57 protein-coding genes and 1 pseudogene (2 of these 58 cut by a window edge) are annotated in these 55457 nt (G+C 70.3%); 27 read left to right on the plus strand and 31 right to left on the minus strand.

Going from position 1 to position 55457, the window contains the following annotated elements; all coding sequences use genetic code 11:
- The 5 genes from manD to ACIA47_RS03165 form a co-directional block, all read right to left on the minus strand.
- Positions 1–216 carry the 5' end (the start) of a D-mannonate dehydratase ManD gene (gene manD / locus ACIA47_RS03145; RefSeq protein WP_396705000.1) on the minus strand. It extends 1014 nt beyond the left edge of the window, so only the first 216 of its 1230 coding nucleotides appear in the window; its start codon is at positions 214–216; the stop codon falls past the left edge of the window.
- Positions 217–247: 31 nt separating this feature from the next.
- Complete coding sequence (gene dgoD, locus ACIA47_RS03150; RefSeq protein ID WP_203122796.1) at positions 248–1396, minus strand: galactonate dehydratase; 1149 nt, start codon at positions 1394–1396, stop codon at positions 248–250.
- 7 nt (positions 1397–1403) lie between these two features.
- Positions 1404–2219 carry a carbohydrate ABC transporter permease gene (locus ACIA47_RS03155; RefSeq protein ID WP_396705002.1) on the minus strand — a complete coding sequence of 272 codons (816 nt, stop codon included), beginning with the start codon at positions 2217–2219 and terminating at the stop codon, positions 1404–1406.
- Positions 2216–3169 (minus strand): carbohydrate ABC transporter permease, encoded by a 954-nt coding sequence (locus ACIA47_RS03160; protein WP_396705004.1) that lies wholly within the window; start codon positions 3167–3169, stop codon positions 2216–2218. Before ACIA47_RS03160 ends, ACIA47_RS03155 begins: the two co-directional genes overlap by 4 nt.
- A 75-nt stretch (positions 3170–3244) precedes the next feature.
- Positions 3245–4531, minus strand: a complete 1287-nt coding sequence (locus ACIA47_RS03165) for an ABC transporter substrate-binding protein (RefSeq protein WP_396705006.1) — start codon at positions 4529–4531, stop codon at positions 3245–3247.
- A 134-nt stretch (positions 4532–4665) separates the two neighbouring features.
- Between ACIA47_RS03165 and ACIA47_RS03170 the strand changes: the two genes are divergently transcribed.
- Positions 4666–5436, plus strand: a complete 771-nt coding sequence (locus tag ACIA47_RS03170) for an FCD domain-containing protein (RefSeq protein WP_203122795.1) — start codon at positions 4666–4668, stop codon at positions 5434–5436.
- Between the two features lie 56 nt (positions 5437–5492).
- Here the strand turns inward: ACIA47_RS03170 and ACIA47_RS03175 are convergent, their stop codons facing one another.
- From ACIA47_RS03175 to ACIA47_RS03195, 5 genes are all read right to left on the minus strand, one after another.
- Positions 5493–6233, minus strand: a complete 741-nt coding sequence (locus tag ACIA47_RS03175) for a DUF6069 family protein (protein ID WP_396705009.1) — start codon at positions 6231–6233, stop codon at positions 5493–5495.
- 4 nt (positions 6234–6237) lie between these two features.
- Entirely contained in the window at positions 6238–7236 is a 999-nt protein-coding gene (locus ACIA47_RS03180) for an RNA polymerase subunit sigma-70 (protein WP_396705011.1), read from the minus strand.
- 189 nt (positions 7237–7425) lie between these two features.
- Entirely contained in the window at positions 7426–8328 is a 903-nt protein-coding gene (locus tag ACIA47_RS03185; protein WP_396705013.1) for a hypothetical protein, read from the minus strand.
- A 12-nt stretch (positions 8329–8340) separates the two neighbouring features.
- The gene (locus ACIA47_RS03190) at positions 8341–9102 is read right to left on the minus strand and encodes an SDR family NAD(P)-dependent oxidoreductase (RefSeq protein ID WP_396705015.1); all 762 of its coding nucleotides are present in this window, start codon (positions 9100–9102) and stop codon (positions 8341–8343) included.
- Between the two features lie 26 nt (positions 9103–9128).
- Complete coding sequence (locus ACIA47_RS03195) at positions 9129–9968, minus strand: fumarylacetoacetate hydrolase family protein (RefSeq protein ID WP_203122792.1); 840 nt, start codon at positions 9966–9968, stop codon at positions 9129–9131.
- 112 nt (positions 9969–10080) lie between these two features.
- Between ACIA47_RS03195 and ACIA47_RS03200 the strand changes: the two genes are divergently transcribed.
- Genes ACIA47_RS03200 through ACIA47_RS03215 form a run of 4 tightly spaced genes read left to right on the plus strand, consistent with a single transcriptional unit; the run spans position 10081 to position 13580 of the window.
- Complete coding sequence (locus ACIA47_RS03200) at positions 10081–10800, plus strand: GntR family transcriptional regulator (RefSeq protein WP_203122791.1); 720 nt, start codon at positions 10081–10083, stop codon at positions 10798–10800.
- Between the two features lie 28 nt (positions 10801–10828).
- On the plus strand, positions 10829–11539 hold the full coding sequence (locus ACIA47_RS03205) for a (Fe-S)-binding protein (protein ID WP_203122790.1): 711 nt from the start codon (positions 10829–10831) through the stop codon (positions 11537–11539).
- The gene (locus ACIA47_RS03210) at positions 11536–12981 is read left to right on the plus strand and encodes a LutB/LldF family L-lactate oxidation iron-sulfur protein (protein ID WP_396705018.1); all 1446 of its coding nucleotides are present in this window, start codon (positions 11536–11538) and stop codon (positions 12979–12981) included. Before ACIA47_RS03205 ends, ACIA47_RS03210 begins: the two co-directional genes overlap by 4 nt.
- Positions 12978–13580 carry a lactate utilization protein C gene (locus ACIA47_RS03215; protein WP_396705020.1) on the plus strand — a complete coding sequence of 201 codons (603 nt, stop codon included), beginning with the start codon at positions 12978–12980 and terminating at the stop codon, positions 13578–13580. The genes ACIA47_RS03210 and ACIA47_RS03215 overlap by 4 nt, the downstream gene beginning before the upstream one ends.
- Here the strand turns inward: ACIA47_RS03215 and lspA are convergent.
- Positions 13569–14069 carry a signal peptidase II gene (gene lspA, locus ACIA47_RS03220; protein WP_396705022.1) on the minus strand — a complete coding sequence of 167 codons (501 nt, stop codon included), beginning with the start codon at positions 14067–14069 and terminating at the stop codon, positions 13569–13571. The two genes, ACIA47_RS03215 and lspA, sit on opposite strands and share 12 nt — an antisense overlap.
- Positions 14070–14256: 187 nt before the next feature.
- On the opposite strand from lspA, the gene ACIA47_RS03225 reads away from it, so the two are divergent.
- The 5 genes from ACIA47_RS03225 to ACIA47_RS03245 are packed head-to-tail and all read left to right on the plus strand — an operon-like array spanning position 14257 to position 19384.
- On the plus strand, positions 14257–15846 hold the full coding sequence (locus ACIA47_RS03225) for an ABC transporter substrate-binding protein (RefSeq protein WP_396705349.1): 1590 nt from the start codon (positions 14257–14259) through the stop codon (positions 15844–15846).
- The gene (locus ACIA47_RS03230; RefSeq protein ID WP_396705024.1) at positions 15816–16835 is read left to right on the plus strand and encodes an ABC transporter permease; all 1020 of its coding nucleotides are present in this window, start codon (positions 15816–15818) and stop codon (positions 16833–16835) included. Before ACIA47_RS03225 ends, ACIA47_RS03230 begins: the two co-directional genes overlap by 31 nt.
- Positions 16828–17706, plus strand: a complete 879-nt coding sequence (locus tag ACIA47_RS03235; protein WP_396705026.1) for an ABC transporter permease — start codon at positions 16828–16830, stop codon at positions 17704–17706. Before ACIA47_RS03230 ends, ACIA47_RS03235 begins: the two co-directional genes overlap by 8 nt.
- Entirely contained in the window at positions 17703–18707 is a 1005-nt protein-coding gene (locus ACIA47_RS03240; protein WP_396705028.1) for an ABC transporter ATP-binding protein, read from the plus strand. The genes ACIA47_RS03235 and ACIA47_RS03240 overlap by 4 nt, the downstream gene beginning before the upstream one ends.
- Positions 18704–19384, plus strand: coding sequence for an ABC transporter ATP-binding protein (locus ACIA47_RS03245; RefSeq protein WP_396705030.1), 681 nt, complete (start codon positions 18704–18706; stop codon positions 19382–19384). The genes ACIA47_RS03240 and ACIA47_RS03245 overlap by 4 nt, the downstream gene beginning before the upstream one ends.
- A 74-nt stretch (positions 19385–19458) precedes the next feature.
- Here the strand turns inward: ACIA47_RS03245 and ACIA47_RS03250 are convergent, their stop codons facing one another.
- Positions 19459–20451: a zinc-dependent alcohol dehydrogenase family protein gene (locus ACIA47_RS03250; protein WP_396705032.1), complete on the minus strand. Its 993-nt coding sequence runs from the start codon at positions 20449–20451 to the stop codon at positions 19459–19461.
- Positions 20452–20665: 214 nt separating this feature from the next.
- Between ACIA47_RS03250 and ACIA47_RS03255 the strand changes: the two genes are divergently transcribed.
- From ACIA47_RS03255 to ACIA47_RS03275, 5 genes are all read left to right on the plus strand, one after another.
- On the plus strand, positions 20666–22777 hold the full coding sequence (locus ACIA47_RS03255; RefSeq protein WP_396705034.1) for a copper resistance protein CopC: 2112 nt from the start codon (positions 20666–20668) through the stop codon (positions 22775–22777).
- Positions 22778–22842: 65 nt separating this feature from the next.
- Complete coding sequence (locus tag ACIA47_RS03260; RefSeq protein WP_396705036.1) at positions 22843–23445, plus strand: copper chaperone PCu(A)C; 603 nt, start codon at positions 22843–22845, stop codon at positions 23443–23445.
- Between the two features lie 23 nt (positions 23446–23468).
- Positions 23469–24683 carry a Dyp-type peroxidase gene (locus tag ACIA47_RS03265; protein WP_396705038.1) on the plus strand — a complete coding sequence of 405 codons (1215 nt, stop codon included), beginning with the start codon at positions 23469–23471 and terminating at the stop codon, positions 24681–24683.
- 22 nt (positions 24684–24705) lie between these two features.
- The gene (locus ACIA47_RS03270) at positions 24706–25266 is read left to right on the plus strand and encodes a copper resistance protein CopC (RefSeq protein ID WP_396705041.1); all 561 of its coding nucleotides are present in this window, start codon (positions 24706–24708) and stop codon (positions 25264–25266) included.
- Positions 25267–25441: 175 nt separating this feature from the next.
- Entirely contained in the window at positions 25442–26917 is a 1476-nt protein-coding gene (locus ACIA47_RS03275; RefSeq protein ID WP_396705043.1) for a PepSY-associated TM helix domain-containing protein, read from the plus strand.
- A gap of 49 nt (positions 26918–26966) precedes the next feature.
- Here ACIA47_RS03275 and ACIA47_RS03280 read toward each other — a convergent pair whose 3' ends face one another.
- Positions 26967–28100, minus strand: a complete 1134-nt coding sequence (locus ACIA47_RS03280; protein WP_112588791.1) for a cupin domain-containing protein — start codon at positions 28098–28100, stop codon at positions 26967–26969.
- Positions 28101–28113: 13 nt separating this feature from the next.
- Entirely contained in the window at positions 28114–28374 is a 261-nt protein-coding gene (locus ACIA47_RS03285) for a hypothetical protein (protein WP_396705046.1), read from the minus strand.
- Between the two features lie 199 nt (positions 28375–28573).
- On the opposite strand from ACIA47_RS03285, the gene ACIA47_RS03290 reads away from it, so the two are divergent.
- Both ACIA47_RS03290 and ACIA47_RS03295 read left to right on the plus strand, forming a co-directional pair.
- Positions 28574–30154 carry a LuxR C-terminal-related transcriptional regulator gene (locus tag ACIA47_RS03290; protein WP_396705048.1) on the plus strand — a complete coding sequence of 527 codons (1581 nt, stop codon included), beginning with the start codon at positions 28574–28576 and terminating at the stop codon, positions 30152–30154.
- Positions 30155–30161: 7 nt separating this feature from the next.
- Complete coding sequence (locus ACIA47_RS03295) at positions 30162–30989, plus strand: GNAT family N-acetyltransferase (protein WP_396705050.1); 828 nt, start codon at positions 30162–30164, stop codon at positions 30987–30989.
- 15 nt (positions 30990–31004) lie between these two features.
- Here ACIA47_RS03295 and ACIA47_RS03300 read toward each other — a convergent pair whose 3' ends face one another.
- Positions 31005–32015 carry an aldo/keto reductase gene (locus ACIA47_RS03300; protein WP_396705052.1) on the minus strand — a complete coding sequence of 337 codons (1011 nt, stop codon included), beginning with the start codon at positions 32013–32015 and terminating at the stop codon, positions 31005–31007.
- 116 nt (positions 32016–32131) lie between these two features.
- Here ACIA47_RS03300 and ACIA47_RS03305 point away from each other — a divergent pair, with 116 nt between their 5' ends.
- Positions 32132–32740 carry a TetR/AcrR family transcriptional regulator gene (locus ACIA47_RS03305; protein WP_350852552.1) on the plus strand — a complete coding sequence of 203 codons (609 nt, stop codon included), beginning with the start codon at positions 32132–32134 and terminating at the stop codon, positions 32738–32740.
- 15 nt (positions 32741–32755) lie between these two features.
- On the opposite strand, the gene ACIA47_RS03310 is transcribed toward ACIA47_RS03305, so the two are convergent.
- The 4 genes from ACIA47_RS03310 to ACIA47_RS03325 all read right to left on the minus strand — a co-directional run bounded on the left by ACIA47_RS03310 (position 32756) and on the right by ACIA47_RS03325 (position 36078).
- Entirely contained in the window at positions 32756–33385 is a 630-nt protein-coding gene (locus ACIA47_RS03310) for a VOC family protein (RefSeq protein WP_203119912.1), read from the minus strand.
- Positions 33386–33449: 64 nt separating this feature from the next.
- Positions 33450–34640, minus strand: coding sequence for an MFS transporter (locus tag ACIA47_RS03315; protein ID WP_203119893.1), 1191 nt, complete (start codon positions 34638–34640; stop codon positions 33450–33452).
- A 99-nt stretch (positions 34641–34739) separates the two neighbouring features.
- The gene (locus ACIA47_RS03320) at positions 34740–35054 is read right to left on the minus strand and encodes a MarR family winged helix-turn-helix transcriptional regulator (RefSeq protein WP_396705055.1); all 315 of its coding nucleotides are present in this window, start codon (positions 35052–35054) and stop codon (positions 34740–34742) included.
- Between the two features lie 10 nt (positions 35055–35064).
- A complete protein-coding gene (locus ACIA47_RS03325; RefSeq protein WP_396705057.1) occupies positions 35065–36078 on the minus strand; it encodes a GlxA family transcriptional regulator in 1014 nt (337 codons plus the stop codon).
- Between the two features lie 131 nt (positions 36079–36209).
- Here ACIA47_RS03325 and ACIA47_RS03330 point away from each other — a divergent pair, with 131 nt between their 5' ends.
- Positions 36210–36851 carry an HD domain-containing protein gene (locus ACIA47_RS03330; RefSeq protein WP_203119891.1) on the plus strand — a complete coding sequence of 214 codons (642 nt, stop codon included), beginning with the start codon at positions 36210–36212 and terminating at the stop codon, positions 36849–36851.
- 4 nt (positions 36852–36855) lie between these two features.
- Here the strand turns inward: ACIA47_RS03330 and ACIA47_RS03335 are convergent, their stop codons facing one another.
- The gene (locus ACIA47_RS03335) at positions 36856–37740 is read right to left on the minus strand and encodes a pyridoxal-phosphate dependent enzyme (RefSeq protein WP_396705059.1); all 885 of its coding nucleotides are present in this window, start codon (positions 37738–37740) and stop codon (positions 36856–36858) included.
- Positions 37741–37804: 64 nt separating this feature from the next.
- Positions 37805–38338, minus strand: coding sequence for a hypothetical protein (locus ACIA47_RS03340; protein WP_203119888.1), 534 nt, complete (start codon positions 38336–38338; stop codon positions 37805–37807).
- 273 nt (positions 38339–38611) lie between these two features.
- On the opposite strand from ACIA47_RS03340, the gene ACIA47_RS03345 reads away from it, so the two are divergent.
- The 3 genes from ACIA47_RS03345 to ACIA47_RS03355 are packed head-to-tail and all read left to right on the plus strand — an operon-like array spanning position 38612 to position 40847.
- Positions 38612–39022: an STAS domain-containing protein gene (locus ACIA47_RS03345; RefSeq protein WP_203119886.1), complete on the plus strand. Its 411-nt coding sequence runs from the start codon at positions 38612–38614 to the stop codon at positions 39020–39022.
- Between the two features lie 36 nt (positions 39023–39058).
- Complete coding sequence (locus ACIA47_RS03350) at positions 39059–40273, plus strand: hypothetical protein (protein WP_396705062.1); 1215 nt, start codon at positions 39059–39061, stop codon at positions 40271–40273.
- Positions 40266–40847, plus strand: coding sequence for a hemerythrin domain-containing protein (locus ACIA47_RS03355; RefSeq protein ID WP_203119883.1), 582 nt, complete (start codon positions 40266–40268; stop codon positions 40845–40847). Before ACIA47_RS03350 ends, ACIA47_RS03355 begins: the two co-directional genes overlap by 8 nt.
- Positions 40848–40953: 106 nt before the next feature.
- Here the strand turns inward: ACIA47_RS03355 and ACIA47_RS03360 are convergent, their stop codons facing one another.
- Positions 40954–41655, minus strand: a complete 702-nt coding sequence (locus ACIA47_RS03360) for a GAF and ANTAR domain-containing protein (protein ID WP_396705064.1) — start codon at positions 41653–41655, stop codon at positions 40954–40956.
- Between the two features lie 81 nt (positions 41656–41736).
- Here ACIA47_RS03360 and ACIA47_RS03365 point away from each other — a divergent pair, with 81 nt between their 5' ends.
- Positions 41737–41868, plus strand: a complete 132-nt coding sequence (locus tag ACIA47_RS03365) for a hypothetical protein (protein ID WP_396705066.1) — start codon at positions 41737–41739, stop codon at positions 41866–41868.
- Here ACIA47_RS03365 and ACIA47_RS03370 read toward each other — a convergent pair.
- Positions 41865–43079 (minus strand): FAD-binding oxidoreductase, encoded by a 1215-nt coding sequence (locus tag ACIA47_RS03370; RefSeq protein ID WP_396705068.1) that lies wholly within the window; start codon positions 43077–43079, stop codon positions 41865–41867. The genes ACIA47_RS03365 and ACIA47_RS03370 overlap by 4 nt on opposite strands.
- A 55-nt stretch (positions 43080–43134) precedes the next feature.
- Positions 43135–43662 (minus strand): LLM class flavin-dependent oxidoreductase, encoded by a 528-nt coding sequence (locus tag ACIA47_RS03375; RefSeq protein WP_396705070.1) that lies wholly within the window; start codon positions 43660–43662, stop codon positions 43135–43137.
- A 216-nt stretch (positions 43663–43878) separates the two neighbouring features.
- Here ACIA47_RS03375 and ACIA47_RS03380 point away from each other — a divergent pair.
- Positions 43879–44073, plus strand: a pseudogene (locus ACIA47_RS03380) (MarR family transcriptional regulator); the annotation flags it as partial.
- Positions 44074–44351: 278 nt separating this feature from the next.
- Here ACIA47_RS03380 and ACIA47_RS03385 read toward each other — a convergent pair.
- Positions 44352–45185, minus strand: a complete 834-nt coding sequence (locus ACIA47_RS03385) for an SAM-dependent methyltransferase (protein WP_203119879.1) — start codon at positions 45183–45185, stop codon at positions 44352–44354.
- 207 nt (positions 45186–45392) lie between these two features.
- On the opposite strand from ACIA47_RS03385, the gene ACIA47_RS03390 reads away from it, so the two are divergent.
- From ACIA47_RS03390 to ACIA47_RS03400, 3 genes are all read left to right on the plus strand, one after another.
- Entirely contained in the window at positions 45393–45908 is a 516-nt protein-coding gene (locus ACIA47_RS03390) for a DivIVA domain-containing protein (protein ID WP_396705073.1), read from the plus strand.
- A gap of 114 nt (positions 45909–46022) precedes the next feature.
- Complete coding sequence (locus ACIA47_RS03395) at positions 46023–46958, plus strand: hypothetical protein (RefSeq protein WP_396705075.1); 936 nt, start codon at positions 46023–46025, stop codon at positions 46956–46958.
- A gap of 176 nt (positions 46959–47134) precedes the next feature.
- Positions 47135–48838: a cellulose binding domain-containing protein gene (locus ACIA47_RS03400; RefSeq protein WP_396705077.1), complete on the plus strand. Its 1704-nt coding sequence runs from the start codon at positions 47135–47137 to the stop codon at positions 48836–48838.
- Between the two features lie 100 nt (positions 48839–48938).
- Here ACIA47_RS03400 and ACIA47_RS03405 read toward each other — a convergent pair whose 3' ends face one another.
- The 6 genes from ACIA47_RS03405 to ACIA47_RS03430 all read right to left on the minus strand — a co-directional run.
- Positions 48939–49925 (minus strand): LacI family DNA-binding transcriptional regulator, encoded by a 987-nt coding sequence (locus ACIA47_RS03405; protein WP_203119871.1) that lies wholly within the window; start codon positions 49923–49925, stop codon positions 48939–48941.
- Positions 49926–50037: 112 nt separating this feature from the next.
- On the minus strand, positions 50038–51765 hold the full coding sequence (locus ACIA47_RS03410) for an IlvD/Edd family dehydratase (RefSeq protein ID WP_396705079.1): 1728 nt from the start codon (positions 51763–51765) through the stop codon (positions 50038–50040).
- Between the two features lie 86 nt (positions 51766–51851).
- Entirely contained in the window at positions 51852–52736 is an 885-nt protein-coding gene (locus ACIA47_RS03415) for a carbohydrate ABC transporter permease (protein WP_396705081.1), read from the minus strand.
- Entirely contained in the window at positions 52736–53677 is a 942-nt protein-coding gene (locus ACIA47_RS03420) for a carbohydrate ABC transporter permease (RefSeq protein WP_396705083.1), read from the minus strand. Before ACIA47_RS03420 ends, ACIA47_RS03415 begins: the two co-directional genes overlap by 1 nt.
- Positions 53678–53754: 77 nt before the next feature.
- The gene (locus tag ACIA47_RS03425) at positions 53755–55095 is read right to left on the minus strand and encodes an ABC transporter substrate-binding protein (RefSeq protein WP_396705085.1); all 1341 of its coding nucleotides are present in this window, start codon (positions 55093–55095) and stop codon (positions 53755–53757) included.
- A gap of 104 nt (positions 55096–55199) precedes the next feature.
- Positions 55200–55457, minus strand: the 3' end of a protein-coding gene (locus tag ACIA47_RS03430) for an alpha/beta hydrolase-fold protein (protein WP_396705087.1). 1926 nt of this gene lie beyond the right edge of the window; the window shows 258 of its 2184 coding nt (coding positions 1927–2184); its start codon lies beyond the right edge, outside the window; the stop codon is at positions 55200–55202.

The following is a 55457-nucleotide window of genomic DNA, read 5'->3' on the forward strand; positions in this document are numbered from 1 at the left end:
CCGGTACAGGAACTGCCAGGTGTCCTCGATCCGGTGCGGGTCCCGTCCCATCAGCAGCGGGGCGACGTGGTCGCGCAGGTACGAGGCGACGGAGAGCTCGCGGCCGTTGAGCGTGGCGTCGCCCAGACCGGTGATGCCCTCATCAGTGGTGATCTTGAGGGTGACGAAGTTCCGGTCGGGGCTGGTCACGATGATGTCTGCTGCGACGATCTTCACGGGGTGCCTTTCGTTCTTGCCGGTCGGGGTCTCACCACTCCGCGTAGGAGCCGTCGGGGTGCCGCCAGGTCGGGCTGCGCCAGGCGTGCCCGCGCTTGTCCGCGGTCCGTACGGCGTGTTCGTCGATCTCGATGCCGAGACCGGGCGCTGTCAACCGCTGCACGTATCCGTCGACGAAGGTCAGCGGGGTCTGGTCGAGGCAGTAGTCGAGCACCTCGGCGCCCTGGTTGTAGTGGATGCCGATGCTCTGTTCCTGGATCAGGAAGTTGGGTGTGGCGAAGCCGACCTGGAGGCAGGCGGCGAGGGCGATCGGCCCGAGCGGGCAGTGCGGGGCGAGCTGCACGTCGTACAGCTCGGCCAACGTGGCGATCTTGCGAACCTCGGTGATGCCGCCGGCGTGCGCGAGGTCCGGCTGGGCCACGGCGATGCCGGCCTGCAACACGGGCAGGAACTCCTGCCGGCTGTAGAGCCGCTCCCCCGTCGAGATGGGGGTGGTGGTGCTGCGGACGACCTCACCGATCAGGTGCGAGTTCTCCGGAACCACCGGTTCTTCCAGGAAGAACGGCCGGTACGGCTCCAGCAGCGGGGCGACTCGCCGGACGTTGGCGACTGTGAACCGACCGTGAAAGTCGACAGCGACGTCGCGGTCGTCGCCGAGGACCTCGCGGGCGACGGCCACCCGCTGCACCACCGCGTCGAGGTCGGCGACCGAGGCGAGCGCACCCATCGGCCCGGACGCGTTCATCTTCACCGCGGTCAGGCCCGCCTCGATCCGGGCGCTGATCTGGTCGCGGATCTCGGCGGGCTCGTCACCGCCGATCCAGCCGTAGACCCGGATCCGGTCCCGGACCGGCCCACCGAGGAGCTGGTGCACGGGGGCGCCGTAGTGCTTACCGGCGATGTCCCAGAGCGCCTGGTCCAGACCGGACACCGCGCTGGCCAGGATCGGGCCGCCACGGTAGAAGGACCCCTTGGTCAGCACCTGCCAGTGGTCCTCGATGCGCAGGGCGTCCCGTCCCGTGAGCAGCTCGCTGAGTTGGTGGACGGCCGTGCGCACGGTCTCGGACCGGCCCTCGCAGGTCGCCTCGCCCCAGCCGACGATGCCGGACTCCGTCTCGATCCGGACGAACAGCCAGCGGGGCGCGACCAGGAACGTCTCCACCTTCGCGATCGTCGTCATGTCCCGGTCAGCCCTTCGTGGCACCGGCGGTGAGGCCGGAGACGACGTACTTCTGCACGAACAGGGCGATCAGCATGATCGGCAGGGTTACCACTGTCGCGGCGGCCATCAGGCCGCCCCAGTCGATGCTGGCGTAGCCGACGAAGTCGAAGATCGCCACGGGCAGCGTCTTGGTGTCGGAGCCGGAGAGCACCAGGGCGAACATGAAGTTGTTCCAGGAGAAGATGAACGAGAGGATGCCGGCGGTCGCGACGCCGGGCACCGACAGCGGCAGGGTGATCCGCCGGAACGCGCCGATGTGGGTCAGCCCGTCGACCAGCGCCGCCTCTTCCAACTCGCTCGGCAGGCCGTCGAAGTAGCCCATCATGATGTAGACGATCAGCGGGAGCGACACGAACATGTGGCTCAGGATCAGCACGCTGAACCCGCCGACCAGCTTCAGGTTCGAGAAGACGTAGTACCAGGGCACCAGTAGCGAGACGCCCGGGATCACCCGGGCCATGAGCACGACGAGCGCCGACTTCTTCATGTTGAAGCGGCTCATCGAGTAGGCGGCGGGCACCCCCAGCAGGAGTGAGAGCGTGGTGGCCGCGAACGCCACCCAGAGGCTGTTGCCGATGAACTCGAGATAGTTGGCCTGCTGGAGGACGGTCTCGTAGTTCTTCAGGCTGGGCGAGAAGACGAACGCCTTGGCGGTGTCGTAGATGTCCACGTTGGTCTTGAACGACGCGGCGATCATCCAGAGCAGCGGCGCCATCAACGCGAACACCACGACGACGAGAGCCGAGTTGCGGAACACCCGGTACGGCTTGCTCGGCTTCATCGGCCCAGCCCCTTCTTGCGATAGGTGAGGGCCCACATCACCCCGATGATGATCAGGAAGAAGATGATGAGGACGGTCGAGGAGACGCCGTAGTCGTTGTAGTCGAAGCTGAGGCCGTACGCGTACACGTTGAGGGTCTCGACCTCGTGGAACGACCCGCCGCCGCGCCCCTTGGTGGCGTAGAGGATGTCGAACGTCTTCAACGCGTCGATGCCACGCAGCAGGATGGCGACGATCACCGTGGGCATCAGCAGCGGGAGGGTGACGTGCCGGAACCGCTGCCAACCGCTGGCGCCGTCGATCCGGGCCGCCTCCTGGGGCTCGTCGGACAGCGAGGTGAGCCCGGCGAGCAGGATCAGCACGACCATCGGCGTCCACTGCCAGATGTCGATGAACATCGTCGTCGGCAGGGCCGAGTGCTGCCCGGCCAGCCAGGGCTGGGGGCCGATGCCGATCCAGCCGAGCAGCTGGTTCGCCATCCCGATGTTCGGGTCGAAGATCAGGCGCCACATCATGCCGACCGCCACCGGAGTGGCCACCAACGGCAGGAGGATCGCGACGCGGACCCACTTCTCACCGCGGAAGGGCCGCCACAGCAGCAGGGCGATCGCCATGCCGAGAATGACCTCGAAGAACAGCACGACGCCGGTGAAGAGGACCGTACGCCAGACCGCCGGCCAGAACCGGTCGGTGTCGGCGAGCACGTCGAGGTAGTTCTGGAAGCCGATGAACTCGGACTCGGCGCGCACCGAACCCTCGGCGTCGGTCAGGCTCAGGTACCCGGTCCACGCCACCGGAAAGATGATCAGCACGGCGACGAATGCCATGGCGGGTGCCGCGAAGAGCCACTTGCGGTGTTCGTTGGCCCAACGCGACCAGGCCGACGTCGTGTCCACTGACGGCGCGGGGGCCTCGGGCGAGTCGGTACGGGGGGTGAGAACGGCTGACATTGAGATCTCCGGGTTGGAGGGGTCAGGTCCCGGCGAGGCGGCGGAGCCGGTCGGCCCCGCCGCCCGGCGCGTGAGTTACTTCGCCTCGTCGTCGAGGAACTTCTGGAACGCCGCGTTCGCCGCGTCCGCCGAGCTGGCGGCGTCCTTGCCGGTGATCGCGTCGACGATCGGCTGGCCGACGATCTCCCGCGCCTCAGCCACCTTGACCACCAGCGGACGGTCGTGCCCGACGGCGTTGGCGATGCTGACCGTGTTGGCCTCGGCAAGGTCCTTCGGCAGGGTCGCGGTGCTCGCCGGGTTCGCCCAGACCGAGCTACGGGCACCGGGTACGCCGGCCGTCTGCTGCGCCAGCGCCTGCTCCTTGCCGGCGGCCCACTGGATGAACTTCCAGGCGTTGTCCTTGTTCTCCGAGCTGTCGTTCATGCCGAGCGCCCAGGAGGGGATGTTGTACGGCTTCGATCCGGCCGGGCCGGCCGGGAAGGCGGCGAAACCGACGGAGTCGACGACCTTGGACTTGGTCGGGTCGGTGGCGTTCTTGTAGAGCGAGTTGGCCTCGGTGTAGAAGGCGGCCTTGCCCTGCGTGAAGATCGCCATCGCCTCGGACCAGCTCATGTCGGTGCTGATGTTCTCCGGGCCGTGGTCCCTGAGCAGCCCGCCGTAGTAGGCGTACGCCTGCTTGGCCTGCTCGGTGTTGACAGTGGCCTTCCCGTTGGCGTCCACGAAGTCGCCGCCGAAGCTGAAGAGGAAGCTGGAGAACTGCGTGACGGCGGCGGCCTTGCCGGTACGAGCGACGAAGCCGGCGACGCCCGGGTTGTCGGCCTCGATCTTCGCGGCCTGCGCTTTGAGCTCGTCGAGGGTCTTGGGCGGCGCGGTGAAGCCGGACTTCGTCAGCAGGTCCTTGCGGTAGTAGAGGACCTCCTGCTCGGTGATGATCGGCAGACCGACGACCTTGTCCTCATAGGTCGTCGCCTGCATTGGCTCAGCCTGGAAGTCACCGAACTCGAAGGCGCTGTCGGACTTGACCTTCTCGCTCAGGTCGGCGAGGTACTTGTTCTTGCCGAACAGCTTCCCCTCCTGCAGCGGCCGGTACATCATCACGTCGAGGTCGGTGGAGCCGGCGTTCAGCTTGACGTTGTACTGGTCGGAGAGCTGGTCCTCGCCGAGCTGGGTGACTTCGACAGTGAGGCCGGACTGCTTCTCGAACTCCGGCAGGGCCTTCTTGATGTTCTCGGTCCACACGTGGTTGACAAGTGTCACGCGAACGGTCTTCGAGCCCTCGCCGCCGCCATCGCCGCCGCACGCGGCCAGGCTCATGGCGGTGACCACAGCCAGAGAAGTGCCGATTATCGATCGACGTCGCACGCTTGTCTCTCCTTCTGTCGTGGTCGCCGCCCCGAGAGAGCCGCTACCTCGGTGTTACATCCGCTTAACATCGGGATGCTAGGCCGAAAAAGCTGATTACCTCAAGAGGTTGATGCAAATGATATGATCTTTGAGTGGAACCGTCCTCATCAGAGGTTGCAGCCGCTCCGGCCCTCCCCGCCGAGTCCGGGCTGCACGCGCGCGTCCTCGAACACCTCGGCACCGCCATCTGCGGCGGCGAGTTGGCACCCGGATCGGTCCTCAACATCGACGAGCTGGTCGACCGGTACGCCGTGTCCCGCTCGGTCGTCCGCGAGGTGCTACGGGTGCTGGCCTCGATCGGATTCATCGAGGCGCGCCGACGGGTAGGTGTGATGATCCGACCGGCGAGCGCGTGGAACGTCTTCGACCCGCAGGTGATCCGTTGGCGACTCGCCTCGGGCGGCCGGATGGCCCAGCTCCGCTCGATCACCGAGCTGCGCACCGCCGTCGAGCCGCACGCGGCCTACCTGGCCGCCAGCCGGATCGGCCGGGACGAGGCGAGCGACCTCGTCGGGCTGGCGGCGAAGATGTGGGCCGCCGGCGAGGCCGGCGACGAGGAGCGCTTCCTGCACCTCGACATCGAGTTTCACCGGCGCGTCCTGCTCGCCTCCGGCAACGAGATGTTCGTCCGGCTCCAGGAACTGGTCGCGGAGGTGCTCACCGGCCGGCACAAGCACCACCTCATGCCGCACCACCCGCACGAGCAGGCCCTCCAGATGCACGCCGACGTCGCCCAGGCGATCCAGCGGCGCGACGGGGAGCGTGCCCGGGGGGCCATGGTGCAGCTGATGGAGCAGGCCTTCGACGAGATGAAGTCGCTGTGGGAGCAGACTGCTCTACCCGACCGGAGCAAAGCCGAGTAGGTCCCGTAGTCCCCAGGAGGGCCGGCCCGTCGGGCCGGCCCTCCTGTCGTCATCCGTCACTCGGTCCTGGCACGGAGGCTCCGGGCCAGGACGGGGATCATCACCGCCGCGGCGACAAGGTGCAGCCCGAGCAGAGCGGTGATGGTGGCCGCGTTCGCCCCCGAGATGAGGGGCGGGACCAGCGAGAGCGCGGTCAGCGCCATTGCCGTCCAGGTGAACCGGTCGGCGGGTCGAGCGCTCCACCGGAGCAGAGCCACGGCGATGACGACGCCCACGACCGAGAAGAAGCCGGTCACCACGGCGAACCCGGACAACGGAATCGTCTCGCCACCGTCGGGGATCTCGAAGTCGACGCCAGCGGCCCGGGCCAACGCGGCGGCGAGGGTGGTGCTCACCATCGCCGCGAGCGTGGCAATCAGGCTGGTGCCGGCGAGCCCGCGGAATCGGTGGGTGTAGCTGGGTCGGCCCGATGCCGGGCCGGCGACAGTCTCGGTGTCCTTCATGCTGTTCATGTCGTCTCCCTCAGCTGGAGGCTGTCGTACCGGATGTGTTGACTGGCGTGTGACGGCACCGGGCGTGCAGACACGCACCCTCGCCGTGCAACGGCCGGGGTTGCGCAGCGCGCGGACGCCGGTGCCGCGCAGCCAGAACCCGGCATCGCGTCCGAGGACCGGCCCGGGCTCTCCGTCGCGCAGCTCCAGTTGCACCCGCCCACTGGTGACGACACCGAACGCGTCGTACCAATCCGCCGTGACCACCGCGGCACGCGCGCCACCGCGCAGCGTGAGCGTCCACACCGGACTACTCCGTGCCGTCCGCCGGCAGGCGCTCCGGCAGCCCGAGCCGCGGGAACTGGTCGTCGTGGAAGGTGACGATCTCGGTGATCGCGCCGCCGGTGACGCGCAGGACGTCGATCGTCAGCGGCAGGTACGCGCCCTCCTGCTTGCGCCAGTGGTAAAAGGCGACAGCGGGCTGGCGGTTCACCGAGGTGGGGATCCCGCGCAGGCCCGTCATGCCGTCGAAGCCATCCTCGACCCAGCTGTTCACCACCGCGTCGCGGCCGACGTACAGGCCGGGCGTGGGCGGCATCGAGCAGCGGACGTCGTCCCGCAGCATGCCAGCGAGCACGTCGACGTTCGTGGCCACGCTGGCGTCGGTGAAGCGGCGCACCAGCTCGCGCGTGCCGGCGTCCTCCTCGCCGCCGGTCCAGTCCTGCCGCTCGGCGGGCAGGTGCTCCCGCATGCCGGCGCGAGCCCGCTGCAGGGCACTGTTGACCGAGTTGACCGAGTCCCCGAGCAGCTCCGCGACGTCCTTCGCCGGCCAACCGAGCACGTCCCGCAGGATCAGCACGGCCCGCGGACGCGGCGCGAGATGCTGGACCGCGACCAGGTACGCCAGCTCGATCGTCTCCCGCGCGACGGCGACGGTCTCCGGCTCGTCCGCGTCGCCCGCGGGCAGCTCGTCGAGCAGCCGGTCGGGGTAGGGCTGCAACCACAGCACCTCGCCGCCGGTCGCCGGCTCCGGGCGGCGCTTGGCGAGCAGGTCCAGGCAGGCATTGGTGGCGATCCGATACAACCAGGCCCGGAACGTCGAGCGCCCCTCGAACGTCTCCCGCCGCCGCCAGGCACGCAGGAACGTCTCCTGCACGGTGTCCTCGGCGTCCTCGTACGACCCGAGCATCCGGTAGCAGTGCACGTGCAGTTCCCGCCGGTGCCGCTGCGCCAGCCCCGAGAACGCCGGCTCGTCGACCTCGCCCAGACCGCTCACGCCCAGCTCCTCCAGCCGCGTGTCCGCACTCATCACGTCATCCTTCCGCCTCGTCATGTCCTGTCGTAGGTATGACGGGCGCGGACGCGACGAGTCATCACTCGGGCGTTGGCGGTGGGCCGGCTCCGTTGCGGCCGGCGCGATGATCAGGTGATGAAAAGTAGGTCAGGAAGGGTCCGGGAGCCTGTTTCTCATCACCTGATCATGGCCAAAGTGGCTGTGTCAGCGGCCGCTGCCCGATCGGCCCGCACCGGCGGAGGGCCGGTGCGCGATGCGGGGCGCCCGCACGGCGGAGGCGTTGCCGGCGCCGGGGCGGTAGTCCCGTGCCGCGCTGGCCACCATCTCGTCGGAATCGCGAGCGAGCGCCTGCCGGATGTGCGACGGCACGAACTCGGACGTCGCCATCGCCAGTCGGACCTGCACCGCGCGGTCGTCGACCAGGCGGGTCAGATCCGCCTCGCTCAGCTCGACGGCCCGCACGAGCGCGGCACGGACGTCGACCACCGGGTCCGCGGCGAGCGCGCTGCGCTGCTCGGCGGTGGTCCGCGGGTTGCGGGCAACCCCCTTGCGTACGCGTGCGGTGCGATCGGCCAGCAGGGCGGTGATCACGTCGGGGTGGTGGGTGTGCGTGGCGAGTCGTTCCCGTACCTCGGGTGACACGTCCTCGATCAGCTTGGCGGCCAGCTCCGGCTCCAGCTCCCGACTCTCCGCGAGGAGGCCGCGAAGCTCCTTGTCCGAGGTCTCCGACATGACCTGGCGGATCGACTCGTCACAGGCCGGGTTGCCGGCGACCGCCCAGCGGACCCACCGGTCGGCGTCCTTGACCAGGCGCATGAGGTTGGCGATCGAGGTGGAGGGGTTCCTCGCCACGGCCTCCCGGACCTGACGATCATGGTCGCGAGTGAGCGGTCGCAGGGCCTGCGCGGGTGCGTCGGCACGTGAGGCGACCGCCTTGCGGACCAGGACCGACGGATCGGACGCCAGGTCGATAAGGGTCATTTGTGGCGTTGTGGGGTCCTGAGCGAGGGCGAGCCGAGCGTCAGCGCTGCCACCGATCGGACGGTGGGCGGTGGTGCCGGACCCGCTGTGACGGTCGGCCTCGCCGACGTCCTGCTGTTTCCCCATGCCGCAATCATGTCACGCGCCCGGTTCGGCAGTACCGGCCGCGGGCGGGACCGGGGCGGGCAGGCGCAGGCCGGACATGCCGCCGTCCACCGGCAGCGACGAACCGGTCACCGAACCGGTCGCGGGCGAGGCGAGGTAGACGACGGCGGCGGCCACCTCGTCGGCGGTCACCAGGCGGCCGGTCGGCTGCCGGGACGCCAGCTGCCGCTTCTCGGCCGTCGGGTCGGCCGCGCCGGCGAGCAGGCGGGCCACCCAGGGCGTGTCGACGGTGCCGGGGGCGACACAGTTGACCCGGACGCCCTCCGTCACCAGGTCGGCGGCCATGGCGAGGGTGAGGGCGTGCACGGCACCCTTCGACGCCGAGTACAGGGCGCGTTTGGGCAGGCCGACGGTCGCCGCGATCGAGGAGATGTTGACGATCGCCGCGGACGACGACCGGCGCAGGTACGGCAGGGCGACGGCGCTGGTTCGGGCCACGCCGGAGACGTTGACGTCGAGTACCCGGCTCCACTGCTCGTCGTCGTCCTCCTCGACGGTGCCCACGGCCGAGATGCCGGCGTTGTTCACCAGGATGTCGATGCCGCCGAACGCCTCCGCGACCGAGGCGACGGCCGCGCTGAGGGAGGACCGGTCGGCCACGTCCGCCCGGACGCCGAGTACGCCGGGATCCTCCGGCAGACCGGACAGCTCCAGGTCCAGGACACCCACCCGGGCACCGGCGGTGGCGAACGCCCGCACGCAAGCGAGGCCGATCCCCGATCCACCTCCGGTCACCACCGCCACGAGACCGTCACACCGCATCAGGCGTCCCGGAGCGTGTTGCGCTGCCGGCCGAGGCCGTCGATCTCGACCTCCATCACGTCGCCGACGGCCAGGTACGGGAAGCGGCCGGAGAGCGCCACTCCCTGCGGGGTGCCGGTGTTGATGACGTCGCCCGGGTCCAGGACGGTGAACTGGGACAGGTGCCAGACCAGGTACGCCACGTCGAAGATCATGTCTTTGGTGCTGGAATCCTGGCGCGGCTCGCCGTTGACCCAGGAGCGCAGCCGCAGCGCCTGCGGGTCGCCGATCTCGTCGGCGGTGACCAGCCACGGGCCGAGCGGTTGGAACGTCTCGCAGGACTTGCCCTTCGACCACTGGCCGCCGGAGACCGCGAGCTGGAAGTCCCGCTCGGAGACGTCGTTGGACAGCACGTACCCGGCGATGTGCCCGAGGGCGTCGGCCGGTGAGGCGAGGTAGCGGGCTGGTCGGCCGATCACCACAGCCAGCTCCACCTCCCAGTCGGTCTTCGTCGATCCGCGCGGGATCAGAACCTCGTCGTACGGGCCGACGACGGTGTTGGGCGCCTTGTAGAAGATGATCGGGTCGGTCGGTGGCGCGGCACCGGACTCGGCGGCGTGCGCGGCGTAGTTCTGCCCCACGCAGAGCACCACCCCCGGTCGGGCGATCGGCGCGCCGACCCGCTGACCGGTGACGTCGATCTCGGGCAGGTCGGTGGCCTCGCGGGCCCGCCGGACCCCGTCGCCGGCAAGGAACTCGCCGTCGATGTCGACGGTGAGCGACGAGAGGTCGAAGTGCCGCCCGTCGACGTACAGCACGGGGCGTTCCCGCCCCACGGGCCCGACGCGCATGAATCTCACGAACCAACCTCCAGCGCATGGGTCGCAAAAGACCCAATTTCCTATAGGATGTTGTTTGGCTCGTGTGTACTCGCTCACACCGGCACAGTCAAGGGCTTGCTGAGGAGACGAGATGGCCCAGCAGGAACCTCGCGAGGGTCGACTTCGTCCCGCCCGTCGACTCACCCTCAGCGAGGACGTCTACGAGTCGATAAAGACGCTGGTCATGGACCACATCCTTCCCCCCGGCGAGCGGGTCAACATCGACGCGCTGGCCCGGGAGCTGGACGTCTCCCCCACCCCGGTCCGCGAGGCCCTCGCCCGGCTGGAGGCCGACGCCCTGGTCCGTAAACGCCCGCTCTCCGGCTACACCACCACGCCGCTGCTGAGCCGTGCCGAGTTCGACGACCTGTTCGACGTGCGCCAACTGCTGGAGGGCGCCACCGCCGGGCGGGCCGCCACGCACGCCTCCGCCGAAGCCCGCAGGCGCATCAGCGCCGAGGCGGCGGCGAGCATCGACGTGGAGGCCGGCGACGGCTATCGCCGACACGCCGCCTTCACCGCGCTGGACGCGAGGTTCCACGACCTGATCGCCGAGGTCTCCGGCAGCCCACTGCTGCGCGACACCATCACGCGGCTGCACTCACACCTGCACCTGCACCGGCTGTACTTCCCGGTCGCCGGCGCGCCGGACACCAACACCGAGCACCAGCGCATCGCCGCCGCCATCGTCGCCGGCGACGCGGCAGCCGCCACCGAGGCGATGCGCGCCCACCTCAGCGCGGCTCGGGAGCGTCACGTGCCCGCCTTCGACCGGCTCCCCACCCTCAAAACACCGCGCGACTCGGCGTGACCCACCCCCACACACCCGAGGAGCCGCCATGCGCATCGCTCTCTTCATCACCTGCGTCAACGACCTCGCGTTCCCGGCCACCGGCATCGCGGTCACCCGCATCCTGCGGCGACTCGGCCACACCGTCGACTTCCCCGCCGACCAGACCTGCTGCGGGCAGATGCACGCCAACACGGGCTACCGGGCCGAGGCCATGCCGTTGGTGCACAACTACGTCGATGTCTTCGACTCCTACGACGCCATCGTCGCGCCGTCCGGGTCGTGCACCGCGATGATCCGCGACCAGTACCCGCGCCTGCACCCGCCCGCCACCTCGGTGGCCGCCCGCACGTACGAGCTGTCCGAGTTGCTCGTCGACGTTCTCGGCGTCACCGACGTCGGCGCCGAGTTCCCGGAGACGGTCACCTACCATCCGACCTGCCACGGCCTGCGCATGTTGCGCCTCGGCGACCGGCCGCTGACCCTGCTGCGCCAGGTGCGTGGGATCAAGCTGGTCGAGCTGGGCGACGCCGAGGAGTGCTGCGGTTTCGGCGGCACGTTCGCCCTGAAGAACCCGGACGTCTCCACCGCGATGCTCACCGACAAGTGCGCCCGGGTCCGCGACACCGGCGCACGGGTGCTCGCCGCAGCCGACAACTCCTGCCTGGCGCACATCGGCGGCGGCCTCGACCGCCACCGCTCCGGCGTACGGGCCGTGCACTACGCCGAGATTCTCGCCGAGACGGGAGCCACCTCATGAATTCACCGGTCGCACCCGCCACCGGGGGCGGGCGGATCCGCACGCCGCTGCCGTTTCCCACCGCCGCCAAGCCGGCCGTCGCCGACACGCAACTCCGGGCCAACCTGCACCGGGCCACCCGCACCATCCGGGCCAAACGAGCGCGGGTCGTCGACGAGGTACCCGACTGGGAGGCCCTGCGCGACGCTGGCTCGGCGATCAAGGCGGACGTCCAACGTCGGTTGCCGGAGCTGCTGGAGCAGTTCGAGGCGTCCGCCACCGCTGCCGGCGCCACAGTGCACTGGGCCCGCGACGCGGCCGAGGCGTGCCGGATCGTGGTCGCGTTGACCCGGGCCGCCGGGGCCGACGAGGTCGTGAAGGTCAAGTCGATGGCGACCCAGGAGATCGAGCTCAACGAGGCGCTGGAGGCCGCCGGGATCGCCGCGTACGAGACCGACCTCGCGGAACTGATCGTGCAGCTCGGCGACGACACCCCCTCGCACATCCTGGTGCCGGCGATCCACTACAACCGGGCCCAGATCCGGGAGATCTTCCAGCGTCGCATGGCCGACGCGCCGGCCGACCTGAGCGACGAACCGGCCGCGCTGGCCGAGGCGGCCCGCGCCCACCTGCGACGGCGTTTCCTCTCGGCCCGGGTCGCCGTCTCCGGCGCCAACTTCGCCGTCGCCGACACCGGCACGCTCGTGGTGGTGGAGTCCGAGGGCAACGGCCGCATGTGCCTCACCCTCCCCGAGACGCTGATCAGCGTCGTCGGCGTCGAGAAGCTGCTGCCGACCTTCACCGACCTGGAGGTCTTCCTGCAACTGCTGCCGCGATCCTCGACCGGCGAGCGGATGAACCCGTACACCTCGATGTGGACCGGAGTCACCCCCGGCGACGGCCCGCAGGACGTGCACATCGTGCTCGTCGACAATGGCCGGTCCGCTGTGCTCGCCGACCCGGTCGGGCGGCCGGCGTTGTCCTGCATCCGCTGCTCCGCGTGCCTCAACGTCTGCCCGGTGTACGAACGGGCCGGCGGGCACGCGTACGGCTCGGTGTATCCGGGGCCGATCGGGGCGATCCTCTCGCCGCAGCTGACCGGCGTGGCCGACAACGCTTCGCTGCCGTACGCGTCGACCCTCTGCGGCGCCTGCTACGACGTGTGCCCAGTGAAAATCAACATCCCGGAGATCCTGGTCCACCTCCGCCAGCAGGCACCGCACCCGCCCGCCGAACGGGCCACCATGCGCGTCCTGTCCTGGGTGATGCGCAACCCTCGGCGTTGGGCCGCCGCCCTGCGCCTGGCCCGGGCCGGCGCGGGGCCGCTCGGGGCGTACCGTGAGCGGCGCACCGGCGCTCGGACGCTGCGGCGACTGCCCTGGCCCGCCTCGGCGTGGACCCGGTCGCGCGACCTGCCGCTGCCCGCGTCGCAGACCTTCCGGGAATGGTGGGGCAAGCAGTGAGCGCACGCGACGAGATCCTGGCGCGGCTCCGGACGGCGCTGGCCGACAGCCCACCGCCGGTGCAGGTGCCCCGCGGGTACCGCCGGGTCGACGACCGCTCCGATGTGATCGAAACCCTGGTCGATCGCCTGGAGGACTACCGGGCCGTCGTCCACCGTGGCATCGACGCCCTACCCCGGCTGCTCAGCGAGGTCGACCGGCTCGCCGTCCCCATCGGCGTCCCCGCCGACTGGCTGGCCGGCTACGCCGGAGAGCTGCACCGCGACGCGCCCCCGCTGTCACCGGCCGCGCTCGACGATTTGGACGCGGTCCTGACCGGCTGCGCCGTCGTGGTCGCCGACACCGGCACCATCATCCTGGACGCCGGCCCGGCGCAGGGTCGACGCGCGCTCACCCTGGTGCCCGACCGGCACATCTGCGTCGTCCGCACCGACCAGGTCGTCGGTCTGCTGCCGGAGGCACTCACCCGACTGGACCCACGTGCCCCGCTGACCTGGATCTCCGGCCCTTCCGCGACCAGCGACATCGAGCTCAACCGCGTCGAGGGAGTGCACGGCCCGCGCCGGCTGGAGGTCGTCCTGGTCAGCTCAGGAGTCTGACGACACCTGCTCGCGGGTCTCGCCCGCCGTCGCGCGCAGCGGAATGCCGCGCACGTTGAGCAGCATGATGATGCCCACGCCGACCACCAGGGCGATGTCGGCGACGTTGCCGACGAAGAACCCGGCGTAGTCGATGAAGTCCACCACGTGCCCGCGAGCGAACCCCGGCTCCCGGAAGAGGCGGTCCAGCAGGTGCGTCACCGCGCCGCCGAGCACCAGGCCCAACGCCACCGCCCAGGCGCGCGACGCGACCCGCCACGCCACGACCGTCACCGCGACCACCGCCGCCGCCGCGAACACCGCGAAGATCCAGGTGTACGCGGCGCCGATCGAGAAGGCGGCGCCAGGGTTGTACACGAGTCGCAGTTGCAGCAGGTCGCCGACAACGGTGATGGTCTGCCCGCCGGAGAGCGTGGACTCGGCCCAGTACTTGGTGAGCTGATCCGCGGCGAGTACCACAGCAGCGATCAACACGACGGCACGGAACATCCCGGAACCCTAACCGGTCACGGGTGACCGTCACCACCGACGGATGCGTCCTGATCAACGACCTGCTGCATGCCTTTGGTAATTGCCAAAGAGTGGCAACTGTGCAACCGTGATGATCAACGGTTGCGGCGCCGCGCCCACCCGACAAACGATCCTCCCCACACCACAGGAGCCCTCTGTGCCCCGGATGCGTCCGCCCTTCCGACGCCTCGTGGCGTCGACCGCAGCGGCGGGGATGCTCGTCCTCGCCGGATGCTCGGCCCCGGCCGACCCCGACGGCTCATCCGGCGGCGCGACGCTGGTCGTCGCCACCTCCGACGAGCCGGACGCGTTGAACCCGGTGCTCAACTACGGCGTCGACGGCGCCTCGCTGATCTTCGACGGCCTCGTCAGCCGGGACGACGACAACCGCCTCGTCGCCGGTCTGGCCACGGCGTTGCCGGAGCTGTCCCCCGATGGACGCACCGTGACCGCGAAGCTCCGCGACGGCGTGCAGTTCCACGACGGCACCGCGCTGACCGCCCAGGACGTCGTCTTCACCTACCAGGCCGTGCTGGATCCGACTGTCGACTCGACGCTCCGCTCCGACCTGGACATGGTGGAGTCGGTGACAGCGCCCGACGCGGCCACCGTCGTGTTCCGGCTGCGCTACCCGTACGCGCCGTTCCTGCAGCGGCTCACCCTCGGCATCGTGCCGGCGAAGCTGCTCAGCGGGCAGGACATCAACACCGCCGGGTTCAACCGCAAGCCGATCGGGACCGGGCCGTACCGGGTCGAGTCCTGGACGCCGGGTGACCGCCTGGTGCTCACCGCCAACGAGCGCCACTTCGGTGGCCGGCCGAAGAACAACCGCGTGGTGGTCGCGTTCGTCGCCGACGACAACGTGCGCGCCCAGCGGATGCGCGCCGGCGAATTCGACGCCGCCGAGTTGCCGCCGAAGCTGGCCTCCGGTTTCGACGCCGACGCCACGTACCGGGTGCAGCGGGTGCCGACCGCCGACTACCGCGGCGTGATGCTGCCGACGGGCAACCCGGTCCTCGCCGACCCGGCGGTCCGCCGGGCACTCAACCTGGCCGTCGACCGGGCCGCGATGGTGACCGGCCTCCTCGGTGGCGCCGGCGAACCGGCGTTCGGGCCGATCCCGCCGACCTCCGAGTTCGCCGACCCGTCGATCGTCGGCAAGCCCACCGCCGACCCGACGGCGGCCGGAGCGCTGCTCGACGCGGCCGGCTGGACCCCCGGCCCCGGCGGGGTACGCGTCAAGGACGGCCGACCGGCCCGGTTCACGCTGATGTACCCGGCGAGCGACACGCTGCGCAAGGATTTGGCCCTCGCCGTCACCGCCGACGCGAAGAAGGTCGGCATCGAAGTCACTCCGGCGGGGCTCACCTGGGACGCCATCGACCCGCGGATGGAGTCCGACGCCCTGCTGATGGGCTACGGCACCCCGTACGACCCGGACTTCGTCTCGTACAAGCTGTTCGGCTCGACGTTCGCGGGGCAGGGCTACTTCAACCCCGGCTCGTACCGCTCCGAGGTGACCGACCGGGCCCTGCAGGAGGGTCGCGACCAGATCGACCCCGCCCTTCGCAAGGCCGCGTACGCGCAGTTCCAGAAGCAGTTGGCGGCCGACGTACCGTGGCTGTTCCTCACCTACCTGCGGCACACCTACGTGCTGAAGTCCTCTGTTCAGGGCGTGGCGCCGCGGGTCGAGGCGCACGAGCACGGGGTGGCGAACAGCCTCTGGTGGAACATCGACACCTGGACGCGGTCGTGACCCGCTCCGGTCGACTGGCCGGGGCCGGTGCGGTGGTCCGGCGTCGACTCCTCGTCGCCGTGCCGGTGCTCGCCGCTACCAGCGTCGGGATGTTCGCCCTCGGTGCCGCCTCGCCGGTCGACCCCGCCAAGCAGTACGCGGGCGCGGCGGCCTTCACGGCCAGCGAGGAGAACCTGGCCCAGCTGCGCGCGAACTGGGGCGTCGACGACCCCCTGCCGGTGCAGTACCTGCGCTGGATCGGCAACCTGGTCCAGGGCGACCTGGGTTGGTCGACCAGCCGCCACGAGCCGGTCGCCTCGGTGCTGACCGCCCGGGCCGGCTGGACGCTGCTCCTGATCGGTGTGGCCCTCGCCCTGGTCCTGGTCGCGAGCCTGCTGCTGGGCGCGCTGGCGGCGTACCGGCGGGGTGGGTTGTTCGACCGCGCGTTGCGGGCGGCCGCGTACGCGGTGCAGTCGATGCCGGTCTTCTGGCTGGGCCTGGCCGCGATCGCCGTGTTCGCGCTGGCCCTGGGCTGGTTGCCGGCGGGCGGGCTCACCGACGTCACAGCGACCCGCACGTCCTGGTCCGACGTGGCGCACCACCTGATCCTGCCGGTCGGGGTGTTGGCCGTGTCGCAGGCGCCGTGGTTCGTGCTGTTCGTCCGGGACGCGGTAGCGGAGAGCATGCGTGACGACCACGTGCTCGCGGCGCGGGCGCGCGGGTTGCCCGGTCGGACGGTGCTGTTCGGGCACGCGCTGCGGACCGCGCTGCTGCCGTTCCTCACCCTGGTCGGCACCCACCTGCCCGAGCTGGTCGGCGGGGCGGTGCTGGTCGAGACGGTCTTCTCGCTGCCGGGCCTCGGCGCCGTCACTGTCGCCGCCGCGCTGGGCAGCGACTTCCCGCTGCTGGCGGCGATCACGCTGATCACCACGGCGGTGGTGCTGGCCGCGAACCTCGCGACCGACCTCGCCTACGCCGCCGCGGACCCGAGGGTACGACTCGATGGCTGACCTCGCTGCCCGACCGCCGCTGCTCCGGCTGGCCCGGTCGCGGCTGCGGCCCGGCCGGGCCGGTGCCGTCGCGGCCGGCCTGATCCTGCTCGTGGCCATCGCCGGCTCGCTGCTCGCTGCGCTGGTCTGGCCGCTGGACCAGAGCGCTGTCGCGCTGGACCAGACCCGGGTGGCGCCGTCCTGGCCCCACCTCGCCGGCACCGACGACCTGGGCCGCGACGTGGCGCACCGCGCCGTCTACGGGCTGCGGGTCTCGCTGCTCGTCGGCGCGGTCGCCGCGCTCGTCGCCACAGTCCTCGGGGGCGTGGTGGGCGGGATCGCCGGCACGCTCGGCGGCCGGGTCGACCGGATCCTGATGCGGATCGTGGACACCATCGCCGCGATGCCGCACCTGCTGCTGGGCATCTTCATCGTCGCCATGCTGCGTCCCAGCCTCGGTGCCGTGATCGCCTCCGTCGGGCTCACCCACTGGCTCTCCACCGCGCGCATCGTCCGATCCGAGTTGTTGAGCCTTCGGACCCGACCGTTCATCGATGCCGCCATCAGCGGCGGAGCCGGCCGGCTCCGGGTCCTCACCCGGCACCTGCTGCCGCACGTCCTGCCCCGGCTGGCCCTGGCGACCACCCTGATGATCCCGCACGCAGTGTGGCACGAGACCGCCCTGTCGTTCCTCGGCCTCGGCCTGCCGCCGCACCTCGCCTCGCTGGGCAACATGATCAACGACGGCCGGGGGTCGCTGTTGACCGGTGCCTGGTGGGCCAGCCTGGCACCGGGCGCGGTCATCGTCGTCGTCACCCTCGCCATCGCGGTCCTCGCCGCCCGTTGGCGTGACCGTCTCGATCCCCGGGTCCGAGCGGAGCTGCACCTGTGACCACCACCGACTCCGTTCCCGCTTCGGCGCCTTCCCGCGCCATGGTGACTCGGCCGCTGCTCACCGTCGACGGCCTCGGCGTCGAGTTCCGGCTCCGCGACGCGCGCGTGCGCGCCGTCAGCGATCTCAGCCTGACCGTGCGGCCCGGCGAACTGCTGGCCATCGTCGGCGAGTCCGGCTGCGGCAAGTCCGTCCTGGCCCACGCCCTGCTCGGCCTGCTACCCGGCAACGCCACCACCACCGGCCACGCCGTGCTGCACCACCCCGGCGCCAACCCGGTCGACCTGGTCACCTGCGGCCAGCGCCAGTTGGCCCGCAGGATACGCGGGCGCCGCGTCGGGCTGGTGCCGCAGAGCCCGGCCACCGCCCTGAACCCGGTCCGCACCGGACGGCGACTGCTCGCCGAGACGCTGCGGGCGCACGGCCGCGACCGCGCCGACGCCGACCAACTCGCTGTCGATGTCGGGCTCGACCCGACGGACCTGGACCGCTACCCGCACGAGCTGTCCGGTGGCATGGCACAGCGTCTGGCCACCGCGCTGGCGCTGGCACCCGACCCGTCGCTGCTCATCGCCGACGAGCCCACCACCGGGCTGGACCGGCCGCTGGTGGACCACACCCTCGACCTGTTGCGCCGCCGCTGCGACAACGGCGCCGCAGTCATGCTCATCACGCACGACCTGGCCGCCGCACGCCGGGTCGCCGACACCGTCGCCGTGATGTACGCCAGCCGCATCGTGGAAGACCGCGACACCGACCAGCTCTTCACCGCGCCGACCCACCCGTACGCCTCGGCGCTGCTCGACGCCCTGCCCGACCGGGCCTTCCGGCCGGTGCCGGGCGACCCGCCGATGCTCACCGCGCTACCCCCCGGCTGCGCGTTCGCGCCCCGCTGCCCACGCCGCACCGGCACCTGCGCGGACCGACCAGAGCCGACACCGGTCGCCGGTGACGGCACTGTTGCCTGCCACCACCCGATCCCCACCGGAGCCACCACATGACCGACGCGCAGCACCTGCTCGCCGACGAGGTGAGCGTCGGGTACGGCCGCCAGACCGTCCTCGACGGCGTCACAGTGCGGATCGGCCGGGGAGAGACGGTCGGACTGCGCGGGCCGTCCGGCTGTGGAAAGTCGACACTGGTCCGGGTCCTGGCCCTGCTGCACCGCCCCGACCAGGGCCGGGTCAGCATCGACGGCACCGCGGTCGACGCCGTCCGGTACGCCGTGCCGGTCGCCCTACGGACCCGCGTCGCCGCCCTCTTCCAGAGCCCGCGCGCCGCCGCCGATCCTCGACTGAGCCTCGCCGACCTGATCGCCGAACCGCTGCGCGCCACCCGAACGCCCGAGGCGGCGGTCCGGGAACGGGTGGCCGAACTCGCCGACCTCGTCGGCCTCACCGCCGACCTGCGCAACCGGCGGCCACACGCCGTCTCCGACGGGCAACTGCAACGTGCCTGCCTCGCGCGGGCGCTCGTACACCGCCCGGACTACCTGCTCTGCGACGAGGCCACCGCGATGCTGGACGCCTCGACCCAGGCGCACGTCGCCGCCGTCATCCGCGACTACCAGCGGACCCAGCAGGCCGGTGTTCTGGTCATCACCCACGACCAGACCCTGCTGGCCCGCTGGAGTGACCGGATCGTCGACCTGGCCGGCACAGCGAGGGCATGGTCCTGAAATGCTCGCGGCGGATCTCCGCCTTTCGGTAGCGACGCCGGCCCGCGGTGACCCGGACCTGGGCAGGCCGCCGCTCAGTCGGCGACGTCCACGACGACCTTGCCCTCGGCGGTGCCGCCGGCGACCAGGTGGTGGGCGTCCATGACCGTGTCGAGCGTGAACCTGCGCTTGTCCAGTCGGGGGCGCAGCGCGCCGGCATCGACCAGCGTCGCGATCTCGCGCAGAATGGCGCCGTGGTGTTCGCGGCCCCGCCCGGTGAGCATCGGCAGCAGAGTGAACACGCCGGAGTAGGTCGCGCCCCGGAACGACAGCGGAGCGAGCGAGTGTGAGCCCCAGCCCAGCGCGCTGACGACATGCCCGTGGTAGGTGCGTACCGCCGCGAACGACGCGTCGAGCGTCGCGCCACCGACGTTGTCCATGACGATGTCGAACCCCTCGCCGCCGGTGTACCTCTCGACGTACTCCTCGACAGTGCTCGCGGTGTAGTCGATCGGCACGGCGCCCAGGCTCTCGATCACCCGCATGCTCGCCGGCCCGCCCGTGGCGTACGCCTCGGCGCCTCGCGCCTGGGCAAGTTGCACGCCCACGTAACCGACACCGCCGGCACCACCGTGCACCAGCACCTTCTGCCCGGCACGGACTCCAGCCCGGTCGACCAGCCCCTCCCAGGAGGTGACCGCCGCCAGTGGCAACGCGGCGGCCTCCCGCATCGAGAGGCTCCTCGGCTTGTGGGCCAGCAACCGGGCGTCCACTGCGGCGTACTCGGCAAGCGAACCCTGGAGGTCGCCCACGCCCCCGCACAGCCCGTACACCTCGTCTCCCGACTCGAAGCCGGTCACGTCCGCGCCCACCGCCGCGACGACACCGGCGAGGTCCAGGCCGAGCACCGCTGGCACCTGGACACGCGCGTGGGCGGCCTTACCTGCCTGGATCTTCGTGTCGAGCGGATTGACCCCGCTGGCGACGATCTGCACCAGCACCTGACCGCGCCCGGCGGTGGGTTGATCGATCTCCTCGACCGTCAGCGGAACGTCGAACTCCCGCAACAACGCGGCGCGCATAACCATCCACACTCTCCGTGATCGAGGCTTCACGTGGACGCTATCCGACCGGATCGGTGGCGGGGCGGGTTCCTCGCTGACCGCGCCGGTGTCCGCCGGAACTTTCGGCCGATCCGGCCGACCACCCGGATACCGGCCGTGATGGCTGGTCAGCTTTTGTCGTCTGAGGAAGAAGATTGTCACCTCTTGAAAAAAGTCTCGCGAGGGTGAGGATATCCAGATGCGTCGTCTCCCCCAGACTTGCGGGCGGGTGGTCTCGGGCCTCCTCGCGTTCCTCCTCGCCTCGGCGGTCGCCCTCCTCGCGTCCGCCCAACCCGCCGCAGCGCACGGGACCCTCGCCATGTCCACACCGGCGAGCGGCGCCACCGTGCGCGAGCCGTTGACGTCGGTGCAGCTTCACTTCACCGAGAAGGCCGCCGCCAACGCGTTCTTCACGATCACCGCCCCGGGCGGCACCCGTGTCGACAACGGCTGGTCGCAGGGGGAGCCGAAGCCACTCGACAAGCCGGTACGCGAGTACTTCCTGGTCAACGGGCAGTTCGAGCCACGGGAGTACACGACGGGGTTCCCCGCGGTGGTGGCCGTCGCCCACCTGCCCGCCAAGGGTCAGTATTCGGTGAGCTACCTGTCGGTCGCCTCGGACGGCGACACCGTGCGGGGCACCCTGACCTTCCGCTACGACGGGCGGGTGACGGCAGCGCCGAAGGGGTGGAGCCCGCCGTCGACCCAACCGGACCCGGCGCTGGTGGCCGCCACCGAGCAGCACAACACGTCCGGGCAGGCCTCGGCGGTGCCGACCACCGCGGACGATCCGACGACCCCGCCGGCTGCGGCGGCCCCGTCGACCGGGTCGACCGAGGAGAGCGGTCCCGGGGCGCTGGCCTGGGCCGGTTGGGCGGCGGCGGTCGCGGCGGTCGGGGCGGTGGCCGGGTTCATCGTCTGGCGTCGCCGATCCGCCGGAACACCCACCGGCCGGGGCCGTGCCTCGGCGGCGACCTCCGGCCGACGCGGCGGTGGCGCCCGTACCACGAACAGGACCGGCACTGGCAGGGCCGTCGGCGGCAAGGCTGCCGGGGACAAGACCGTCGGGGGCAAAGCCGGCGCTGGCAAGGTCGGCGGGGGCAAGGTCGGCGGGGGCAAGGTCGGCGGGGGCAAGGTCGGCGCGGCGACCGGCGTCGTCGCGCGTACCGCGAGCGACAAGCGGCGGCCCGCCACCGTGCCGGCGGCGCGCAAGGGCAACACGGTCGTCACCGCCCGCACGGGCGCTGCGGTCGATCCGACGCCCACCGATCAGGTGACCAAGGCCCTCGCCAGTACGGAGGGCGAGCCGACGGTCGACCCCGGACCACGGCCCGACACGGACCTCGCCGTCGCGACGCCTGGGTCCCGGTTGAGCAACACCCACCTGGCGCTGTTCGTCGGCGGTCTCGTGGTGGCCCTGCTGGCCGGGTTCGGGTTGGCCCGTATCGGCACCGCCGACGAGAGTCCGGCGACCGGCAACGCACGACCGTCAGCCGGTGGACCGCCCGCCTCGGGCCAGGTGGGCTCCGCGACCGACGGGCACCAACACTCGCCCGGTACGGGGCCGCACACGCATCGGGGTGACGACGCGACGGGCGCGACGCTGGCGACCGGCACGACGGTCAGCGCCGGTGGGTACACCCTGCAACCGCTGGAGCGGTCCCAACCCTCCGGTGTACGCGCGAACTACCGGTTCCGTATCGTCGGGACCGACCGGCAGCCGGCAACGACCTTCGCGGTCGTCCACGACAAGCCGTTGCACCTGATCGTGGTGGGCCGCGACCTGACCGGTTACCAGCACCTGCACCCGACGATGGCGCCCGACGGCACCTGGAGCGTCCCCCTGACGCTGGCCCGACCCGGCGGCTACCGCGTCTACGCCGACTTCTCCGTCACCGCGGCCGACGGCACGCAGCAGCCTCTCGTCCTGGGCGTCGACCACACAGTGCCCGGCGCGCACAGCCCGACCGCGCTGCCGCCAGCGCAGGCGCATGCGACGGCTGGTCCGTACACGGTGTCGATGACCGGCACCCCGACGGTGGGGGTGACGGCGCCGATGCACTTCCAGGTCAACGGCGCCGGCACTGCCACGCCCGCGCAGCTGGAGCGGTACCTGGGCGCGTACGGGCACCTGGTGGTGGTTCGTGAGGGTGACCTCGGCTACGTGCACGTCCACCCCGAGCCGGAGCTGGTCGACGGGACCGTCAAGTTCTGGCTGACCGCGCCGAATTCAGGCCGGTACCGGGCCTTCTTCGACTTCCAGGTCGCCGGCAAGGTGCACACCGGGGAGTTCACGATCAACGTTCAGTGAGCCCGGAACTTTCTCCCAGCTGCGGCCGACCACCCTCCCAGCCGCAACCTTCGGAGGAAGAACACATGCGCACCACCAGCCCAAACGCTTCACGCCGCCGCTCGGCAGCCATCATCGCCGCCGCGATCCTGACGGTGGGCGTCGCCGGTTGCGGCTCGTCCGACTCTCCGTCGACAGCGCAGGCAAGACCGCCGGCGTCGACCTCGGCCAACCCGGACGCTGGTGTGCTCGGCATTCGCGACCCGTGGGTGAAGGCGGCCGACAAGGGCATGACGGCCGCCTTCGGGACCCTGGTCAACGACGGCGACACCGATGTCACTCTGACGAGTGCCACGACCTCGCTGTCGCCGATGGAGCTGCACGAGATGGCCATGAAGGACGGCAAGATGGTCATGCGGCAGAAGCAGGGCGGCATCCTGATCAAGGCCAGGAGCACGCACGCCCTGGAGCCCGGCGGCGACCACCTCATGCTGATGAACCTCACCAAGCCCGTCCAGGCGGGCGACGAGCTGACCTTCACCCTGACCTTCGCCGACGGCAGGACCCAGCAGTTCCGCGCCATGGCCAAGCCGTTCACCGGCGCGCAGGAGAGCTACGCCCCCGGGCACGGCGAGCCGATGCCCGGCATGAGCGCCACGCCGGAGATGAGCATGAGCCCGGCATCGTGACGCAGACACCACAGGTCCGGCCGGTGAGCAGGCGTGGCCTGCTCACCGGCGGAGCACTGGCTGCCGGCGGAGCCCTGGCCGGCGGTGCCGCGATAGCCGCTACCAGTGTGGGGAGGGCCGGGCCACCGCCGGCGACGGTTGCCGACACGACGCCAGTGGCGTCCGTGGGCGGCCTGGTCGAGCCGTTCCACGGCGCTCGGCAGGCCGGGGTGGCCACCGAACCGCAGGCGCACGCGTCGTTCGTGGCGCTCACAGTGCGGGCCGGTGTCGACCGGGCCGCGCTGGGTCGGATGCTGCGGCTGCTCACCGACGACGCCGCCCGGCTCACCCAGGGCCGACCTGCGCTGGCCGACACCGAGGCCGAACTCGGGCTGCTGCCGGCACGGTTGACGGTGACCTTCGGCTTCGGGCCGGGCCTCTACCGGGCGGCCGGCGTCGACGACCGCCGGCCGGCATCGGTCACCGCACTGCCGTCGTTCCGCATCGACCGGCTTCAGCCGGCCTGGTCCGGTGGTGACCTGCTGCTGCAGATCTGCGCGGACGACGCGATCTCCGTCGCCCACGCCCAGCGAGTCCTGATCAAGGACAGCCGACCGTTCGCCACAGTGCGGTGGGTCCAGCAGGGCTTCCGGCGCAGCCCCGGTGTCGAGCCGGGCGGCCACACCCAACGCAACCTGTTCGGTCAGCTCGACGGCACCGCCAACCCCCGACCCGGCGCACCCATGGACACCGCCCTCTGGGTCGCGGACGGCCCGGCGTGGCTGCGCGACAGCACCACAGTGGTGCTCCGGCGGATCAGCATGAACATGGAAACCTGGGACCTGCTCGGCCGCAGCGACCGCGAGCTCGCCGTCGGGCGACGGCTCGACACCGGCGCACCGCTCACCGGCACCGCCGAACACGACGAACCCGACTTCGCCGCCACCGACGCCGACGGCCTCACCGTCATCCCCGACTTCTCCCACCTGACCCGCGCCCACGTCACCGACGACCGGCTGAAGATCCTGCGCCGGCCCTACAACTACGACGGGGTGCCGACGGCGGAGGGCCACGCGGACAGCGGCTTGATCTTCACCTCGTACCAGGCCGACATCGCCCGACAGTTCCTGCCCATCCAGCGCCGGCTGGCCGACCGGGACCTGCTCAACGAGTGGACCACGCCGATTGGGTCCGCTGTCTTCGCCATCCCGCCCGGATGTCAACCGGGCGGTTGGATCGGCGAGCAGGTGCTCGGATGACAACGCCAACCGGAGTTCCGTCATGACCGTGCCGCCGTCCCGCCGCACCTCCGTCCGGCTCGGCGCGGCGGTGCTCGCCGTCCTCGTGGCGGTGCTCATTCCGGCCGGCCCGGCCTGGGCGCACAACTCGCTCAAGACGGCCACGCCCGCTCGGGACGCGACGGTGCCGAGCGCACCGACCGAGGTCACGCTCGAATTCATGCAGCGAATCGACCCGGTGTTCACCACCATCGTGCTCACCGACGCCGCCAAACGGAAGCTTCCCACCGGCGAACCGGTGGTCACCGGAGCGAAGACCACGGTCCAGGTGACCGACACCCTGCCGAACGGGACATACACGGTCGCCTACCGGGTCGTCTCCGTGGACGGGCACCCGGTGCAGGGCTCCTATCCGTTCACTGTGGCCGATCCGACGTCCAGCGCCGCGCCGGTTGCCAACGGCAGCGCGTCAGCGCCCACCCCGTCCGTCGCCGCACAGTCCGGCGGTGGTCCGAGCGTCGCTGTACTCGTCGCGGCTTCCGCGCTGGCCCTCCTCGTCCTGCTGACGGCCGGGCTGCTGTGGCGGCGGGCGGCCCGGCGCTGATCCGACCCGCCCTCGTGCGGTCCGCCCGCCGCCCGGGTCATCGGAAACCGACTCTCGGGAACCGCCGGCGTCTCTCCCCCGACCACCAGTCAGGGCCGACGCGACACCTCACCGGGCGACCAGACCAGTACGGGAAACAGCCTCGGGTGCTTCCCGACTCTTCGATCGGATCACCATGTCTCTCACCGAACTGTCCGGCACGCCGACGCCGGAGCCCGCCACCACCACCGACAAACCGGCCCGACCCGCCCGGCGCACGTCACCGTTCGGCGCGCTGCTGCTGCGGCTGCACTTCTACGCCGGCATCCTCGTCGCCCCGTTCCTGGTGGTCGCCGCACTGACCGGTCTGGCCTACACCACAACCCCGCAACTCGACGCGATCCTCTACGGCGACCAGCTGACCGTCGCCCAGGTGGGTGACCGTCAGCTCCCGCTGGCCGAGCAGATCGGGGCCGCGCGCAACGCGCACCCCGACGGCAGCATCACCACGGTGCAACCCGGCGACGGCGACCGGACCACCAGAGTGGTGTTCTCCCTGCCCGAGCTGGGCGAGAACCAGCACACCGTCTACATCAACCAGTACACCGGCGAGCCCCAGGGGCAGCTCATGACCTGGTTCGGGTCCACGCCGGCAACGACCTGGCTGGACGACCTGCACCGCCACCTGCACCTGGGCACTGTGGGCGAGCACTACTCCGAACTGGCCGCGAGCTGGCTGTGGGTGATGGCGCTCGGCGGGGTCATCCTCTGGTGGCGTCGACGCGGCGCCGCCCGAGCCGCCGCCCGGCACCTGCTCGTGCCGGACCTGTCCACCGGCAAGGGTGTCCGCCGTACCCGGGGATGGCACGCCACCACCGGCATCTGGCTCACCGTCGGGCTGCTCTTCCTCTCGGTCACCGGCCTGACCTGGTCCCGCTACGCCGGCGCGAACTTCGCCGCCGGCCTCGACGCGCTCAGCGCCCGCACCCCGGAGATCTCCACCAGCCTCACCGCCGGTCCGCCCGCCCCTGCCGAGACCGGCGGGGGCCACGAGCACGGTGCCGCCGGGGCGGGCGGGGTCGTCGAGTCGGCGGCCTTCGACCGGGTCCTGGCGGTCGCTCGCGGCGCGGGCCTCGCCGGGCCGGTCGAGATCAGCCCTGCGCCGGAGCCGGGCTCCGCCTGGACCGTCACGCAGGTCGACAACACCTGGCCGGTAAGGAAGGACCGCATCGCCGTCGACCCGGCCTCGGACACGGTGACCGCCCGCAGCGACTTCGCCGACTGGCCAGTGCTGGCCAAACTGAGCGGCCTCGGCATCCAGGCCCACATGGGGATCCTCTTCGGCCTGGTCAACCAGATCCTGCTCGCCGCGCTCGCCCTCGGCCTGCTCTGCGTCATCTTCTGGGGCTACCGCATGTGGTGGCAACGCCGACCCACCCGCGCCGACCGCCGTGCGATCGCCGGCACGCCGCCAGCCCGCGGCGGAGTACGTGGCCTGCCGCTCTGGGCGCTGCTGATCGGGGTACCGGTGACCGTGGCGATCGGCTGGACGCTGCCCCTGTTCGGGCTCACAGTGCTCGCCTTCCTCGCCATCGACGTGGTGGTGGGTGCGGTGTCTCGACGCCGACAACCTGCCGCGGCTCCCACCTCCCCGGCACCCGCGGGGAGCTGAGTCCACCGGACCGTCCGTCCGTCCGTCGGAGGACGGACGGACGCTCCGCTCAGATCACCACCTGTTTGGTGTTCGGCAGGCTGTCGACGATCGACTTCTGCACGTTGATCGTGTCGGCGATGACCTCGTGGGGCGTGTTTGCCATCCACTGCATCACCGAGATGTCCTCGAAGCGGGGATGGCGGAACATCTCCAGGAACACCAGTGGCTCGTCGCCGGTGTTCTCGATGTAGTGGCCGTACGCGAACGGGACGTAACCCACGTCGCCGGCCTGGAAGTCGAACGTCCGGGCGGCGGCCTGCGAGGCGAAGACGCCCATCCGTCCGGTGCCGGAGATGTAGTACTGCCACTCGTCGGTGGTGGGATGCCAGTGCAACTCGCGCATCCCTCCCGGCTCGACCTCGACCAGGGCCGCTGCGGTGGTCACTGAGGCGGCGAAGTTGGTCGAGTCGGTGATCCGGACAGTTCCGCCGCGGAAACGCTGCGGGGTCTGCGCGAGCATCCGGTGCTTGAAGCTTCGTGGGATGTCGCCGGTCGGGCTGACCACCCGGTCCTGTTGCAGGGGTGGTGGGACGTCGCCCTGGAAGATGTACTTCTCCCGCTCGGGCAGGTTCTCCATCTGTTCCAACGTCCAGCCGAAGTTCTTGGCCAGCACGTGCCGAGGGGTGTGTGCGAAGAAGTCGCTGAGCAGGAACGTGTTGTTCTCCGAGAACGCCCCGTCGTCGAAGACCAGCAGAAACTGCGCGCCGTCTTCCAACGCCTGGATGTTGTGCGGCACGCCCTGCGGAAAGAACCACAGATCGCCGGCCTTCACGTCCTCGATGAAGTTGCGGCCCTCGTGGTCCACAGCGCTGATCCGGCAGCTGCCGCTGAGCATGTAGGCCCACTCCGACTGCTGGTGCCAGTGGATCTCCCGGTACGCGCCCGGCTCGAGACCGAACTGGACGCCGGACAACTGACTGGCGATCGGGAGGTCTCGGCTGGTGACCTCCCGGGTCCAGCCGCCCTTCTCCACCCGGGTGTGCGCCTGCGAGAACGAGAACTTCAGGTTGGGCACCAGCCGGCTGTCGGTCGTCGGTGGAACCAGGAGGTCCGGGTTCTGCCGTTCGAGCTCGACGTTGCGGCCCGCGAAAGGCGCGGCGCCCTGGTCGCCGCGCCGCGGTTCCGGATCGCTGTTCGCCATGGTCGCTGTCTCCTCACTCGGGTTGGATCGGAGTGGGCGCGGGAACGGATCCACCCCGCAGCCGTAGCCGGGACGAGATCCCCAGCAGGGCACGCAGTCCGGGCCAGCCGTACTGGACCGCGATCGCGACCGGAATCGCCGCGGCGGTCGCCATCAGCACCAGGCGGGTCCACGCCGGAGCGTGACCACCTGCCCCGGTGCCGGCATAGAGGACGAACATCAGCAGTACGACCCGGAGCCGACGCAGACCGGGAAGTTCGATGAGCTGGGCCATGATTCGATGATCGGCGCCGAGGACCGACCGTCGCATCACGTGATCGCGCCATTACCAGGCGCCAAATCCCGGACGGCGCAGGTCATTGGGCGCAATCCCGCCGATTGGTCGATGTGGTCGCCCGTGCCTGCCGGCCATGACTAGGCTCGGTCGCAGGACGGCATTTCGACGCGCCTGGTAACAACCGGGGAGAAGGGCATTGTCCGAATCATCCTTCAACGCCGGAATGGTCCCGGCCGACGACTTCGCCGCCGACGCCGAGCAACGACGGCATCGGCTGTTCGCCACCGCAGATCAGCTCCGGCTCGCCGGGCGCGGGATGGAGCTGATCCACGTTCTGGCGGCGGAGATCGCGACGAGTCGCGGCGGTGAGCGCCACCGCGCCCTCCTGCTCGGTCGCCTGGCGCAGATCGTGGCACTGGAGCAGCCGAGCATCGCCCTCGCCGGTCTCAGGGAGGCGCTGAACCTCCGACTGGACGCCCGCAGCCGCGGCACCCTGCTCGCCCTGGTCGCCACGATCGCGGCCCGCACGGGACATCCGGACACCGATGCCCTGCTGCGCGACGCGGGCACCGCGCACGCCGCGTCGGGTGACCCGACGTCCGCTCGCCACCTCGCCCTCGGCCGGGCCGCCCGCTCGCTCGCACACGGTGATCTGCCGGGTGCCCAGGCTGTGCTGGCGGCCCTCGACCCGGACTCCTGGGCGGCACGCGCCGACGCCCCGTCCATCCGGGCGGAACGGATCCTCGTGCAGCTCGGCCTGGGCCGACACCAGGACGCGCGGGCCGCGACCCGCCAGGCGCCCGACGCGAGCGACGTCTCACTCACCGGACTGACCGCGCTGGACTGCCTGCGCATGGTGGCTGTGGGAGAGCTGCCCGAGGCGGCCGCGCTGGCCGTCACGACACTCAGCTCCGGCTCCGCGGACGTCAGTAGAGAGGTACGTGCCCTGTTGGTCGCGGTGATCGGCGAGGTCCGCTACCGCCGTGGCGAACACGACGACGCCCGCGCCATCCTGCGCACCTGCCTCGCCGAGGACCGGTGGCCCGACCGGACGTTGTGGACGTTCGCGTTTTGTGTGGCGGTGCGCGACCCCGCCCTCAGCGCTCCGGCCGGCCTGCTCACCACTGTCGTCGCCGACCTGCACCGGTCGGTCCGGTCACTCCTGCCCGTGCCGCACTTCGGCCCACGACTGGTACGCGCGGCGGTGGCGGCCGACGACACCCGGGCCGCCCGCCGGGTCACCGAACTGGTCGAGCTGGTCTCCACCCGTACCCCGGTGCCGCTGTGGCACGCGCTGGCCGACCAGAGCCGAGGGTTGCGCGACGGCGACCCGGACGCCCTCCGTTCGGCGGTCGACCGGCTGCGCACCACCGCCGCGCGGCCGGCGCTGGCCGACGCGTTGCTCGACCTCGCGAACAGTCCCCGGGCGCGATTCGGGGAGGCGCGCGATGCCGCGCACGAGGCGGCTGCCCTCTACGCCCGGATCGGCGCTCCTGGCGACCAGGCGATCGCGGACCGGCGCTGCGCCGACCTCGCCGCCACCGGGCGCCACCGGCCGTCGATCGATGAGCCGCCAAGCCGGGGCATCGGCGCGCTCACCCCCGCCGAGGAGCGGGTGGCGGAGATGCTCGCCGCCGGTGCCACGAAGAAGGAGGCGGCCAGGAGTCTCTTCGTCTCCTTCCACACCGTGGACACCCAACTCCGCTCCATATATCACAAGCTGGGCATTCACAATCGGATGCAGCTGGTACGGGCCTGGGAACGGACCAGACGATAATCAGCCGATGACCGCGCCAGCCGACCTGACCCCGCTCGCCGAAGCCGTGGAGTGCGAATTCATGTACTCCTACGAGTCACAGGCACCCGGGCCCGCGTACACCGAACTCGGGATCGCGACCACCCGCATCGGCGGCGGTGTCGCCCTCGCCATGCGCAACGATCCCTCCGGTGGGTACTGGAACAAGGCCCTCGGCTTCGGCACCACCGAGCCGTTCACCGTGCAGACCCTGGATCGCGTCCTCGACTTCTACCGGGAGCAGCGCGTCGACCAGGCAGTCCTCCAGCTCGTTCCCTCGGTGCTGCCTGCGGGCTTCGACGAGGTCGCTGCCGCGCGCGGGCTTGAGCCGGGAAGCACCTGGGTCAAGCTCGCCGCCCGACCCGGCGACGTCGCTGCGGCGCAGACCCGTCTGCGCGTCGCCCCGGTGCCGGCCGTCGAGGCGCGGCGCTGGGCCGACGTGGTGCTCAGCGGGTTCGGCATGCCTACCGGTGGGCTCACCGACATGCTGGCCGCGACGGTCGGCCAGGCGACGTGGCGACCGTACGCGGCCTGGGACGACGGCGAACTGGTCGCGGGCGGCAACCTGTTCCTGCACGACGAGGCCGCGTCGCTCAACGCCGCCGCGACGGCCACTGGTCACCGCGGCCTCGGGGCGCAGTCGGCGCTGATCGCCGCCCGCGCCCGAGCCGCGGCCGAGGCGGGATGCCGGTGGCTGTTCGCCGAGACCGGCAAGCCCGCGCCCGGTCAGCAGAACCCGTCGCTGAACAACATGCTCCGGGCCGGGCTGGTGCCGCTCTACGAACGCCGCAACTGGGTCTGGCGAGCAGCTTCCTGAGGCCGCCCGCCGGCGTCACTTCTCGCTGTCGAGCAGCGCCATCATGGCGGTCGCGTACCGCTGGCCGGAGGCGGCGCCGGCCGGCACGGCACGCTCGATCTCGTCCAGCGCGTCCCGGTCGAGCACCAGGGCGACCGCGGCCAGCGACTCGGTCAGCCGGTCCCGCCGCCGCGCCCCGACCAACGGCACGATCTGTTCGCCCTGTGCCGCCACCCAGGCGATCGCCACCTGGCTCGTGGTCGCACCCAGCCGCTGCGCGACCCGACCGAGCGCGTCCACCAGGCGCAGGTTGGCGGCCAGGTGCTCGCCCTGGAACCGTGGGCTGTTGGCCCGGAAGTCCGTGCCGGTCAGCGCACGGTCCGCCGACCAGTGGCCGCTGAGCAGACCTCGGGACAGCACCCCGTAGGCGGTCAACCCGATGCCCAGCTCCCGCAGCGCCGGCAGAATGGTGGCCTCCGGGCCCCGGGAGAGCAGCGAGTACTCGATCTGGACATCGCTGATCGGCGCCACCGCCGCGGCCCTGCGAATGCTGTCCGCGCCCACCTCGGAAAGCCCGATGTGCCGGATGTAGCCGGCCTGCTGCATCTCCAGCAGCGCGCCCACGGTCTCCTCGACCGGCACCTGCGGGTTCAGCCGCGACGGCCGGTAGATGTCGATGTAATCGGTGCCCAACCGTCGCAGCGAGTACGCCAGCCGGTCCTTCACCGCCGCCGCCGACACATCGTACGGCGCCGCCTGGAAGCCGCCGTCGGGCGTCCGGCGTGCGCCGAACTTCACGCTGAGCACCACCTCGTCCCGGCGACGCTCCCGCAGCACCCGGCCGATCAGCATTTCGTTGTGACCCGACCCGTAGAAGTCCGCGGTGTCGATCAGGTTCACACCGGCGTCGATCGCCGCGTGCAACGTGGCGACGCTCTCCGTCTCGTCGGCCGGCCCGTACAGGTCGGACATGCCCATCGCGCCGAGCCCGATGATCGACACCTCCGGCCCGGAGGCACCCAACCGTCGCCGTCGTAGACCTGTCATGTCCCTCGTCTCCTTCGGTCGTCGTCGCGGTGCGTCGTGGTGTCCCGACACCGCTGTGTACGCTGTGTCCATATAACCAGCAAGTAGACAGCGTGTCCATATAACCGGGAGGACCAGTGGCCGAGCTCACGCCGGATGCCCAGACGCCGGCGCGCCGTGGTCGCGGCCGTCGCCCCGCCGATCAGGTACGCGCGGAGATCCTCACGGCCGCCGGAGAACTCCTGCTGGCCGAGGGCATGGCCGGCTTCACCATCGAGAAGGTCGCGGCCCACGCCGGAGCCAGCCGGATGACCATCTACAAGTGGTGGCCCTCCAAGGGAGCGCTCGCGCTGGACGGCTACTTCACCGTCGTCGCGCCAACCCTGGCCTTCACCGACACCGCCGACATCGTCGCCGACCTGACCAACCAGCTCGTCGCCTTCGTCCACCTGGTGCGGGACACCACCGCCGGGCGGGTCATCAGCCAGCTCATCGGGCAGGCGCAGACCGATCCGGAACTGGCTGCCGCGTACCGCGAGCGCTACTCCGGACCCCGTCGGGCCCTCGCCGTCGAGACCCTCACCAGGGCCATGGCCCGGGGGCAGCTACGCGCCGACATCGACCCCGAATCCGTCGTTGACCAACTCTGGGGCGCCTGCTATCACCGGCTTCTCATCGCCGACCTGCCGCTCACCGAGGACTTCGCCCGCACCCTGGTCGACAACCTCATCCGCGGACTGCGCTGAGGTCCGCCCGCGAACTCACTCGGGCGGCTTGGCCCCCGACTGCTCGCTGACCATGTACGCCGCGTACCAGTCGGGCCAGTTGTCGTCATGCTCGCCCGTACGCTTCTCGTGCTCGCCGTGCGCGGCGGCCGCGCGTCGAAGCGCGCTCGCCAGGTCGCTCGTGGAGCCGAACGACGTGAGGCCACCCTCGATGCGTCCGGGAAGCCTGGTGGTGATCTCCTGCATCAGCCAGGTGTTGCCGTCCGGGTCGCGCAGCGTGGCGCGCGAGAAGTAGCTGCGCCGCTGCGGGTCCGGCCCGTCGACCGGGCCGTCCGGGCTGACATGGAAGACGTCGCCGACCTCGACACCGGCGGCGGCGAGGGTGTCGTGGGCCGCCTCGATGTCGGACACGATCAGGTATGCCATGGCCGAGCCGGGTGCCGCCGACGTCAGCCCGGGGCCGAACTGTACGGAACACGCGGAGCCGTGCGGCGTCAACTGGACGATGCCGGGCGGGGTCTGGTCGAGCCGCCACCCGAGCCGTTCGTAGAACGCCTTCGCCCGGTCGACATCCGACACCGGGATGACGATCACCTCAAGCTTGACGTCCAGGCTCTCGATCCGCGACGTCGTACTCGCGTCGCCCTGGGCCACCTTCGGGCTCATCGCCCCTCCCTTTCTGATCATCGCGCTGCTGCTTGCGTCAGTGCTCGGCGCCGGCTTCCCGGCCTCAGCCCGGCGCCATCCTGGTGGCCCTGCGTACCCCCGACAGGGCGACCAAAGCGAGGAGGATGACCGCGACGGAGTACTCGTCGGCGGTCCTCGGCAGGCCGCCGGCGTAGACCACGAGGAAGCCGGCGATCACCGTGGGGAGACCGAAGCCGACGTAGCAGACGACGTAGAGCACGGACAGCACGCTGGCGCGTTGGTGCGCCTCGACCAGCGGCATGACCGTCTTGAGGCTGCCCTGGAAGCCGCTGCCGAAGCCGACGCCCCCGAGCGCGAGGCCGACGAAGAAGACCGGGATGGACTGCGCCATGACCGCTACCAACGTGACGATCATGCCCAGGATGAGCGCGACGATTCCGGTCAGGATCACGGTCCGCGCGGCGGTGTTGCGCTGTACCAGCACGGCGATCGACCCGAAGACGGCGAAGACGAAGAGGACCAGACCGCCGATCACGATCGACGTGTTCATGAGGCTGCGGATCAGCGCCGGGCCGAGCGCGCCGAAGAACCCGGCCAGCGCCCAGACCGCGAAGAGCACCGGGACGACGACCAGGACCGGTTGGCGCACCGAGCGGGGCAGCGTGACATCCGGGCGCAGGCTGCGTCGGGCCCCGGCCATCGGGGTGACCGTCTCCGGCATCAGCGCGACCCCGACGGCCTGGATCAGCAGGATCACGAGCAGTACGAGGTACACCAGTCGCGTCGGCGCGGGCAGGAACTGGATGAGCAGCGCCGAGAGCAGGGCACCGGTCCCGGTTCCGATGCCGGGGGCGATCGAGTTCGCGAGCGTGCCCCGGGCCCGGTCGATGTCCAGCATGGCGGCGCCCACCGCGCCGGTGGCGGCGCCGGCTGCCAGCCCCTGCACGAGGCGGGCGACCAGCAGGGCCGCAACGCCGTTGGCGAAGATGAAGACGACCAACGCGAGCATCTGCACCGCGATCGCGACGGCCAGCACCGGCCGCCGACCGACGTGGTCGGACAACCTGCCGAACGTGAGCAGCGACACCAGCACCGCTAGGGCGTAGACGGCGAACACCACGGTGGTGGTGACCGGCGAGAAGTGCCAGCGTTCCTGGTACACACCGTAGAGCGGGGTCGGGGCCGCCGATGCGGCCAGGAACGACACCAGGATCGACGCCAGCAGCACCAGGGAGACCGTCGGTGTGAGTCGGCCCCGCCCCGCGATAGGCATGTCGGTGCTCCTCGGCTGCGTGAAAAGCGGTCAGCCTGGGCGTTCCGCCGACCCCCGGGGCCACGGCGGCGTACCCGGTTGGCGCCGGCACATGCCAGCTCAGCCCTCGGTGTCCTGGCCGGTCGCCGCGAGGCTCGCCACGCCACGGGCCAGTGCGTCTCTGAAGTCGCGGTAGCGATCGGGGCCGAGCGTGTCGGCGAGCTTCTGCTCGATCAGGTGCACGAAGCCGTCGGAGGCCGCCGTGAAGCTGAGGCCCCGATCCGTCGGCACGATCAACTTTGCCCGGCGGTCGGCCGGGTCGGGCGTACGCCGGACGTAGCCGAGCCGCTCCAACTCGTCGAGGATCGCGCCCATCGTCTGCTTGTTGCGGCCGGCCAGCCGGGCCAGCTCCGGCGCCATCGCACCGGGGGGCACGCCGCGCGGTTCACCAGTCCGGCGGGCCCTCGTCGTCCGGCATCATCGCCGAGTCCCGCTCCGTCGTTCGAAATCGCTGCTGATAGGCGCGGGGCGGCACCCCCACCCGGGCGAGAAACATCCGACGCAATGTCTCCGGGCTGCCAATGCCGACCTGTTGAGCGCAAGCGGTGACCGACTTCCCCGCGTGCAGCAGCCGGATGGCCGCGTCGACCCGCACGCCCTCCACGTACTTGCTTGGGCTACTGCCAACCTCCTGCCGGAACATCCGGGAGAGGTGACGGGGGCTGACATGCGCCCGGGCGGCGAGGGCCGTCACCGAGTGGTCGTCGGCCGGGTCGGCAGCCACCGCGTCGATAACCTGTCGCAGCACCGGAGTGCGGGGTCGGGGCAGGGCAAGCGACGGCGAGAACTGCGACTGGCCGCCCGGCCGCTGCAGGAAGACAACGAGCGACTGGGCCACCGACCGGGCGATCTCCGGACCGTGGTCGCGTTCCACGAGGGCCAACGCGAGGTCGATGCCCGCGGACACGCCGGCCGAGGTGAAGACCGTCCCATCCCGTACGAAGATCGCGTCAATCTCGACACTGACCTGCGGAAAAGCGGCCGAAAGCAACCGCGCGTGCTGCCAGTGCGTGGTCGCCCGCCGACCGTCCAGCAGGCCGGCGGCGGCCAGGACGAACGCGCCGGTGCAGACCGCGGCGGTGCGGTCGGCGCCGCGCGACAGCGCTGCTGCGGCGGCGGTGAGTTCGGCACTGATCGGGCGCACCGCCAGCACGTCGCCGCCGACCACGAGGGCGGTCCCGACGTCGGTGGCCGCGTCGACCGCGCCATCCACCTGGACGCGCAGACCCGTCGAGGCACGAACGGCGGAACCATCGCTGGAGCGCACCTCCAGCTCGTACCGGGCGCCGAACTTGGCGGCCTCGGCAAAGACCTCGAACGGTCCGGCGAGGTCCAGCAACGTCATCCCGTCGAAGACGAGGGCGGTGACCCGGTGCACCCCTGCCGCCCGGCTGTCCACCGCGTCAACCCCCTCCGTTGTTGTCCTGATCTGAGGGAAGCATGGCAGATAGGACAGGGTATCCGGCGGATCGGGCGGGTGACGCTTGACGCATCGGAGCCCGGCCGGGCTCCCGAATCGACAGGACCGTGATGAGCCAGACAACGATCGCCGGCATCGAGATCCCCGACTCGCAGCTCGCCACCGACGCGACCGAACTGGTCCGCCAGGCCACCGACGACCTGCTGTTCCATCATTCGCGGCGGGTCTTCCTCTTCGGCACGCTCCAGGGTCGGCGGCTCGGCCTGAAGGCCGACCCCGAGCTGCTCTACGTGGGAGCGATGTTCCACGACCTGGGACTGACCGAACGCTACCGGCGCGACGATCAACGCTTCGAACTCGACGGCGCCGACGAGGCACGCCGCTTCCTCCGCTCGAACGGCATCGGCGAGCAGGAGGCCCGACTGGTCTGGGAAGGGATCGCCCTGCACACCACGCCCGAGATTCCGTACCGCCTGGAGCCCGAGGTGGCCCTGGTCACCGCGGGTGTCGAGACGGACGTGCTCGGGATCGGCTACCACGAGCTGTCGCCGGCCGACATCGCGGCGGTCACCACGGCACACCCGCGGCCGAACTTCAAGCGGGCCATCGTCGACGCCTTCGCAGCCGGTTTCCGGCACCGGCCGGACACCACCTTCGGGACCGTCAACGGCGACGTACTGGAGCACCGGGTGCCCGGTTACCGCCACATCGACTTCGTCCGGGTCATCGAGGGCTCTGCCTGGCCGGAATGAACCCCTACAGCTCGGGGTGGCCGAAGAGCCCCGGCAGCCCGCCGCTGTGCAGGAGGACGACCCGGTCGCCGCGCGGGAAGCTGCCGGCCAGCAGCGCCGCCATCGCCCGACCGGTGTACGTCGGGTCCAGGAAGACCCCCTCCGTACGCGCGGTCACCTCCAGCGCCGCCCGGGCGGCCTCGGTCAGCGTGCGGTACCCGGCACCCACCTGGGTGCCGTCGATCCGCAGCGCGTCCGGCTCGACCTCGCCGACGAGCAACCCGGCGACTGTCGCCCGAGGGTCCGGCACGGCGCCGACATCCACGCCGATCACCCGCTGCGGGCCCAGCTCCCGCACCAGACCGGCCATCGTCCCGCCGGAGCCGAGCGCCGTCACGACCTCGACCCCGTCGACGGTCGGCAGCTGGGCCCGCAGCTCCCGAGCGCAGTCCACGTAGCCCTGGACCGACGCGGGTGAGGTGCCGCCGAACGGGATGACGTACGCCGACCGTCGCTCCGCCTCGACCGCCACCAGCTCGGCGAGCGGACGGTCCCCGGCCCAGACGATCTCCGCCCCGGCGAGCCCGTCGAGCAGCAGGTTGCCTCGCGGGCTCTCCGGGGGCGGGCCGGCGAGCACCAGCACGCAGGAGAGGCCGAGCCGCGCGGTCGCGGCCGCGGTGAGCCGGGCGTGGTTGCTCTGCGGCGCCCCCGAGGTGATGACCGTGGTGGCGCCGGCGGCGATCGCCTGCGCGCAGGCGTACCGCAGCTTGCGGATCTTGTTGCCGCCCCCGCCGAGGCCGGTCAGATCGTCACGCTTGAACCAGAGCTCGGCCAGCCCCAGCCGGGCGGCGAGCCGGGGCGCCGCCTCCAACGGCGTCGGCCATGTACCGAGGGGAACGGGTGTGATCATCCGTGCAGCTAAACACTTCGCGGCCCCGCACGCAGCTTCGTGGCCGTCGGAGGCTCCACGCCGGCTATGCCCGATGGGCGGCTGCCCGGGGTAGCGGACCGACGTCCGAGTGCCGACCGGGACGGAGTGCCGCGTGTCGCTGCCCGGGACCCGCCCCGTCGCGGGCGGCGAGCGCGTCGGCCACCGCTCCGGTGGCGAACGCGTAGATGGACTTGTGCAACACGTCGATGGCGAGCTCGGGGCGGGGCCAGGTGAGCGGAGGCGCCCCTACGCCGGTGGCGTTCTCCAGGATCTGGTCGTTGGTCAGGCGCACCGCCGTGAACATCCCTGAAGCCCAAACGCCGCGCAGCCCGACCTGCGCCATGACACTGCGCAGCACGCCGAGCAGCGCGGCCTGGCCGTAGTGCATCGCCAGGTTCTGCCACCGGGGCTGCTGCCCGGAGGATTCCGGCAGGCCGGTCAGCCTGGCCAGAACCCGGGCCGGCACGTAGGAGTCGGGTCGTCCGGTCACCCGCTGTTCGATCTTCTCGGCGGCCGTCATCACCGCCGCTCCGGCCAGGCCCGCCACCAGTCCCTGCCACACCGCTCGCTTCAGCATGTGCGGCCCCTACCCACCGAGCGTGCACCTACACCCCGCCGGCCCACGAGCTTCCTCGGACGCCATCCCGGGTGGTGTGGTTGGTTTGCGTCCGGATCCCGCGGGTAGGGTCTCTATCGGGTCAAGACACGCGCCCTCCAGTGGTCATCCACGCCTCGGCACACACGCGGCGGGGGGCCACCCTCATCGAGGGCGGAGGCCATCGTGACCGGTCAGAATCCCCTACTCCGGTCTCCACGACCCGACCGCCGGTCCGTCCCGGGCAGGCCGATCATGTCGCTGTCGTTGAGCCGCGACGGTGCCCTCAGCCAGATCAGGGTCGTCGGCGAGATCGACATGAGCAACGCCCACCTGCTCACCGAGCTGGTGGAGTTCCTCTGCCGCTCGCCCACGCCACTGGTTGTCGTGGACCTCTCGGCGGTCCGCTTCTTCGGCGCGCACGCCGTCAGCGCCCTGCTCAACGCCGACCAACTGGCCGCCCAGGCCGGAGGTGGGCTGACGCTCCGCGATCCCTCGCCGTTCGTCCTCCGGGTCCTCGGCGTGGCCGGGGTGCTGGGACATCTCGAACTTCACGGCACGTCCACGCCGACCGGTGCTCGCGTCGTCGGCGTGGTCCCACCCCTGCCCCGCCGTGCCGCACCGTCGCGTCAGCCCCTCGGCCCTTCCGTCGCCACCACACCGTAGGCGGCACGGCCACCGTCCCCCCCCATAAGGAGAGACATGTTCAATCCGCTGGACCACAAAGGAATCCCACTCGAGAACCAGATCCGCAACTGGCGTGAACTGAACGTCGACCCGATCGATCCGGAGGCGGTCGACCCCTACACCCGGTGCCGGATCATCACGATGAACGGCATCGAGGTCGAGGCGATCAATTTCCAGCACCAGTTCGCTCGGAACTGCCCCGACCAGGAGGTCCGTCGGCAACTCGCCTACGTCCGTTACCTGGAGAGCCAACAGCAGCGGGTGGTGAACTGGTTGCTCCCCGGTGTCGCCAGCGTGCTGGAGACGACGCTCGGCTACGAGCAGGTGGCCGTCGACCTCACCGCCTGGGTGGCCCGCCACGAACCCGACCCCTACCTCAAGCAGGCGTACGAGTTCGGTGTGCTGGAGGACTTCGACCACCTGTACCGCTACGCCAACCTCTACGAGATGGTCGAGCGACGCAAGGCGGAGAAGATTGTCGACGGGCTCACCGAGGTCATGCCCGGCCGACCGACGGTCCAGGAGCACCGGCACCCCTTCGACGAGGTCCGCACCCCGTACGACCGCAACTCGGTGGACCCGCGCTCGAAGCTGCACGCGCTGACGATCCTCTCAGCGGAGCAGCAGGTGATGTTCTACTACATGAACGTCGGCCCGCAGTACATGGAGCCGATCGCGCGCCAGCTCTACCAGGAGATCAGCCTGATCGAGCAGGAGCACGTCACCCACTACGAGTCACTGCTGGACCCGGGCGAGAACTGGTGGGAGCGGCTGCTCACCCACGAGTACAACGAGTGCTGGCTCTACTACTCCTTCCTCCAGCAGGAGAGCGACCCCCGGATCAAGGCGATCTGGGAGCTGCACCTGCAGATGGAGCTGGCCCACCTCCAGCAGGCCGCCGACCTGCTACGCCGCCATGACGGCCGGGAGCCGGAGGAGATCGTCGGCAGTGTCGGCCTTCCCGAGCCGCTGACCTTCGAGCCCAACAAGGACTACCTGCGCCATCTGCTGGCCACCCAGATCGACGCGACCAAGCTCGGCGAGGGCTACGTCACCGAGGCCCACGAGCGCTTCGAGTGGATGCAGCAGCAACTGCACGACGGCCAGCAGCCCCCCAGCGAACAGGTCATCGACATGCACCGGGAACGCTTCGGCGACGAGTACCGCATCGAGACCGAGGGTCCGCACCCGATCGAGGCACTGCGCGCCGAAGGCGGCAGCCATGCCTGACACCGGCACCCCGGCCACCCCAGGGCCCGAGGAAGACGTGGTCGACCTGCTGCTCGCCCAGCACGCCCAGATCGAGCAGCTCTTCCTGCTGGTCATCGGCGGCACCGGCGACACCCGGCGCGACGCCTTCGACGATCTGGTCAAGCTCCTCGCCGCGCACGAGACCGCCGAGGAGGAGATCGTCCACCCGCTCGCCCGGACGCTGCCTGGTGGGGGTGGTGACGCGATGGTCGACGACCGGCTCGACGAGGAGCGGCAGGCGAAGGAGACCCTGCAGACCTTGATCGCCGGCGGCGTGGACGCCGACGGCTTCGAGACGGGAATCATCCTGCTGCGCGACGCTGTCCTTCTGCATGCCCGTTACGAGGAGCGCTACGAGTTCCCCCGGCTACGCCAGCATGTCCCGGCAGGCCGACTGCGCAGTCTCGCCACGGGGGTCCGGGCGGCGGAAGCGTCCGCGCCGACGCGGCCACACCCCAGCGCCCAGTCGGCCACGGCGAACCTGGCTGTCGGTCCCGCGCTGGCGGTCATCGACCGCGTTCGCGACGCGGTACGCAAGCCCTCCGACAGCTGATCCGGTACGACCGAACAGTGGCCTGATCGGCCATACGAGGGGCCGCCCGCACCGGGCGGGCGGCCCCTCGACCGATCGGTGATCATCCGGATCCTCCACTCTCATCTCACCGCCGAACTGCCTGATCGACCAGGGCCGCGGCGACGTCGTGCACCTTCCGGTTGGTGTCCTGGGAGATCTTCGACAGCAGCGCGAACGCCTCCTCCGGCGAGGAACGCCGGGCCCCCATGATGATCCCCTTGGCCTGCTCGATCACCGCCCGATTCCGCATCGCCTCCTGCATCTGCGCGGCGAGCGTGGCGGCGTTCTCGTACAGGTGCGCGTTGGCCAGTGCCACCGCCGCGTACGCGGCAAAGCCCCGCGCGGTGGCGATCGAGGACGGGTCGAAGGCGTCCGCCGAGGCGCCGTAGACGTTGAGCCCGCCCACCACCGACCGCTGGATCGGGAGCCCGATCGACAGCGAACTGCCCACTCCGGCGGCGCGCGCCCTCGCCGCCCAGGCTGGCCAACGCTGCTCGGCGGCCGTGTCCGGCACCGATATGGTGTCGCCGCTGGCGGAGGCATCCAGGCACGGGCCCCGCTGGTGCGAATACTGCCACTCGTCCATCTCACGGGCCAGGTCGGCTGTGAAGGCCACGGTCCAGTTTGCCTGACCCCGGACCAGGGTGACCGACACCTCTTTGGCGCCGTCGATGCCCTCCTTGGCAAGCTCGGCAATGCGGCGGAGCATGTCGTCGAGGTTGCTCTCGTCCAGCCTGACCCGGCCCAACTCAACCAACGCATCGATCGGGTATCTGATCGGCTGCATCGCGGTGTGTCCTTCCCGATTGGCGTCCGCCGGCCGTCTCGTTCCTACCCGGGCGCCACCCGCTCACACCCTGGCTCAGGCATGGGAGGCACACATCCCGGTGCACGCAGCACCGTGACCAGCTACCGGGTCATGCCACGGGTCATGCTGCGGTACGCGATCGAGAAGTTCGAACCGCAGCGTCGCCGCGACTACCTGTCCGGCGCCCTCTAGTCGACCGGCTCAGCCGGTGGGATGGGGAAGTTCCGGTTGAAGACGTTGTCCGGGTCGTAGCTGGCCTTGATGGCGCGCAGCCGGCCGAGGGTGGGCTCGGGCCAGGCATCCAGCAGTCGAGCCGGATCGGTGTCGCTCTCGAAGCTGAGATACAGGCCGTCGAGGTACGGGTACAGCTCGGCCCACAGTTTGTCGAGTTGGGGCCGACGGTCCGGGACCGTGGCGGCGAGCACTGAGAAGTTCTGCTCCCGGTGCGGGTAGGCGGTCGCGTCGCGGGCGACGTCGTTGACCGCCCCACCGACGGATCGCAACTGCATGATCATCACATCGCCGGAATGGATCATATTTTCCATGAGGTCGGCCGCCTGCGGTGTGACGTGGTGCAACAGACCGCTGCGGGTGTCCTTCAGCCCCTGCCCCCGATGCTGGTTGCCCGGCGGCACGACGATCGCCGGGTACGGCACGAGCTGCGCCTGCTGGTCGAGGATCGGCCCGATCCCCAGGAACGGGCTCAGGGCGGACTGCGCCGCCTCGACGTCGTCACCGGCGTAGACGAGGGTGACCTGGGCAGCCGGGGGGTTGCCACGGCGGCCGGGAAAGAGGGAGAGGAAGCTCGTCAACTCCCGTGGCGCGTCCTCGACCAGTTGGCCCCACCGGCGCAGCAGTCCGGCGGTGTCGGTCGCGTCAGCGACGAGCTGGGCGTAGACGACCTTGTCGACCTCGTACGCCTCCAGCTCCAGCGCCGTGACCACACCGAAGTTTCCACCGGCGCCGCGGATGGCCCAGAACAGGTCGGGGTGATGCTCGTCGTCGACGCGGAGCAGACGGCCATCCGCGGTGACGATCTCGACGGCGACGACGTGGTCGATGGTCAGGCCGTGCCTGCGCGCCAGGTATCCGACGCCGGCGGTGGTGGCGAGACCACCGACGCCCACGTCTCCGTAGTCGCCCGAGCTCATGGCCAGGCCGTACGGGGCGAGCGTCTGGGCCACGTCGCCCCACCGGGCACCCGGCTCCAGTCGCACCCGACGGGTCGCCCGGTCGAGCACCTCGACCTTGTTCATCCTCGACATGTCGACGACGACTCCCCCGTCGTTCGTCGACCGGCCGCTGATGCCGTGCCCGCCGCTGCGCACCGACAGCGGAACATCCTGCGTCCGGGCGTACGACACGGCGTCGACCACCTCGGCGGCGTTCTGCGGACGGATCACCAGGGCCGGCGAGCCGTGCCAGCTGTAGGTGTGGCGTACCCGGTCGTACTCCTGATCACCGGGCTCGACGGACCTGGCGGCCAGCGACGGCGGCAGCGCGTCGTAGTCGAGGCCGGGGTGCCGCTCGGCCAGCGCGACGGTCGTGCGGACCGGCCCGGTCGTCCCAGACGCCGCGCAGGACGTCGATCGCCTCCCGCAGGGCCGCGACTCCTTGCCCCGCGGTCAGCCGACGTGCCCCCATGCCCTCGATCCCGTCCCAGAACGCGCCAGCGCCGAGGCCCAGTTCGAAACGGCCGTGCGACAACCGGTCCAGGCTCGCCGCGGCCCGGGCCAGCACGGCCGGCGGGCGCAGCGGCAGGCTGAGAACGTTCCCGGAGATCCGGAGCCGCTGCGTGCGGGCGGCGACCCAGCTCAGCAGGGTCCAGGTGTCGAGGAACTCCGCGTTGTACGGGTGGTCCTGGAAGGTGACCAGGTCCAGCCCCGCCGCCTCGGTCAGCTCGGCCAGCGCCACCACCTGATCCGGGTCGTGCACGCTGGGTGTCAGGAACGACCCAAACCGGAGTTCGTGCCCGTATTCCGACATTGCCTCACCATCCACGCGATCGTTTGATCAACCTATCATATTCTTTGCCTATCGTTTGTCAGGCAACCCATCTTTGCCGCCAATCATTCCTGGGCTGCCGCGATGTCGAATCATGATCAACGCATCGGCCACTAGCATCGGGACATGTCCGTGACCGATCCGTGCGAGCTGCCGGCCGACCGCAAGCGCGGCTCGAACTTCGGTTGGTCGCTGGGCATGGTGCTGCGCCGCTGGCACGAGCGCGTCGAGGAACTGCTGAAGGATCTGCCGCACGGCAGCCGGGGATACCACATCCTGGCCGTCGTCGTGCACGAAGAGGTGCCCACGCAGGGTGCCCTGGCCGCTCGCCTGGCCATCGACCGCAGCGTGCTGACCTACGTCATCGACGACCTGGCGAACGCCGGTCTCATCGAGCGCAGGCCTGACCCCCAGGACCGCCGGGCCCGACGGGTCGTGGCCACCGAACGCGGACGCCAGACGCTCACCGAGGCCGAGCGGCGGGTCGCCCACGCCGAGGACCACGTGCTGGGTGGGTTACCCGAGGAGCAGCGCGAAGTCTTTCGCGACCTCGCCGCCCGGGCCGCCGAAGCGATCCACGCGGCCGCACCCGCCACGACCCCTGCGTGGCGGTGCAGAGCGTCCTCCCGCCAGCCGATCAGAGCAGCTGACCGTCCGTACCGCCGGCGGCGTCAGCGCTTACGGCCCACCCCGCCGAAGGCATCGATGTCGGCCGGCGTGTCGACCGCGTCGTCCGGCCGCCACTGCGGGCACGGCACGACGCCGGGCTCGACCAGCTCCAGGCCGTCGAAGAAGCCGGCGATCTCGTCGGGAGAGCGCAGGGTGTACGGAGTCGCGCCGCTGTCGTTGTAGTCGTCCTGCGCCTGCTGCATCTCGGCGCTGATCAGGCTCGTGCCGTCGTTCAGCGAGAGGTAACTGCCGCTCGGCAGTGCCGCCACCAGCTGCCGGGTGACCGAACGGGCCGCCCCGTAGTCGGGCACGTGACCCATGACGCCACTGAGGATGAGACCGATCGGCTGCGCGAAGTCCAGCGTCTTGCCAGCCTCGGCGATGACCGCGGCCGGGTCGTGCAGGTCGCCGTCGATGTAGGCGGTCCTGCCCTCGGCCGTGCCCACCAGCAACGCGCGGGCGTGCACCAGCACCAGTGGGTCGCTGTCGACGTAGACGATCCGCGCGTCCGGGGCGATCCGTTGGGCCACCTCGTGCGTATTGTTGGCGGTCGGTAGCCCGGTGCCGACGTCGAGGAACTGGCGGATGCCCGCGTCGGCAGCGAGGAACATGATCGAGCGAACCAGGAACTGCCGAGAGGCCCGGGCCACGTCGACGACGCCGGGGAAGACCTGGCGATACTGGTCCCCGGCCTCGCGGTCGACAGCGAAGTTGTCCTTGCCACCGAGCCAGTAGTTCCAGATCCGCGCCGAATGCGGCACCGACGTGTCGATCTTCTGCTGCACGTCAGCCGCACCAGCCTCGGGCCGGCCGGGCGTCGGCGATTCCTTGGTCACGACGAAACCCCCATGTCGAACGCGTAGGCGACGTCGTCACGGGACGGCCCACCCGGTCGAGGAAGTGGCCACCCGTGACCGTGCCACGGTATAGAAGGCCGAGGATTCACACCACACCCGTTCACTCCACAGAAGACCGAGTGAGGTTGACTCGCTCGCCATGCTGAAACGGGAGGCCCAGATCCCGTACCACCTGAGGAGGACCCCATGCGCAAGCCGGCCAAGACCGCAGCAGTCCTCTTCGGACTGGGCGTCGGCGTCGCGGTCGGCTCATCCCTCGGGCCGGACGCGGTCTGGCCCGGAGTCGCGGTCGCCGCGCTCGGAATCGGGCTCTCCCTGATCGGTACGACAGAGTCTGACCTGGTGGAGGACGGCCTAGCCAACCGCGACGAGCCGACCGGCGTGGCCGGCGACGGAACGGCTACGGGCACGGCGGGCGTCGCCGAGCGACAGCGGCGGAGAGCGAACAGATCCACATTCGCCCACCTGGGACCCCAGGTGGAGAAGATCCTCAAACTCGCCGAGGAGCAGGCCGACGACGTCCTCAACGCCGCGCAGCTCGACGCCGAGAAGACGGTGAGCGCCGCCCGCCGGGAGGCGGAGGCGATCGTGAACCGGGCGCACGAACAGGCAGCCGGCATCACTCACACCGCCCGTGATCCGCGTTCGACACCGCCTACCTCGGCGCTGTTCGAGTCCGACGACCCGACCCAGTCCGGATAGCCGGCGCCGCCCACGCTGATCGCCGCCCGCACCGTCGGTACCTCCCTCCTGCGAGGGAGCGCCTTCCCCTGTCAGCGGGGTCCGCCCACTGCGGGACGCCGGCAGGATCGGTGCATGACGACATCGACACGGATCGCCGAGCGGAGCCTCCACGGTCTGACGTACGCAGTGCTCGGCTGGGCCGTGGCATACGGGGGCGTGCGTCTGGCCTGGACGGTCGGTGAGGCTCCGGAGTTCGGGCGGCTCGGGCTCGACCTGCTCGGCTTCACCGGCTGGTGGTCGGTGGCGTTGTGCGCCGCCGCGGGCGGGCTGGCGGTTGCCCTGGACCGGGTGGTGGCCTGGCGGCCGGCGCTCGCGGGGCTCGCCTGGACGGTCGCCGGAGCACTGGTCGCGGCAGCCGCGATCCTGCTGCCGGAGCTGGTGGGCTTCCTGCTGTTCACCGTCGGCCCGTTCTTCGACCCGCTGGCGTTCGTCAGCCGGCTCGGTTGTGTCACCGGAGCGGTACTGCTCAGCCTGGCCACCGCGCGCTATCAGCGGCGCACCCGGGGCGACTGCCCAGACTGCTGCCGGACGGTCCGACCGGGTACGCGGCGCTCGGCACCCGCGCGGTGGGCGCGCTGGGCCGCGTGGGCCGCTGTGGGCGGTCTCGTGACCCGCTTCGCGGCCCAGTTCGTAATGGGGTTCGACCGCGTCGACCAGAGCGCCTCCCTGCTCGGGCTGGAGATCGGTCTGGTGCTGGCCGGAGTGCTGTTGCCACTGGCGCTGGTGTACCACTGGGGTGAGGTCTGGCCGGGGTGGGTTCCGCTGCTCGCCGGGCGCACCATTCCTCGTTTGCTGCTGCTGGCGCCCGGCTTCGGGCTCGGCGCGGGCATCGTGGCCTACTTCGGCATGGGGATGGTGCAGGTGACGTCGGGCTCGCACAGCGAGTTCTCCGACGCGTTCCTGTGGGTGGCGATGTCGGCGTACCTCGCCATCGGGCTGGGTCTGCTCGTCGCGTCCACCGACTACCACCTGCGCAATCGGCGGCAGTGCGGCACCTGCGGCCGGTGACGGCACCGTTGGCACCAGGTCCGATCGCATTGACAGGATTCGTTATACGAATTAGCTTTCTCGGATCAGGCATCTGGGAGCGCTCCCAACCATTCACGCCCCTACCATCGCTGAATCCGACCGCAGACGAGCCCTCCCGAGGCGTGGAATGCCACCACCGTTTCAGGAGGAGCTTCATGAGAAGAAGAAGAGTGACCAACGCCGCCCTGGTGTCGGCCGGTGCCGTCCTGCTGGCGTCGGCAGCGGTCGCCGTGGCGATGCCAGCGGGGGCCGCAGCCGCCGGCTGTGCAGTGAAGTACAGCGTGTCGTCGCAGTGGCAGGGCGGTTTCGGCGCCAACGTCACCATCACCAATCTCGGTGACGCTGTGACGAGTTGGACGCTGACCTGGAACTACAACGCCGGACAGACCGTCACGCAGGCGTGGAACACGACGCTGACGCAGAGCGGCACCACCGTCACCGCCAGGAACGTCAGCTACAACGGGGCCATCCCGACCAACGGGACTGTCTCGTTCGGTTTCAACGGCTCGTGGACCGGCAGCAACCCCGATCCGACCAGCTTCGCGTTGAACGGGGTGGGCTGCACCGGTGGCACCGAGCCGACCCCGCCGCCGACGGACCCGCCGCCCACCACCACCCCGCCGCCGAACGGGCCGGCGGACATCACTGTGAACAGCGCGACCAGGTACCAGACGGTCGACGGCTTCGGGGCCGCGCAGTCGATCTGGGGTAGCGCCTGGTCGACGACGGACACCCAGACGCTGGTCGGGATGGGTGCGAACCAGTTGGGGCTCTCCATCGTGCGGACCGGCCTGTCTCCGGAATCCAGCGAGTGGGCGACGCACGTGAACTCGTTGAAGACGGCGAAGTCGTACGGATCGAACGTGAAGATCCTCGCCTCGCCCTGGACCGCGCCGGCGGCGTGGAAGACCAACAACAGTCGGGTCAACGGCGGCAAGCTGAAGACCGACTACTACGACGACTACGCCAACCACCTGAACAGCTACGTGCAGTACATGCGCGGCCAGGGTGTACCCATCGATGTCACGTCGGTGCAGAACGAGCCGGACTGGCACCCGGACTACGACTCGATGGACTGGAGCGGCACCGAGCTGCGCACCTTCGTGCGCGACCAGGGCACCAAGGTGCAGAACACCAAGCTGATGGTGGCCGAGGCGGTCAACATGAACTACGGCTACACCGATCCGACCCTCAACGACGCGACCGCCCGCAACAACATCGGCTACGTCGGCGGGCACCTGTACGGCACCGAGGAGTCGGGCCGACTGCGGCCGTACTCGCTGGCGGAGCAGCACAACAAGCCGGTGTGGATGACCGAGTGGAACCTGCACGCCGCCGACGGTGGCGGCTCCAACATCTGGGGCAACCCCGCCAACGCGGCGGTCTGGAACGAGACCCTCGACGACATCATGCGCACCGTGCACAAGTCGATGGAGGCCAACTGGAACGCCTACATCTGGTGGTACGGCAAGCGCTACTACTCCTTCATCGGTGACGGTGAGTCGGCGTTCGGCACCGTCGCGGGCGCTCCGCTCAAGCGCGGGTACGCCTTCTCGCAGTACGCGAAGTACGTCCGCCCCGGCTACCAGCGGGTCGCCCTGACGAAGAGCTCGAAGGCCTCACCGCTGGAGGTGACGGCCTACCAGGGGGACGGGAAGATCACCCTGGTGATCCTCAACCGCTCGAACAGCGCGGTCAACAACGCCGTGATCCAGGCCCCGCAGAACGTCAGCCGGGCCGAGCACTACCTCACCTCGCAGAACGCCAACGCGGCCAGCCAGCCGACCAGCGTGAACGGCGGCCAGGCCACCATCAACGTCGGCGCCCGCAGCATCTCCACGCTCGTCTTCACCCTCTGAACACCTCGTTCGCCACGAACACCATCGACGTCGCGGGAGCCCCGGCCACACGCTGGGGCTCCCGCCCGTCGGCGGGCAACCGGTCCAGATGGTCGGCTGCTCAGGTAGCGGTCGGTGGCGCCGTGCTCTGCCGCACCACGAGCTTGGGGACGACCAGCGGCAGACGCTGCGGCACCGTGTCGTCGATGGCCTGGGTGACGGCGGTGATGGCCCGCCGACCGACCGCGTCGAAATCCTGCTGGATCGTCGTCAACGGCGGGATGAGGTAGGGCGCCTCGGGCACGTCGTCGAATCCGACGACAGAGACGTCGTGTGGCACCCGCCGTCCACGCTCGTGCAACGCGCGCAGTACACCGATGGCCATCTGGTCATTGGCGGCGAACACCGCCGTGGCCCCCCGCATCGCACCGATCCGCAGCCCGGCGGCGTAGCCGCTGTGCGCTCTCCAGTCTCCCTCGACCGGCTCCGGCGGGCGTAGGCCCGCGGAACTCATCGCCTGACGCCAACCTTCGAGGCGAGCGCGGGCCTCCGCCCAGTTGAGCGGGCCGCTCACATGCACGATCTCCCGATGCCCGAGGTCGAGGAGGTGCTCGGTGGCCATCCGGGCGCCGAGCACCTGGTCGACGCCGACGGTCACGCTGGCCCTGGACAGATCGCCCTCCACGACGACGAAGGGGACACCCGAGCGCGTCATCCGCACCACCTCGAGGGCCTCGTCGTTGCCGGCGATCATCACGACGCCCTCCACGCCGACGCGCATGAGGTGTTCGGTGGCGTCGCTGAGCGCCCGTACCGTCACCTCGGAGAGGCTCACCGAGGTGGCGAAGTAGCCGGCCGCGCGGGCGGCGTCCTCGACGCTGCGATGGATGCTCGTCGGACCGAACAGCGTCCTGGCGGTGCCGATGATGCCGATCATCCCGGACCGTCCGCGCACCAGCGCGCGGGCGGCCGTGTTGGGGCGGTAGTCGAGTCGTCGGATCGCCTCGAGGACCCGCTCCCGCGTCTCGCGCCTGATGCTGGGTGCCCCGTTGATGACCCGGGACACCGTCTGGTGTGACACGCCCGCCAGGCGAGCGACGTCGGCCATGACCGGTGGCCGGTCGGCCGCTGTCACAGCGGCCTTTGCGTGAACTCGCACTGGCGGGCCGTCCGTTCTTCCATGGAATCAGTTCCTCGTAAACCTCGGCCGATCGTGGCCGTCAGTGTGAGTGACGGGGCACGGCGCTGCCGCTGCCACCGACAAGGAAGTCGAGGTCCGCGCCGCTGTCCGCCTGTAGGACGTGCTCGCTGTAGAGCCGTACCCAACCCCTGTCGGCCACCGGTCCCGGAGGCTGCCAGGCGGTGCGGCGGTGGGCGAGTTCCGCGTCGTCGACCAGGAGGTCCAGGCGGCGCGTCGACACGTCGACGGAGATCAGGTCGCCGGTGCGTACCAGCGCGAGCGGGCCACCCACTGATGCTTCCGGCGCCACGTGCAGGATGCAGGTGCCGTAGCCGGTGCCGCTCATCCGCGCGTCGGAGATCCGCACCATGTCCGTGATGCCGTCGGCGAGCAACCGTCGTGGCATGGGCACGTTGCCCACCTCCGGGAAGCCGGGGTAACCCCGTGGCCCGGCGTTGCGGACGACGATCACCGTGTCGGGGGTGACGTCGAGGTCCGGGTCGTCGGCGGCGACGACGTACTCCTCGATCCGGTCGAAGACGAGCGCCGGGCCGGTGTGCGTGAGGAGGTGGGCGGAAGCGGCGGAGACCTTCAGCACCGCCCCGGACGGCGCGAGCGAGCCGCGCAGCACCACGGTGCCCGAGCCGGCGGGCTGGAACGGCTCCTCCAGGGTGCCGATCACGTCCCGGTTCCAGCACTGGGCGCCGTCGACGTTCTCCTCCACGCTCCTGCCGCTGACGGTGACGTGGTCCATGTGCAGCAGTGGGGCGAGTTCCTTCATCACCACCGGCAGGCCGCCCGCGTAGGCGAAGTCCTCCATCAGGTACGTCCCGGACGGCATGAGGTTGACGAGCATGGGCACGTCGGCGGTGAGGGTGTCGAAGTCCTCCAGCGACAGGGGGACGCCGAGGCGTCCGGCGATCGCGAGCAGGTGCACGACGGCGTTGGTGGAGCCACCGATGGCGGCGTTGACCCGGACGGCGTTCTCGAAGGCCTGCCGGGTGAGCACCGAGGACAACCGTTGGTCCTGTTCGACCATGGCGACGATCCGGCGTCCGGCGGCGTGCGCGAGCGCGTACCGCCGGGAGTCGACCGCCGGCACGGCGGCCGCCCCCGGCAGCTGCACGCCCAGCGCCTCGGTCACACAGGCCATCGTGGACGCAGTGCCCATGGTCATGCAGTGGCCTCGGCTGCGGGACATGCCGACCTCCGCCTCGGAGCAGTCGGCCGCGGTCATCCGACCGGCCCGCATCTCCTCGGTGAAGCGCCAGACGACGGTGCCCGAGCCGATGTCCTGGCCGCGGAACTTGCCGTTGAGCATCGGGCCGCCGGTCAGCATCAGGGTGGGCAGGTCGACGCTCGCTGCTCCCATCAGCAGGCCGGGGGTGGTCTTGTCGCAGCCGGAGAGCAGGACCACCCCGTCGAGCGGGTTGGCGCGGACCGACTCCTCCAGCTCCATCGCCAGCAGGTTGCGGTAGAGCATTGTCGTGGGTCGCATCAGCGGCTCGCCCAGGCTCATCGCCGGGAACTCCAGCGGCAGACCCCCGCTCTCCCACACGCCCCGCTTCACCGACTCGGCGAGGTCGCGCAGGTGGGCGTTGCAGGGTGTCAGCTCCGACCAGGTGGTGGCGATGCCGATCACCGGGCGACCGTCGAAGACGTCGTCCGCGAACCCCTGGTTGCGCATCCAGGACCGATGGATGAACCCGTTGCGGCCTTCCGCACCGAACCACTCCCCGCTGCGCAGCGGTCGATTCGTCGTCGACATCAGCACACCTCTCTGTCATCCGTCCGGCCGCGTCCTGCGCGGCGATCAATGCGCGTGTGGTGGATTGGCTGGTGCGTCGGCGCGGCCTACCGCAGACCTCCGACGGAGAGGCCGCCGCGCCAGTGTCGTTGCAGGCTGAAGAACGCGATGATCAGCGGGATCACGGACACCAGGGAGCCCAGGATGATGAGGCTCCACAGCGAGGTGGTTCCCGCGTTGTTCGCGGACGCGATTCCCTGCCAGAGGCCAAGACCGACGGTGACCGGGAAGAGCCGGTTGTCGGAGAGCATGGCCAGCGGCAGGAAGTAGTTGTTCCAGGACGCCACGGCCGACAGGAGCAGCACGGTGACCACCGCGGGACGCATCAGCGGAAGAGCGATCTGGATGAACGTCCGTATCTCTCCCGCGCCGTCGACCCGCGCCGCGTCCAGGAGTTCGTCGGGCACCGCGTCGCGCGCGTACACGTGCATCAGGTAGACGCCGAACGGGTTGAGCAGCGACGGCAGGATCACCGCCCAGACCGTGTTGGTCATGCCGAGCCGGGAGAACATGATGAAGGTCGGGATGACCAGGGCGGTGGCGGGCACCATCAGCGCGCCGAGCACGACGGCGAAGCTGAAGCGCCGGGCGGCGAAGCGGTACTTGGCGAAGCCGTAACCGGACATCACCGCGAGGACCGTGGCGCCCACGCCGCCGGCGATGGCGTACAGCGTGGAGTTGAGGATCCACCGCAGGTAGATGCCACCGTCGTAGGTGAAGAGCTGCCGGAGGTTGCCGAGGTAGTCGACCTGGTCGGTGAACCACATCGTGTTGCCGCCGCCGAACAGGCCGGGCGCGTCCTTGGAGCTGTTGACGATGACCCACCAGAACGGTACGAGGAAATAGATCACCAGGAAGCCGAGGAGGATCTGCATGGGGAGATAGCGCTGTGGCCGGCGGGCACCGGCGCGGACGCTCGTGGGGGCGGTCATCAGAGGAAGCTCCTCCGCTTGCGGGTCAAGAACAGGAAGGCGTACACGCAGATGAACACGACCCCGCCGAGGGCGAAGGAGATCGCCGACCCGTAGTTGAAGTTGGCGAGCGAGAACGCCTGTTGGTACGCGTACATGTTCGGGGTGAAGTCCGAGCCGATGGTGCCCGCGGCGAGGTACCGCAGGATCTGCGGTTCGTTGAAGAACTGCAGGGTGCCGATGAGCGAGAAGACCAGGATGAGGATCAGGGCGGGCGCGATCAGCGGGATCTTGATCCGCGTCGCGATCTGCCACCGCCCGGCGCCGTCCATCCGGGCCGCCTCGTAGAGCGTCGGGTCGACTCCCTGCAACGCCGCGTACAAGATGATCATGTAGTAGCCGGCCCACTGCCAGGTGACGACGTTGAGCAGCCCGTAGAAGATCAGGTCGCTGCCCAGGAAGTCGGGTGCGGTGGCGCCGAACAGCCCGAAGATGTCGGTGAGCGGGCCGAAGCCCCTGCTGTAGAGGAACCCCCACATCACGGCCCCGATCACGGTGGGGATCGCGTACGGCAGAAAGATCATGAGGCGGGAGAAGCGAGCGAACAGGGTGGTCACCGAGTCCAGGATGAGGGCCAGCGCGAGTGCGATGACGATCTGCAGCGGGATCGAGACCAGCGAGAAGCGGATGACGAACCACACCCCGGACAGGAAGCTCGGGTCGGTGAACGCCTTCATGTAGTTGTCGAAGAGGACGAAGCTGGTGCCGCCGATCAGCTTCTTCTGGAACAGGCTGAGGTACAGCGCGTATCCCAGCGGTGCGATGAGGAACGCCAGGAAGACGAGAGCGAATGGCCCGACGAAGAGCCACCCCATCAGGTGTTCGCGGAGGTGCACCTTGCCACGGATCTTGCGCGTCTCAGGCTGAGGACGCGGTGCGCGCTTCTCGGTCAGGAGTGTCATCTTGGTCTCCGGGACGTGGACGCTGAGGGGGGGCGGGTGGGCCGGCCGGCCGGTGCCGGCGCGGCCCACCCATCCGGTCACTGAACGGTGAAGCCTTGTTCCTTGGCGTACTTCGCCACGTCCTCCTGGAGCCGGTCGGCAGCCTGCGAACCGGTGACGGAGCCCTTGATGATCTCGCTGACCTGCTTCGTCATGGCGTCCAGGTAGTACTGACCGAACGGTGCGTACGCGACGCCCTTGTAGGCCTCGGCGGCGGGGAGGTAGACCTCCTTGTTCGCCTGCTGGCCGTCGAAGAACGCCACCTTCAGGTCGGCGAACGCGGGGTCCTTGAGCGCCGTGAGGTTCAACGGGAAGATGATCTGGTTGGTCCAGCCGTCGGTGAGTGACTCCTTGTCGGCGTAGAGACCGTAGGCGACCTTCGCGGCCAGCTCCGGCTTCTTCGCCTGCTTGGTCACCGAGAAGGCCGACCCTCCCCAGTTCACCTGCACCGGGTTGGCCGGGTCCCACTGCGGCAGCGGCGCCACAGCGAACTTGCCGGTGTCCTGCCCCTTACCGACGCCCGCGCCGGTGAGGTAGCCGGGTGCCCACGCCGCCGAGATGTACGTCGCGTAGTTGCCGTTGATCACGCCGGAGATGTACTCCGGGGTGAACTGGTCCTGCGTACCGACCAGGCCCTTCTTGGCAAGGCCGCCCCAGTAGTCCAGCACGTCCTTGGACGCCTGGTCGTTGAGCTTCACGCCGATCGCCTTCGGCTGCGCCGGGTCATAGGTGAAGGGCGAGGCACCCTTCTGGATCTGCAGCGCCATCAGGACCGCCGGGACGTTCGCGCCGAGATCCCCGAACAGTGGGCCACCGGCGTCCTTCACCTTCTGCGCGGCCTGCTCGTACTCGGCCCAGGTCTTCGGCGGAGTGATCTTGTACTTGTCGAAGATGTCCTTGCGGTAGATCATGCCCATCGGGCCACCGTCGACCGGGACGCCGTAGACCTTGTCGCCGACCGACACGTCCTTCCAAGCGCCCTCGCCGTAGTTGGCCTTGACCGCGTCGTAGCCGTACTGCTTGATGTCGATGAGCGCGCCCTGGATCTGGAAGGTCGGGATCCGGTCCGCCTCGACCATGATCACGTCGGGCGCGCCGGTGCCCGCCGAGATGGCGGTCTGAAACTTGTCGTATTCGTCGCCGCCCTGCCCGACGTTGGTCCAGCAGACCTGCACGTCGTCGTGCAGCTTGTTGAAGTTGTCGACGACGAGCTGGGTGTTGGGGTACCACCCCCACATCGTCACGACCGGCACGTTCTGCTTGGTGATGGTGTTCGTGCAATTGCTCGCGTCGCTGCCGCCCTCGTCGGAGGAGCAGGCGACGAGACCGGTCCCCGCCGCGAGCATGGCTACCGTGGCGAGTATTCGTCTTCTCTTCATTGAGATGGTTCCCTTCGGCGATGGCGGTGCACTGCATCCATGCGCTGGCGGACGCCACCGGGGGCAGGAAGCCCTGCTCCCGGTGGCGTCGCCAGCGACGGCTCCTAGCGCTTGAACAGACGGGGCGCCAGGTCGATGAGGTTCTTCTGCCACACGTCCCAGCCGTGCGGCCCGGGGGTGACCCCGTCGAACTCGTAGCGGATACCGAGGTTGTTCAACGTGGTCAGCGATGCCATGAAGCTCGGGTACACGAAGTCGGTCTGGTCACCGACGTAGAGGCGCAGCATCTTGGTGCCGTTGTTGATCGCCGCCACGTCGACGCCGGTGCCGCTGCCGAAACCGGCCGAGAACGCGGCGACGTA

The sequence above is a fragment of the Micromonospora sp. NPDC051227 genome (genome assembly GCF_044455385.1).
Taxonomy (GTDB): domain Bacteria; phylum Actinomycetota; class Actinomycetes; order Mycobacteriales; family Micromonosporaceae; genus Micromonospora.

What these genes read in the sequence shown, in the direction of transcription:
- lspA (WP_396705022.1), bottom strand. Translation starts at nt 14,069, where the DNA reads ATGTTCCGTGCCGTCGTGTTGATCGCTGCTGTGGTACTCGCCGCGGAT.
- ACIA47_RS03390 (WP_396705073.1), top strand. Translation starts at nt 45,393, where the DNA reads ATGCGCAAGCCGGCCAAGACCGCAGCAGTCCTCTTCGGACTGGGCGTC.
- ACIA47_RS03270 (WP_396705041.1), top strand. Translation starts at nt 24,706, where the DNA reads ATGACCGTGCCGCCGTCCCGCCGCACCTCCGTCCGGCTCGGCGCGGCG.
- ACIA47_RS03335 (WP_396705059.1), bottom strand. Translation starts at nt 37,740, where the DNA reads ATGATCACACCCGTTCCCCTCGGTACATGGCCGACGCCGTTGGAGGCG.
- ACIA47_RS03425 (WP_396705085.1), bottom strand. Translation starts at nt 55,095, where the DNA reads ATGAAGAGAAGACGAATACTCGCCACGGTAGCCATGCTCGCGGCGGGG.
- ACIA47_RS03300 (WP_396705052.1), bottom strand. Translation starts at nt 32,015, where the DNA reads ATGACAGGTCTACGACGGCGACGGTTGGGTGCCTCCGGGCCGGAGGTG.
- ACIA47_RS03295 (WP_396705050.1), top strand. Translation starts at nt 30,162, where the DNA reads ATGACCGCGCCAGCCGACCTGACCCCGCTCGCCGAAGCCGTGGAGTGC.
- dgoD (WP_203122796.1), bottom strand. Translation starts at nt 1,396, where the DNA reads ATGACGACGATCGCGAAGGTGGAGACGTTCCTGGTCGCGCCCCGCTGG.
- ACIA47_RS03155 (WP_396705002.1), bottom strand. Translation starts at nt 2,219, where the DNA reads ATGAAGCCGAGCAAGCCGTACCGGGTGTTCCGCAACTCGGCTCTCGTC.
- ACIA47_RS03365 (WP_396705066.1), top strand. Translation starts at nt 41,737, where the DNA reads ATGGGAGGCACACATCCCGGTGCACGCAGCACCGTGACCAGCTACCGG.
- ACIA47_RS03275 (WP_396705043.1), top strand. Translation starts at nt 25,442, where the DNA reads ATGTCTCTCACCGAACTGTCCGGCACGCCGACGCCGGAGCCCGCCACC.
- ACIA47_RS03210 (WP_396705018.1), top strand. Translation starts at nt 11,536, where the DNA reads ATGAATTCACCGGTCGCACCCGCCACCGGGGGCGGGCGGATCCGCACG.
- ACIA47_RS03375 (WP_396705070.1), bottom strand. Translation starts at nt 43,662, where the DNA reads ATGTCGGAATACGGGCACGAACTCCGGTTTGGGTCGTTCCTGACACCC.
- ACIA47_RS03405 (WP_203119871.1), bottom strand. Translation starts at nt 49,925, where the DNA reads ATGGCCGACGTCGCTCGCCTGGCGGGCGTGTCACACCAGACGGTGTCC.
- ACIA47_RS03160 (WP_396705004.1), bottom strand. Translation starts at nt 3,169, where the DNA reads ATGTCAGCCGTTCTCACCCCCCGTACCGACTCGCCCGAGGCCCCCGCG.
- ACIA47_RS03415 (WP_396705081.1), bottom strand. Translation starts at nt 52,736, where the DNA reads ATGACCGCCCCCACGAGCGTCCGCGCCGGTGCCCGCCGGCCACAGCGC.
- ACIA47_RS03185 (WP_396705013.1), bottom strand. Translation starts at nt 8,328, where the DNA reads ATGGGGAAACAGCAGGACGTCGGCGAGGCCGACCGTCACAGCGGGTCC.
- ACIA47_RS03350 (WP_396705062.1), top strand. Translation starts at nt 39,059, where the DNA reads ATGTTCAATCCGCTGGACCACAAAGGAATCCCACTCGAGAACCAGATC.
- ACIA47_RS03315 (WP_203119893.1), bottom strand. Translation starts at nt 34,640, where the DNA reads ATGCCTATCGCGGGGCGGGGCCGACTCACACCGACGGTCTCCCTGGTG.
- ACIA47_RS03330 (WP_203119891.1), top strand. Translation starts at nt 36,210, where the DNA reads ATGAGCCAGACAACGATCGCCGGCATCGAGATCCCCGACTCGCAGCTC.
- ACIA47_RS03340 (WP_203119888.1), bottom strand. Translation starts at nt 38,338, where the DNA reads ATGCTGAAGCGAGCGGTGTGGCAGGGACTGGTGGCGGGCCTGGCCGGA.
- ACIA47_RS03280 (WP_112588791.1), bottom strand. Translation starts at nt 28,100, where the DNA reads ATGGCGAACAGCGATCCGGAACCGCGGCGCGGCGACCAGGGCGCCGCG.
- ACIA47_RS03285 (WP_396705046.1), bottom strand. Translation starts at nt 28,374, where the DNA reads ATGGCCCAGCTCATCGAACTTCCCGGTCTGCGTCGGCTCCGGGTCGTA.
- ACIA47_RS03345 (WP_203119886.1), top strand. Translation starts at nt 38,612, where the DNA reads ATGTCGCTGTCGTTGAGCCGCGACGGTGCCCTCAGCCAGATCAGGGTC.
- ACIA47_RS03250 (WP_396705032.1), bottom strand. Translation starts at nt 20,451, where the DNA reads ATGGTTATGCGCGCCGCGTTGTTGCGGGAGTTCGACGTTCCGCTGACG.
- ACIA47_RS03200 (WP_203122791.1), top strand. Translation starts at nt 10,081, where the DNA reads ATGGCCCAGCAGGAACCTCGCGAGGGTCGACTTCGTCCCGCCCGTCGA.
- ACIA47_RS03310 (WP_203119912.1), bottom strand. Translation starts at nt 33,385, where the DNA reads ATGAGCCCGAAGGTGGCCCAGGGCGACGCGAGTACGACGTCGCGGATC.
- ACIA47_RS03360 (WP_396705064.1), bottom strand. Translation starts at nt 41,655, where the DNA reads ATGCAGCCGATCAGATACCCGATCGATGCGTTGGTTGAGTTGGGCCGG.
- ACIA47_RS03180 (WP_396705011.1), bottom strand. Translation starts at nt 7,236, where the DNA reads ATGAGTGCGGACACGCGGCTGGAGGAGCTGGGCGTGAGCGGTCTGGGC.
- ACIA47_RS03225 (WP_396705349.1), top strand. Translation starts at nt 14,257, where the DNA reads ATGCGTCCGCCCTTCCGACGCCTCGTGGCGTCGACCGCAGCGGCGGGG.
- ACIA47_RS03420 (WP_396705083.1), bottom strand. Translation starts at nt 53,677, where the DNA reads ATGACACTCCTGACCGAGAAGCGCGCACCGCGTCCTCAGCCTGAGACG.
- ACIA47_RS03400 (WP_396705077.1), top strand. Translation starts at nt 47,135, where the DNA reads ATGAGAAGAAGAAGAGTGACCAACGCCGCCCTGGTGTCGGCCGGTGCC.
- ACIA47_RS03395 (WP_396705075.1), top strand. Translation starts at nt 46,023, where the DNA reads ATGACGACATCGACACGGATCGCCGAGCGGAGCCTCCACGGTCTGACG.
- ACIA47_RS03205 (WP_203122790.1), top strand. Translation starts at nt 10,829, where the DNA reads ATGCGCATCGCTCTCTTCATCACCTGCGTCAACGACCTCGCGTTCCCG.
- ACIA47_RS03260 (WP_396705036.1), top strand. Translation starts at nt 22,843, where the DNA reads ATGCGCACCACCAGCCCAAACGCTTCACGCCGCCGCTCGGCAGCCATC.
- ACIA47_RS03255 (WP_396705034.1), top strand. Translation starts at nt 20,666, where the DNA reads ATGCGTCGTCTCCCCCAGACTTGCGGGCGGGTGGTCTCGGGCCTCCTC.
- ACIA47_RS03355 (WP_203119883.1), top strand. Translation starts at nt 40,266, where the DNA reads ATGCCTGACACCGGCACCCCGGCCACCCCAGGGCCCGAGGAAGACGTG.
- ACIA47_RS03410 (WP_396705079.1), bottom strand. Translation starts at nt 51,765, where the DNA reads ATGTCGACGACGAATCGACCGCTGCGCAGCGGGGAGTGGTTCGGTGCG.
- ACIA47_RS03235 (WP_396705026.1), top strand. Translation starts at nt 16,828, where the DNA reads ATGGCTGACCTCGCTGCCCGACCGCCGCTGCTCCGGCTGGCCCGGTCG.
- ACIA47_RS03245 (WP_396705030.1), top strand. Translation starts at nt 18,704, where the DNA reads ATGACCGACGCGCAGCACCTGCTCGCCGACGAGGTGAGCGTCGGGTAC.